This is a genomic window from Lysinibacillus sp. ZYM-1, assembly GCF_001308875.1.
Lineage (GTDB): Bacteria > Bacillota > Bacilli > Bacillales_A > Planococcaceae > Lysinibacillus.
Genome location: NZ_KQ465123.1, coordinates 57,089 through 101,621, shown reverse-complemented (window position 1 = coordinate 101,621; position 44,533 = coordinate 57,089). Strand labels below are relative to the sequence as shown.

Here is a 44,533-nt window from a genome sequence, read left to right as displayed (position 1 = left end):
TTCTTGAACCACCATTAATTTAAATTCTTCATTATATTTAGTCATAAAAAATCACCCCAAATGTTATTTTCTCACTCTAACTTTTGGGGTGCAGTACCGAAATGCGCCCGTTTGTTGAAGAAGAATTACTCAAACATTAAGATGTTAAGGGCCTTATCATAACAATGGGCAAGCATAGCGTTCAATATCATCCAACAATTTAAGAAGAAGTTAATTTAATGAATTCTTCCGCATCTTTCACGCATAATTCCATTCCTTTTTCCCAGAATTCCTCTGAAGTAATATCTTCTCCTAAATGTTTCATAACTAAATCTTCCACAGTCATACTTCCTGAATCACGAAGTAAGTTCAAATAATCTTTCTCAAAATTTTTTCCTTTTTCTTTTGCCTTTGCATAAATGCCCAATGCAAATAAATACCCAAAAGTATATGGGAAATTATAAAAAGGCGATTGAGTAATATAGTAGTGTGGTGTCCAAACCCAAGAATAAATTGAAGGTTGTTCTAGGGAACCATCATACGCCTCATTTATTGATTCTTCCATTAACTGATTTAGTCGATCGGCTGAAACAATACCTTCATTACGTTCCTTGTAAAATCTCTGCTCAAATAAGAATCTCGAATGAATATTCATAAAGTTCATTACACTACGTTTTAATTTTTCATCCAGTATAAATAATTTTTCTTCTTTTGTATTTGCCTTTTTCATAGCCGCATCAAAAATAATCATTTCGGAGAAGGTTGAAGCAGTTTCAGCAATACTTAACGGATAACGTTTATTCAACCCATTAACAGACTTCATGGCATGATTATGGAAAGCATGCCCCAGTTCATGAACAAGAGTTAACACATTTAAAAAAGTACCGCTAAATGTCATAAAAACTCTTGATTCACCTGTTAGTGGAAAACCAGCACAAAATGGAATAGCGGACTTATTTGGACGATCTTCGGCTTCTATCCAACCTTCATAGAAAGCTTGCCTAACGAAGCCTTCTAATTCGGTTCCAAACTGACTAAAATGTTCCGTAATAAGTGTAGCAGCTTCCTCGAATTTTATCTCTTGATTACTTTTTGTAATGGGGGCCCAAAAGTTATAAGCCTTCATACTAGATCCACCTATCATTTCAGCTTTTCGCTTCAAGTAATTCGAGAAAGGTTGTTTATATTTACTGATCACTGTCCACATCGTATTCAGCGTTTCTTCCTTCATTCTGTTCTTTTTCAAAGGATCTTCTATTACACTTTTTATCCCGCGTTTGTTATTCACTTGTATACGAAAGCCAGCAATGTGATTTATTATTTTACTAAATAATTCTTCTTTCTCTTTCCATGTAGATTCTAATACATAATGAGCTTCCTTACGCACTTCTTCAATATGGTGCGACCGCAAGTTAATGGCTTGTCCAACTGATAGATTTTCTTCTTTTCCATCAATTTGAATATTTAATTTAATACTACTTACTAGATTATTATAGAAATGTCCCCAAGCATGGTACCCATCAACCATTAAATCAGAAATTAAATTTAGCTCCTCTTCTGACAAATTCTTATCTGCATTTTCACGCCATTCGTTTAGAATAAATCTATATTCTTGTAATTCTTCGGTTTCTAGTATGCTTTCCCAAACATCTTCCTTTGTATTTGTTAATATCTTCTTTACTTTCGATAATTCTTTTTCAAAACGGGATTCTTTTTGAGCAACTTTTCCTCGTGAAATCGCAGCATCTTGATCCTTTGGATTTTCTGCAAGGAGACAAGTGATAAACGAATTAGCTTGCGATAAGTACGAGCGAATGTTTCCGATGTTTTTTACTAAATGGACCACTTTAATTAATTCATTTGTTGAAAGTGGAGTAATAAATGATTTAACACTACCTTCTAGTTCATGTACAAGAGCTTCTAATCGATTGATATGATCTAAAAATTGAATTGATTTGCTTCCCCCCATAAAAACCTTATCTAGATTCCACACTTTTGGATAGCTTATTTTCTCCATTAGTTACCTCCCCTATTATGTATATCCCACCAAAAACGAACGTGTATTCTTATCATAACATATTTCAGAGGGTGAAAAATCCCTACAATAACAAGAGACATTGATTTGTGTAAGATCAATGTCTCTTGTTTAACTATTCTGCTCGTTAGTTTAAGTGCATTCCTTCACAATCTCAAGTGAATATCCGGTTTTGTTTGATAGTCTTATTCCATTAAATGGCCCTTTCCATGAAGAAAGACGCTTTCCTTATTCAGAAAAGCGCCCGATTGTTGAAGTTCGTTATTGAACTAAAGCCCCCCGTTAGCCATCCATGTAGCGCAAAATCGGCGCTACACCATTAAACTCCAGTTTATAGCTTTTTTTACTAATTCGTTAACAAAAAATTCTTTACCTTCTTGATACTTATGAATATCATTTGGAAACTGTTTTGCTAATTTTATTTTTAAATCCCCGTAACTTCTTGCGTCCTCTGGATTATTAATTAAGTATTCCTTGAAATCTAGATGTATCCTAATATTTTCATTTCCCTCTTGATAGATATGTACGTGGTGGGTTCTTCTTTCCTTATTCTTCGGAAAATACCTTCTACCTGGTATGCCATTTTCACCTCTAGGGTCATACCCTATTGAAGACATTTTTTCGTTGTATAAATCAACTTTCTCAATATCATTCACAATAACTAAGATGTCTACAATTGGTTTAGCAAAACCAATTGTCGGTATAGATGTACTCCCTATATGATGAATTCCAAGCAATTCATCTTTAAAAATATCTTTAAGTATAATTTCTTCTTTATAAAATTGTGTTACCCAATCCTCTGTCCAAGGACGTATTTCAGCTTTTCTCATCGGCACCCCTCATTAACTTAAAATTTGATTTTATTTTGGTGATTCCTTCTTTCACTAAACTGCGCCGTTAGCTTAAGTACATTGTTTCACAAACTCACATCAATATTAACATAAAATCCCATTCTAAATTTAGAAGTGTTATTCAATTAAATGGCCCGTTTGTGGAACAAGAAAAAATCCTGCATATCAACACAGGATTTTTAATCAAATCTTTTTATAAGCTTCACGACTTTATTTCAAATCTACACAAGAAACTACATTTAGCAGCTGCATCCCTGTAAAAAAATAACTTTTTTTGCATATACAAATATTTATAATTAATTCATCTTTACCTTATTTTTCAGTTCTATTTTAACAAAGTGAAAAAGTGAGCATTTAGGATGAAAGCAAAGATTAGCGTACTTACTATACGCGTATCATGTATTCTGCATAAATACTCTTGATATTATCTGGCACAGGCACGCCTAACTCTTCCTGTAACTTTTGCTGGATCATATCAAAACATTGTGTACAATCTTGTTTTTTATTTTTCTCGATTAAAAATTGCAAGAGCAAAAACATGTATTGCTCATTATATTCATCGAGCTCTAGCATTTTTTGTAGGCAATCTAGTTTTAGTAATGGATTAATTTCATTCGTATGGGCGATATACATTTCTAATAAATGTAATACACTTTGTTTTAAGCGAAGTTGTATTTGAATCGCCCAATGATATTCTTCCGCCGCTAAAAAATCATCTTTATAGCAATTTAATAATTGTTGAATTGCTTGTTCATCATAATGCTCTCTTTCTAACAACTGTACTAGTTCCTCATAATCACTGTCAATTTCGATATTTAATTGATAGTGATTATTTACTAATAGAATCGGATTTTCACTACCATTTTGCTTCAAAATTTTGCGTAATAGATAGATGGATGTATGTAAATTAGCCCCAGCTTTCTCTAGCTCTGCTTCTGGCCATAATTCTTCCATAATTACAGTATTTAATAGCGGCTTATTCCGATTAAACCATAAATATAAAAACAATTCCTTTACTTTTCTTGTACGCCATTTCACAATTTGCTGTTGGACATCTAATAGACGAAAGCTACCAAAAGTATGTGCGTACATATGTAATTCTTTTTGTTTAGATTGCATTTCTTGCCGTAGACTAAATACTTGCTGTGCTTTTGTCACCGCCTTCAATAAACGGTTTTCTCGAACTGGCTTTAATAAATAATCTGTTGCTTCTATGTCAAAAGCATCTACAGCAAACTTCGCATGGGCTGTCACAAAAATAATTTGCATACTTGGATATTTAACTAGTAACTTTTTGGCAACTTGCAACCCATGAACGTCAATCATCTCCATATCTAAAAAAACGACATCTACTCGTTCTTTTTCAAAAAGAGCAAATGCATCCCTTACATTTGTATACGTACCTTTAATGCAAATCGTAAATTGTGTAAGCTTTTCTAGCATAATTCTTAACACATCTATTGCCATTTTTTCATCATCAATTATGACTATATTCATTAAGCATCACCTTCTGGTAATAGAATAATAACAGTAGTGCCTTTACCTTCTTCACTATATATACGCAAACTGGCATTTCTAATAAGCTTAAATTTTTTCAACGGATTCTTAAATCCAATACGTGAGTTTTCTTCATTTACTAATCGTTGCAATTTTTCTTCTGAGATACCGACCCCATTATCATAAATTTTAATACGTATAAATTGACCTTCTCGTTGCACACTCACCTCAATAGTACCACCTTCTTTTTTCTTCGAAATCCCGTGAAAAACTGCATTTTCAACTATAGGCTGAATTGATAATGCCGGAACCCAAGAATGAATGGACTCATCAATATCATACGCAACTGTAAGACGATCACCAAAGCGCATTTTTTCAATATAGAGATATGCTTTTACAAGGTCTATTTCATCTTCTATAGAAACCATGCTGTTACGATAATGGACATTCAGCTTGGCACGGAAATAGGTTGCTAAACTGTATAACGCCTCTCGTGTATTTTCTATATCTGTATAGCTTAAGCCGATAATAGTATTAAGTGTATTGTAGACAAAATGAGGAGTTACTTGCGCATATAAATAATTCATTTCATCCTCAATCGCATCAATGGAAGATTGTCGAACTGCTAGTAATGATTGAATACGCACTAGTAATTCATCCATCGCAATCGGTTTTGGCATATAATCATTTGCCCCAACTTGTAAAGATAACACTAAATCTGAATGCTGCATAATTGCTGTTAAAACAATAATCGGTAATTCCAACATATCGTATTGCTTTCGTACTTGTTTGCATAATTCATAGCCTGACATATCATTCATCATTAAGTCGACTAACATGCAATCTACTTTATGTTTCTTTATATAATCCATCGCATCAAACCCATTATCCACCCCAATAACGGTATAGCCTTTTTGAATTAATGCGTCCACTAGTACTTTTATATTCACATGATCATCATCAACAATGAGTATGGTTTTGTCATTACCTTTATGCAATAATGGTAAATCTAGCTGTAGTAAAGTATTTTCTGCTCGATTGCCCATCTGTTGTTGTGTTTCAATATCTAGTTTTTCGAGTGTGGCAAGTGGCACCGTAAAAGTAAAAATTGTTCCAACACCTAATGTACTTGTTACATGAATTTCCCCATTTAACTGTTCTACTATATTTTTTGAGATACTTAATCCTAACCCAAGTCCCCCTCTATTTTTACCTTTCTTTACTTGATAAAAGGAATTAAAAATTCGATCTAAGTCTTGTGATGGTATACCAATTCCAGTATCGCTTACTTGTATTTCCATATAATCATTACGTACACTAGCTAAGACTGTAATTTCTCCATGTTTTGTATGTTGCAGAGCATTATAGAGTAAATTATAAAGCACTTGTTTCAATCGTAATTCATCTGTATACATATGGGGTAAATTAGAATCTACTGCACTCATTAATCTTATGGATGTATCACTCGACATTAAACTACGAATTTCCTCAATTACTTCATCAATTACGCTTATCGGAACAACACGTGGGATGACACGAACTTCTCCGGTCATATGATTCGAAGAAATCAATAAATCCTCTACTAAATAACCTAAACGTTGCGCGACATTATGTATTAAAATGACATTTTCTTGTTGCTCACGCTTTAAAGGTCCTTGTACACCTTCCATTAACGATTTGGATATATTTAAAATACCATTTAAAGGCGTACGTAATTCATGAGACGTTTTCAATAAAAACTCATCCTTCATTTGATTATGCATCAATAGCTCTTCCGATAACGCTTGAACTTTCTTAAAAGATGTATTTGCTCGGAAACTAAGCAGAGATGCAAAGCTATATAGTGTAAAAATAAACAATAATTGTTCACTATAAACTATAGGTATATCAAAAATGTAATACATTACCATTAAAAAAGTATAACAAGTAAGAGATACTAAAAGAATTAGAATATAACGTGAACCTTCTACACCTTTCATAAGCACACGTAATAGCACAAACACATTATAAAGCCCAACAGGAATAAAAATTACTGCAAAGATTACTTGTGAAAGAACTAGATTTTCTATTGGTATAATCATACTATTTTTTGTAATTGGGTTATAAATACCATAGATAAAAAAAAGTAAACCTAACAAAATACTAATAATATAAATTGCTTTTTTCCTCATAAACTCCGGATACAAATAATAGAGAAAAAATGCTAAACAAGCATCGACAAGTGGTAAAATCCCTAATTGTAAACGCACTTGTTCATTTATAGTTATAGATGTAAAAATAAGGAAAAATATTTTTTCATTAGTAAATGACATGTACAGTCCGAATAATATAGTGAATAACCCTAAAAACAATTCTTCTTTACGCTTCCGATTTTGACTATACGATATAATATAAATCGCACCGAATACAATATAGCCAATACATACAAACGAATCTGCTAAAATTTTCATGCTAAAATCTCTTTGAATAGCTTCCTTTGTTCCAAACTCAATAGGAAAAGTAATACCAGCTTTTGGATAATTATAATTTCCGACATGAATTACGATATCAAGCATTTGATTCTCACTATTTGCAAACACCATATATTTATCATCATTTTCGAACTTAAAGTCCTTTAAGGTTTCACTCGGATTTCCCATACTACCTACATCTTCTCCGTTTATGAAAACACGGTTAGATTGGCGAATTGAACGAATGTACAATCCATATTCCCCTTCAATCGGTACATTTATCTTCACATGATATGTTCCTACAGTAAGCCCTTCCTCATTTGGTTCTACAAAACTATTCCAAGTAGCCGGCACCTCAATTGGTATTTTCTTGCTCGCATATGCGTCAAATGATTCACTTGACGATATTAAGATATTTGGATAGAACGACCATTCTCCATCTAATTTTAAAATAGTATTTTCTTGTAATTCTTGTTCTTCTATCATAACTATCCCATTCTGCGCAATCCGCTGACTACTACTTCCAAAATAATCTTCATTGCCAACAAAAAATACGATAATAAATAGCATGATAATGGTCACAGTAATGCTAATATTTTTTTTCACTATCACGCCTCCCCTACTTGAACACAATTATGTATAACATCAAACTATCAGTTTGTTAGAATTAAATCCATTATGCAATATGACTTTTACCTGTATTTCTAATATCGGTCCCTTTACGCATCCTATCATAGGTCTATTAAACAAATTCTGAACAAACCATATTGTAAATGCATCGTCTAGTGTGGATTACTATCACTGATTTTAAGCTATTATTATCACTCTACTCTTTTTAAATATGCAAGCAGGCTAAGGAAATCCGTAGCCTGCTTGTTGTTTATTTAGATAACTGCTCTGTACTGTCTTCATTTATATAATACGAATGATTTTTCGCTGCTTCTTCAATCTCTTTAAATGCCCAGTGCGTTGCTTTCACATCTGGGAAGCTTGGCGTTGCAACACCGTTTAATGGACCACGTTCGAACATACGGTTCATCATTACTTTGCACGGATTACGTCACACACATTGCACCATCTTATTAAATCAAGGAATGAATGTGAAAGTAATTTCTGAAAGACTGGGGAATACACCTGATATGATTTATAAAGTATATGGACATGTTTTAAAAGAAATGGAAACGGAATCCGTATCTTTATTCAGTAACAGTTTACAGGTAGCTGCGGCAAGAACTGGGGCTGTTCATTAAAACAATTGTCAATAAACCTTGCTGTCATAATGTTTATAGACTATGGAACATATTTCATGATATACTAGAGCCATTGTGAAAAAAGGAGGAACTTGCATGATTCAAGTTAGTAATGTAGGTCTTCGCTATGGCGATCGTAAACTATTTGAAGACGTAAATATAAAATTCACACCAGGTAACTGTTACGGTTTAATTGGCGCAAACGGTGCTGGTAAATCAACATTCTTAAAAATTCTTTCTGGTGAAATTGAAGCACAGGAAGGGAACGTATCAATGGGCAAGGACGAACGTTTATCCGTCCTAAAACAAAACCATTTTGAATACGATGAGCATACAGTGCTCGACACTGTAATTATGGGGAATAAACGCCTCTATGATGTGAAAACAGAAAAAGATGCTATCTATGCAAAGGAAGATTTCTCAGATGAGGATGGTATGCGTGCCGCTGAACTAGAAGGTGAATTTGCAGAACTAAACGGTTGGGAAGCTGAATCAGAAGCAGCAACATTATTAAACGGTTTAGGTATCTCAGATGACCTTCACTACATGCTAATGGGTGATCTTGAAGGTTCTGATAAAGTGAAAGTATTACTTTCGCAGGCCCTATTTGGTCAGCCGGATGTACTGTTACTCGATGAGCCTACCAACCACCTTGACTTAAAAGCGATACAATGGTTAGAAGAATTCTTAATTAACTTTGAAAACACAGTCATTGTTGTATCCCATGACCGTCACTTCTTAAACAAAGTATGTACACATATTGCTGATTTGGACTTCTCTAAAATCCAATTATATGTGGGTAACTATGATTTCTGGTATGAATCTTCTCAATTAGCTCAAAAAATGGCTCAAGACCAAAATTCTAAAAAAGAAGAAAAAATTAAAGAATTACAAGCGTTTATCGCACGATTCTCTGCGAATGCTTCTAAATCAAAGCAAGCGACATCTCGTAAAAAAATGCTGGATAAAATCGAGCTAGATGACATTAAACCATCAAGCCGTAAATATCCATTCATCAACTTCCAAATTGGTCGTGACATCGGGAATGATGTATTAACAGTTGAAGGTCTAACTGTAAATCATGAAGGCGAATCACTATTCAAAGATATTCGTTTCTCGATGAACAAAGAAGATAAAATCGTTTTACTTGGTAGCCCACTTGCTAAAACTGCGCTTCTTGATATTTTAATGGAAGATAAAGAAGCGGATGCTGGTACATTTAAATGGGGTGTAACCACTTCTCAAAGCTATTTCGAAAACGATCATGATAAATACTTCGAAGGATCAGAAAAGTCATTAGTAGAATGGTTACGCCAATATTCTCCTGATGATGAAACAGAAAGCTTCCTACGTGGTTTCTTAGGACGCATGCTGTTCTCTGGTGAAGAAGTGAAAAAATCACCTTCTGTTTTATCAGGGGGAGAAAAAGTACGTTGTATGTTATCCAAAATGATGCTTGCGACAGCGAATGTGATTTTACTAGATGAACCAACGAACCACCTTGACCTTGAATCGATTCAAGCATTGAACGAAGGCTTAATTCGTTTCAAAGGGGCAATGATTTTCACATCTCATGACCATCAGTTCATTCAAACAATTGCTAACCGTGTGATCGAAATCCGTGAAGACGGCTCAATTTTAGATAAGCAATTAACATATGATGAATTTTTAGAGTGGAAAGATCGCGAAGGTTTAAGCTAATTTCTATAAAAAGTCCTCTACCGAATGTTTGGGTAGAGGATTTTTTTTGTTTAGTTAAATACAAAAATCAGGGCTTCTATTTAGTTATAAAAGGATAAATAGGAATTTTATAGAATTATATAATAGGACAATAAATTGAATTTATGAGGAGGAAATATCATGACGAAAATTGCGATTATATCAGATATCCATGGGAATAAAACAGCATTAGAAGCCGTGTTTAAAGATATTCAATTAAGAAAGATTGAAAGAATTTTTTGTTTAGGTGATATAATCGGCAAAGGACCTCAAGGATCAGAATGTATCGAACTCATTCAAAAGAACTGCGAACGAGTAGTTCGAGGAAATTGGGACGTATTTATTCAATCACCTACTGATAATGATTTTATACAATGGTACAAAGATCGATTAACAGTGGAAGATTATCAGTATCTCAGTTCGTTACCATTTCATATCGATCTTGAATTAAATGGACAGTTAATAAGGTTCTTCCATGCTTCTCCAAGAAGTGAATTTGAACGTATTTTACCCAGTCATCCACTTGAAAAGCGTTTATCTATGTTTGAGCATAGTGACATGACCCATTCCATTTATCACAATAAACTTCCTGATATTGTGTTCTATGGCGATATCCATACAACTTTTTTACATACATATAAACAAGGAATTCTATGTAACGTTGGAAGTGTCGGAAATTCACTTGACTTAACTTCAGCTTCCTATGCGATCCTAGACGGAACACAGTCAAACAATGCTATTCAATTTATTAGAGTAGATTATGACAGAGAAGCAGAACTGATGATGGCAAAAGAGTTAGACTTGCCCCAATTAGACAAATATTATGATGAAATTATGTTTGGAAATTATCGGAATGCTTAGAACCATTATGATTCAACATACGGGTACGATGCGATAATGGCGTAACGTATATATCAATCTTTTGGATATCTGCGACTGCACGAATATAAATAGAATCCATTTTGTTCAATCAATTTTCCAAAATGGATTCTTTCTATTTGTAGCTATACATTTTTGACTAAACTCTATACCACTGCTGAGCATTCTTATAGAGAATTTTATCAGCCGCCTGTTCATCAAAGAGCTGTTGAATGGTTTCAATATCGGCATATTCAAAAGGACGTTTTGCTCGTGTCGATGGCAAATCTGTTCCGAACATTAATGCATCTGGATTGACGTTATAGATGGATTGTAAAGCATTTTTCACATCCAGTTCTACACGACCGAAACCTGTAGCTTTCACATGTACCCCTTTTTCAACTAGCTTTAACAAATGTGGCAGGCCTTCCTCTGATAACCCTAAATGATCAATTGAAATGGCAGGTAATGCTTCAATAGTCGAAGTAATCTCAGGTAAATGCTTGGCATCTATATAGAGTTCACTATGCCAGCCCACCAAATCATACACTCTTCTTGCAAAGCTATCGAGCTTCGACAAATCTTCTGAACCACCTCGTTGAATATTAAAGCGTAATGCTCTAGCCCCATTGTTATGTAAATGAAGTATTTCATCATCTGTCACAGTATAAGGTAATTGCGTCACCCCACAAAATGCTGGACCCAGTTTTTTCAAAGCTTTCAGTAAGTAATTCTGGTCAAATCCTTGAAAAGACCCAGATACAATTGCGCCCCCCTTTATATTGAAATTAGCCGTTTCTTTTTGATAATCCTCCACCACGTAACTAGGCGGTATATATCCCTGATTTTCGATAATCGGAAAATCAAAATCAATAATATGAAAATGTGCGTCAAAAATTCTCATCATCCATCCACCCTTCTATTCTTAACTTATCACACATATTGCATAAGAGAAAATAATGTTTTTTTGCGCAATCACATAAGTAAAACTTATCAGTTGTTTTTTTGCTTTGTGTGGCTAATTGAGTAAAGGAAATAAAAAACGGTATGAAATTAGAATTTCATACCGTCTAGTCTATTTGTTATACAATCATTCTTCCTCAAACTTTTTAAAAGCAAGCACAGCATTATGACCACCAAAGCCAAAGCCATTTGACAAAGCAATGTTAATGGTTTGATGGATAGCCTTGTTCGGTACATAATTCAAATCACATTCTGGATCTGGTGTTTCGTAATTAATTGTTGGCGGAACAATGTTCTCCATAATACTTTTTAATGTAATAATGGCTTCTATGCCGCCAGCTGCTCCAAAGAGATGACCTGTCATTGACTTAGTAGAGCTTACTTTTAATTGATAAGCATGTTCACCGAATACACTTTTGATGGCCTTTGTTTCCGATTTATCTCCCTCTGGTGTGCTTGTACCATGTGCATTGATATAATCAACAGCCGTTACATCAATGTCCCCCATGTTTAAGGCCAGTTTCATGGCATTAGCGGCTCCAGTATAATCAGGCGCTGTAATATGAAAAGCATCAGTCGTGACCCCATAGCCTACGATCTCTCCAAGAATCGTTGCGCCTCTTTTTTTGGCATGCTCATATTCCTCTAAGAACACGACGCCTGCTCCCTCCGACATCACGAAGCCATCACGCTGACTGTCGAATGGTCGGCTAGCTTGTTCTGGCACATCATTTCTAGTAGACATCGCCTTCATACGTGAAAATCCTGCAAAGCTAAGTGGATTGATCGGCGCCTCAGCTCCACCTGCTAAAATCCCATCTGCATAGCCATGGCGTATATTTAAAAACGCTTCACCTATCGCTTGATTACCAGTTGCACATGCGGAAACTGGTGAAAAGCTTGGCCCTTTAAAGCCTGTTTTAATCGCTATTATCCCTGCGGCCATATTGCTAATCATCATCGGTACCATAAACGGCGAAACCTTTCTTGGTCCGTTATTGAGCATGGCTTGATGATTCGCTAAAATCGTTTCAATTCCCCCAATACCCGAGCCAATATAAACACCTAGTCGCTCCTTATCAACTTGTTCCATATTTAAGTTTGCTTGCTCCAAAGCCTGCTGAGAAGCAGCAAGTGCATATTGAACAAAAAGATCATACTTAGTTAATTCTTTTTTATCCATATACTGAGTGGCATCGAAGTCAGTGATGGAACCAGCAATTTGTGTTTGAATGCCACTGAATTCCTCCGCTTGGATCTTTTTAATGCCTGACTTTCCTGCTTTAATGTTCTCCCACAGGGCTGATACTGTTTGACCAAGTGGTGAGATGACACCATATCCTGTAACAACTACTCTACGTACCATGTATTTATCTCCTTTTCGTTTACTTTAATAGTTCCTTTAATTGCTCCAGCATTTTATGAAAGAAATCTTCTCCTAAAACACGTTTGTATTGCAAGGCACCTTTCGTACTTGAAATGAGCAGGATGGCCAGTGCCTCTAAATCCTCTGTAGACTTAAGTGAGCCATGTTGTTTTGCATCCTGTAGTAAATCTACAAGGACATCCACTTCCATTTGACTGAGCTGTTGAATTTTTTCTTGCATGGCTTGTGACAATTCTTGATAGTCAGCCTGTAATGCAGAAATAGGGCAAACGCCATTTTGCTCTAAAAATTTTATGCGCTGTAAAATAAAGGCGAAAGGTTTTTCCTCAGCTGCTATTGCTGATTCTTTCGTTAATATATAAACATCCCCTAATCCTTTTTGAATTCTTTCGCATACAGCAACTCCTAAGTCTTCCTTCTTTTCAAAATGATAATGAATACTCGCCTTTGTTACGCCAAGTTCTTTCGCTAAATGGTCATAACTAAATGATGTGAAACCTTTTTCTTGAATATTCTTCAATGTTAATTCAATAATTTGTGATTTTCTATTTGTCATGGCTATATACTAACTTACTAGTAGGTAAGTGTCAAATAAAAATGCAGCAGATAAGTTGTTTATCTGCTGCCTGAAGTCTATTTCATTTCTTTTGTTGGTCCCATAACACCAGGTACTGGTAGACCTGCTTGACGCAGTAGAACCGTCATTTGTCCGCGATGATGTGTTTGATGATCGATTAATGCACGCAATAAAGCGCCTTTTGGCATTGGACCTGTAAAGCCATTGACTACTTCTAGTAAGTCTTCATTTGAAAGCTTTGCTGCTTCCTCTTTTATACCATTTACAACATTTTCATAAGCTTGTACAATTTCTGTCGCTGTTGTTGGTACAGGATCTTCTTGACGAACCATTGGTACCTTTAAGCCTGCTAGATAACTAAAATATCCTGCTGCTCCAACTAAATGCCAGCCTAACCAGCCAAGTGTACTGTGACCCTCCACGATACTTTGTTCTAGCTTGTCATCTGTTATTGCCTGTAATACTTTCAGTGTGCCTTGTGCAGCAATTGACCATTCCTGTAAAAAATCATCTGCTTGTCTATACATATCTATGCCCCCCATTTTTTAACTTCATTTCTATCATAATTAATTTTTTTGCTTGTTACAAGTTTCTGTTTCTAGTTTACATAATATTATTATTTTAATACTTTCTGTTATGATTCGTATAATGCTCAACATTCACGTATAATAATAGAAAATAGCGAAGGAGTGTACCTATGAGACATTATGTCCTCGTACTTGCTCTTGCATTTTTATTCGCAGGCTGTAGTGAAGAAATGAAAGATGACCCTGTGCACCCGATTGTACAAGATCCAACATCACTACTCTCCTTTTTCCCACCTGATGGCTCTATCGCTTATTTTCACGGAGAAGGAAATGAGTTTGCCAGCTTTACCCTACATACCACCTATCTTGATCCACAACATATCGCTCAGGTAGAAGATAATGGTGGTGTGACACTATTAAAAATCTATCGCATTACAGATTCAAAGATTGACCTTGTTTATCGTGAACCAGTCGACAGTAATCCAAGCTTGCCAAATCCCACAGAGGTGGCTGCTTACCCTGTACTGGAAACAATACTGCAACAACCATTACAAGTAGGGACAAGTTTTCAAGGATGGACCATCCAGTCAATAACTGCCACTGTCGATACAGGAAAAACAGTCTATTCAAATGTCATCCAACTTACCCGCACTGAAGATAAATTCACAACGACCAAATATTTTGTACAGGGCATTGGACTAATCAGAACGGAAGATACAATGGAGACCGATCAAGAGCATCCATTTATTGTAACTTCAACCCTGCAAAAAATAGAATAGTATGTTGATAACAGGCGTCCTGCTTGGGCGTCTGTTATTTTAGCAAAGGAGGCATCCTATGAGTGATATACATAAGTCTGTAACCGAGCAGGAAGAATTAACAGAAGAAGAATTTATTGAACTCGTGTTAGCTGAACAGCAAAAAGCATTGGCACAAGAGCAGGAAGAACGTCTTCATGGTAAAAAACCAAGAAAGTCCAAGCCATTTGTACGCTGGATTGTCTGGAGTATGGCATTGGTACTGTTTTTCAATACATTTGCGCTCATTTTTCAAATTTATTCGATTCCAGCTATCGAATTTCTTAAAGTGTCGACAAAGTTATCGGCACAAGAGGATATACAAACCTATAAAAAAGCTGTCGTTGAAATCTCGACAGGTTCCAGCAAAGGAACTGGTTTCGCCATTTCACCCGATGGCCTCATTGTCACCAATGCCCATGTGGTAGAACATGCAACGACATTATCCGTTGTATTTCCTGATGAAGGATTAATGGAAGCTACATTAATTGAAAGTTATCCAGATGTGGATTTAGCCTTATTGCAAGTACAAGCAGATCAGCTCCCTTATCTTCCTCTTGCAGATGATCCTACCTTTCCTTCTAAAGAGCATATCCATTTTATTGGTAACCCTCTTGCCTTTACAGGGATAGCCAATGAGGGAACATTACTTGAATCCGTTCAATTAGATGATTGGCAAGTCCCCGTTGTGATGCTGAAAGCACCGGTTTACCGCGGTAATAGTGGAAGCCCTGTTATTGATCAACAAGGTGAAGTCATTGGTATTATCTTCGCAACGATGAAATATGAACCTATAGGACGAGTTGGCCTATTTGTCCCTGTCCAACAACTGCATCAGATTTTAGAACAGTCAACCAAAAAATGAACCTGCGATAAGCAGGTTCATTTTTTGGGTTTACATAATAATATTATTTTCCCTTACTTTCATGCTTCACAAACTGTGCAATGGCTGATTTCACAGGTACTTTACTGACAACCTCATCACTAACCTCAGCAACCTTCTGTAATACATGTAAAAGCTTGTCATCTCCTGTCCAATGCTTTTCCACCACTTCCGGCCCTAATTTATTGATAATCGTATTCACCACAAAAGTGGCTAGAACAATATCATCTAAATAACCGCCAAACCCTAATATCCCCTCTGGCATCAGATCCATCGGAAACACAAAATACGCGATCGAAGCACCAATTAATGCACGACTTTTCTTATCTACACCTGTGTCTGTTAACGTTTTAACTAACAGATGAAATAAATCAGGTACAAACATTAAATACGGTGTAAACTTATTGTTTTTGCCCTTCTTTGATCCAAGAAATCCTACTAATTTTGTACGTAACTTCTGATAAAAATCTTGCTGCTCCTGATTATCCGGTAATTTTTCTAGATTATCCAAGTCCATCTACCTCCAGTATGATGCGTCCATCTGCTATTTTGGTGGGGCTATCCGCCACTTTTGCCGCGCTATCCGTCACTTTGCGGAATCTATCCGCCACTTTCGCCGCGCTATCCGTCACTTTGCGGATTCTATCCGCCACTTTCGCCGCGCTATCCGCCACTACTTTATATTTATCCAAATTCAAGATTTATAATCCTAAAACATTGTAATGATACAAAAAAAGACATCCTATTTGCATAGGATGTCTGGGTTTTTAACGAAAGTAATTTTAATTTCTGAGAATTAAAGTTTAGTTACGTTAGCAGCTTGTGGTCCGCGGTTGCCATCTACAACTTCGAATTCCACTTTTTGACCTTCGTCAAGAGTTTTGAAACCTTCGCCTTGGATAGCTGAGAAGTGTACGAATACGTCGTTTTCACCTTCAACTTCGATGAATCCAAAACCTTTTTCTGAGTTAAACCATTTTACTGTACCTTGTTTCATTTAAGAAAACCTCCAAAAAATAAAAGTGAACAATATGTAATTTCTTCAGCGATTGAAAAAAATTCACATATTACAAAGAGTACCGAACTAACGCGATCACTTTTTGTAATATGTGAATTCATGTATCCGGTGAAGCAATTAAATTGTTAACTTAAGTATAACTGCGATTCATAATTTTGTCAAATAAAGAAAAAATGTTTTTTACTTAATTTCAAAATTATTTTACATCCTCTTCCATTTTACAAGCTATTATTCCATGATATACTTGTGCATCATCATCACAAGCCTCACAGTAGAAACTTTCATCCTCTGACCAAAAAGCCCAATACTGCCCTTCTTTTACCGCCTCATTATCATATGTTAAACGAAAGTGTGCTAATTTTTCCTGTAAAGCACTATCAAACTGTTCTTTCACTTCAAATGTATCTTGTGTTTGAATAAAAGCTTTCCAGCCCTCAAATTTCCACCAAGGCTCATAATCCGCTTTCATGTAAATAATTGTATACATATTTGCCCATTCCTTGCTGTCATAAGATATCTTCATTTTAGCAAACACACCTGAAATGTCTATTAAAACCACCTGAATTATGCTATTATTACCTTATTATACATACTTTTTGGAGGTTATTATATGTTTTCAAGCATTCGACCTAAAGCTGAGCTGGAAGAACTACTAAAACGTGGTACAGATTTACATGCAACAGGCCGATTCCATCAAACATTGGCATTTAATCATTTCAATTCACAGGATGAAGAGCATTTAAAAACGCTCTATCATAAGCTCAAAGAAATTACTCCTTCCATGAATGCCATTTTTCATCATTATTTAAGTGAGATATCCCCTACCTCTCAATTAACCATTAGTGAAGAAAATATTAATCAATACTTAACACAATTTTTCCTAGCAACACGTGATGACGATTATGTGGATGAAACCGTCAAGTTTTTTAATTTATTTCGGAAGCATCAATATGAGCCTGGTAAATTAATTGTGGTCTTCAATCAATTTGCCTTCTATATTACTACTTATATTCTACATAACTTTGGGATGAAGCCCAATAAAGCCTTTCAGTATATGAAATCATTCCAATCTGCTGTCAATGTCGATCAGGAGTTACTAGTGGAAGTATTGACTGAGCGCATCATTGAGAATGTTGTAGGTGAAGTATCATCCTTAATGGATGTCAATGCCAAAATCATGTACATGAAAGATTTAGTATTTAGTTTAGATAAGCAAAATGAGGAGATTCAGTCCTCCACTGCTGCGACCGAGGAGATTGCCGCTTCTATAAATGAAGTAGCCCGCATGTCCTCTCAGATATCCGAGAAAACGACTGAATCTGTTGACCATGCAACACAAGGAAAAAATGCCATTGAACATGCGTTATCAGAAATCTTTAAAACTGAAGAAACATTTACTTCCATTGTAGAATCCTTTTCAGAATTGCAAAAACGGGTAAATGATATTGAACAAGTTGTAACTTTAATCAACCAAATTGCCGACCAGACGAATTTACTGGCACTTAATGCCTCCATTGAAGCAGCAAGAGCTGGTGAACATGGCAAAGGTTTTGCCGTCGTAGCACAAGAAGTACGAAAGCTCGCAGAAAACACGGTCTCTGCTTTAAGCGAAGTCTCTACGAATGTCCATCATTTAAAGAGCTATTCCAATGACGTTTCAGACTCTATTACGGAAACAACAACGATTATTAAAGAAGCAACGGTCGAGGCAAAAGAATCGTTACCATTATTAAATGCGATTGTACATGCGATTGAAGGTATTAACTTGGATGTGACAAATACAGCAGCGATTTCACAGCAACAGGCAGCTGCTATTGATGAAGTGTCCGTTAGAATGATTGAAATATCTAGCTTGCAAGAAGATATTCGTGATTATAGTCATAATACATCAAGTGATATTCATTTATTAGGAAAAGAAATCAATCGATTCCGTAATGATATTATTGCTAATAATAATGTGCAGCTTTCATCCATTGCCCTTTTACAACTGTCTAAAGCAGATCATATTTTATGGAAGTGGCGCATTTATAACATGTTCCTCGGCCTCGAACATGTTGAACCAAGTGATGTCTCTTCGCATAAAGACTGTCGACTTGGTAAATGGTATACAGCTTCTCGAACAGTAGAACGTTTCGGCCATTTACAGGATTATCATGAATTAGACAATTATCATTCACGTGTCCATGAATCAGCGAAGCATGCTGCGGAAGCTTTTAAGGCAGGCGATATCGCACAAGCCGATATCCACCTTAAAAAAGTAGATGAAGCGTCTACTCAAGTTCTTTATTATATTAATAACTTAATTGCCTATTTAGAAAAGGAACGTGTGATGCAATAAATGGAGAGGCATTTTCCTCTCTCTAATGGTAGGAGGTATTTCTTTGAACAAACGAGCAAGTATTAAATTTTTTGGTGATGTCTACGGGACAGGCTACCGATTCTTTATTAAACAAAAGGCCATTGAATTAGGGCTAAAAGGTTACTGCCGATTGAATGCGGCCGAGCAAATTGAGGTGGAAGTAGAAGGAGCCGAAAAAGCGCTTAATGAATTCCTTCTTTTTGTCCAAAAAGGCGTCAGCCCTCAAGCCGATTCCAATTCGTTTTCGCTAGAATTGTATGATGATTTAAAAGGATACGTACGAATGGAGTCAGACATTGTTTAGTCTGGCTCCTCTCTTTATGTAGTGCTGTAATGCCAAGGTTTATCAAGCTTTTCGGCACTTTTAATTACAGAATGAATACGGTTTATCTAAAATGCCGTTGCAGGGTCACGTTTAAATAGGATTGAGGATAATTGCTCAGTCCTATTTATTTTGACTTCCATACAAAAAACACCTGTAACGAATTTTTAAATCTAATTGAATACAAAAGAAGAACCCCCATGTTCGTATTTCTAGTTTATTTAATTAAAGCCTTCGTTAGTCATTAGTAACTCCAAAATTTGTCCCCACCACTGTGAATCATCCTTTCAATTTATCTTATAAAAATATGGACCACACATTGATTCATGTGTATGAACATATGTCCAAGTAAAGTTTTTATCAAATACATAGATATCTTGTTGAGTATCAAAATCCCTTGATATCACTTTATTAGCATTTGTATAAAGAAATAGAATTGGTGAACCTTGATACATTACATAAAATTCTTCATTAGATAATGTATCAAATGCTTTTCTGGCAACTTCCCTTTCCAAGCATTTTTGTTTCTCATAACTGAAAATATGCCATTTAAACTGTTCATAATATATTTCTTCTTTTAACCCTTCACTAATGTTTTGTGCGAATGTCTTATCCCATAAATCAATAATTTTCTCTGCTTCATTTACTACTTCTATGACTACACCTTTTTCACGTAAGTTTTGTTTATATAGATAATCTTCTTGGATAAAAACGATGGACCAATAAACATTTTCTAATTCTTCCTCTGGTAAACAGTCTAAGATTTTATCAATTTTATCTCTAATCATTTTTTCCTCCAATAATTAATTATAGAATCCGTTTTTTTTGTAAAAATCGAACTTCAACTACCCTGCTTAGGTAGTTTAATAATACCTCAAAGTGAATTCATTTGGATAACTATTTCCATTTACCTATCCAGCCAATTCTATATGGGTCTACTACTTTTTTTCCATATGACTATCACGCTCAATGAGCCAGTTATAGAAAGGCACTGGACACTCTCTATTTGCTGTTTCTTCTTTAATGCTGAATTATACTAGAAAGCAATACAGTCTTGTTATACGCTCGTACAAATACGGCTCTTGATATTGTCAGAACACCTTCTTTACGTCAGGGATCCACACCTCTCGATAGGAAAATTTATTTGCATTATTACAGATCAATTGTTTGTATTTTGAGTAGTATTAATTTATGAGTACCTGGGCCACTAGATGTTGAAAGTTCCAGGAAAGATAACTAATTCTTATCGGCAAATACCACTCCAAGAATTTCTACGTTCCCCCACTTTTACGATACCATACAGCATCTGCCGAAAATGACATTGAGGATACCTAATCACCCATAACCATAAATATAAGTTTTTCTATTTAAACTAGTAAAAAGCACTAAAAGTATCAATCTGAAGACCGAACCTATATCATATAATGTTCACAATTTTCCCCAGAAAGAAGAGGACTTTGCCTTTGTACAACTTATTCCTACTTATTCTAGGTAATATCATTGAGAAAATTAACGATTCGCAGTAAAATTTATGTAAGGTTTCATTTTTCACTGAAACTTTATGTCGATTAATTCGTATAAGAAGATAGACATATTGAAAAGCAAGGAGGAAGAAACAATGCTTAGTGTCGGACAGTTTTTTTCTAGACATACTGCTAGCTTCATTATTTCGCTAACTACTGTTTCTATCACAGCAATTGCAGCAAATCCTGGATTCTTCCTTGGTGGTTTACTGTTTGCTGGTTCGTATGCGACGAGTACAACGTTGCTGAAACATAGACAAAAAAAGAAAGTCATGCAAATAGCAGGTATCACAAAAGAAGAATTCAAACACATTGAAACACAATTATCAACCGCTAATAAGTACATTCAAACATTAAGTCAAAACTATTTACGTGTACGTTCTGTATCGGCTTTTAAACAACTACTTGAAATGACGCGTATTTCAAAAAATATCGTCAAAATTGTGAAGACAGATCCACGTAAGTTTTATAATGTTGAACCCTTTTTCTATGCGCATTTACCTTCTGCAGTTGAATTAACGGATAAATATACAATGCTTTCAAAGCAACCTGTGAAGGATAAAGAAATTCAATTGACGTTATCAAAAACGCGTGAAACCCTGACGGACTTAAATGATACGATTCAAATTGATTTAAAGGATGCGCTTGCTAATGATATTGACCACCTACAAATGGAGATTGAATTCGCAAATCGATCCAATCTTAGACGTAGAGAACAATTGGACTGGCGAGGCGATGATAAATGACGGCAGATGAACATGCGTTCCAATTAAATACCATTCCTGGTCTTTCACCATTAGTACATTCATATTTGGAAACAACCCCACAAAACGAGGCGATGGCGACGTATGAAACGCTATCGCCTCTTGCGCAAAGTCGTGCCTTATTATATGCCAGTCAAATTGATTTGACTGATTTTGAATCATTGCTGTCTCTAGGTCAAGATTCACAGCGTTCCTTGTCGCAGTTTGCAGATCGGATGCTGGCTCAGGTGAAGCAAAAAGACGTGACAAAAATCGGCCAAATGCTAGATTCTTTAATGCACACCTTGGATCGAGTAGACCCGACAGCTTTAGAGCCGAAAAAGCAAACTTTTTTCAAAAAAATCTTTGGTAAAACAGAGCCTACTGTGAAACAGACGCTAACAGAATTTGAGCGTATTAGTATTAATGTGGAACGTATTGGCGTTCAATTGGAACGTGCCCAGCTCCAACTCATTAGGGATGTAGAAAATTTAGAAGCACTATATACACATAATCGGGGATTTTTTGAGGAATTAGCTACTGCGATTGCAGCTGGTCAAATGAAAAAACAGCAAGCAATTGAGGTTGAGCTTCCTACAAAAATAACAAGTGTCCAAGCAAACAAGCAGCCACTTGCTATACAACAGCTAAATGATTTCGCCGCACAAATTGAAAGGCTAGATCAACGCATTTATGATTTACAAGTATCTCAGCAAGTAGCCCTGCAAACGGCACCCCAAATTCGCATGATACAACAAGCGAATCAAACATTAGCTGAAAAAATAGAGTTTTCCATTGTGACACTGATTCCTTTATGGAAAAATCAACTGGCGATGATGCTTTCCATGCATATGGACCATCATTATGCACAGTTAGAGGAACGATTATCACAGACACATGATCGTTTTTCAAGTCCTTCATTTGAACAGCAAGTGTCAAAATTTAAGGAAACACAACATGAGTTACAAACAGCCATTAAAGATGTCTTCGCCCTACATACGGCGACTGAACAGGAAAAACAACAGTTGCAAGATAAGACAGATATGAGAGGCTATCTGAGGGATTAACGAAAAAAATGGGTGGCTCAGAAAGCTTTCTGAACCACCCTGTCTTCTTTTATGCAAAATATTCTTTATAATAACCGCCGACATTACCTGTGTTATCGATGATAAAAATGAACTCTTCTGTTTCATTTTTCACTTCATATTCTTTTCCAACTGTTAAAACGTTTGAAACTAAGTATTTTGATGCATTTGTATGTTTGCAGGTCACTGTTCGTAATGTTGGCGCATCTTTCCATTTTAAATGTAACATATTTTCTCTACCTCTCTTTACTAGCATAAAGCTAATGTCTAATGCTTATTTTATAATATTTTTAGGCATTTGTGGAGAAAAAAGAAATACAATACCTATTCTATCCAAAAAAATTTACATTTGAGGTGTTATGATGAGCTTTGGTGGTGTACCGCAATGGTTTTTTATTATTGCTGTAGCATTTGTAATCTGCTTTGTACTTTATGCAGAGTGGAATTCTAGAAAGTAAGTGAGTCCAAACAGAAGGACTCACTTTTTTATATTTATTGCCACTTACTTTAATGTTCGTTTTAAAAACTCTTTCGTCCGATCATGTTGAGGGTTTACTAATACTTGAGATGGTGGGCCTTCTTCGACAATCACGCCTTTATCCATAAAGACCACGCGATCTGCCACTTCTTTGGCAAATTCCATCTCATGGGTCACAATCAACATCGTATTACCTGCATCGGCTAATTGACGCATGACTTTCAATACCTCACCCACCATTTCAGGGTCTAGTGCTGATGTAGGTTCATCAAAGAGCATCACTTCTGGATTCATCGATAATGCTCGCGCGATGGCTACGCGTTGTTTTTGTCCCCCTGAAAGTTGTCGAGGCTTTGCGTTCACGTATTGATCCATGCCTACGATTTTTAAATATTTAAGTGCCGTTTCTTCTGCTTCCTTCTTCGAGCGCTTTAAAACTTTTATTTGACCCACTGTACAATTATTTAAGACATTGTGGTTATTAAATAAATTGAACTGTTGGAATACCATTCCTAAATGTGTACGATATTCTTGGATATTGTGCTTTTCATCTAAGATGTCTTCCCCTTGATAAATAATTTGCCCACCACTTGGCGTTTCTAATAAATTAATGCAACGAAGTAAAGTGGATTTGCCTGAACCAGAGGAACCAATTAAACAAACGACTTCCCCTTTTTCCACCTGAAAATTAACATCTTTTAACACTTGGTTACGTCCAAATGATTTACTTAAATGCTCAATTTTAATCACTGCCATTTGTGCGTCCCCCTATACTACTTCTTTTTGTTCTTTTTGATAGGCATCTGGTCCATCTAAACGTCTTTCAACATATAGAAGGATACGCGATGCAGTAAATGTCATAATGAAATAAAGAACACATGCTACAAAGAATGATTCAAAATAACGGAAGTTGTTACCGGAAATCGATTTTGTTTGGAAGAATAATTCCGTTACACCAATAACATTTAAAACGGCTGTATCTTTAATATTCATAATTAATTGGTTACCTGTTGCAGGTAATACGTTACGCGCGACTTGTGGTAAAACCACATGAAGCATGATCTGGAAGTGATTCATACCGATGGCTGATGCCGCCTCGTATTGCCCATTATCGATTGATACAATACCACCACGAACAATTTCTGTCATATAAGCACCCGTATTAAGTGAAACGACTAAAATACCCGCTGTGATAAAGTGCATGTCAATGCCAAATGCAATATCTAATCCGTAATAGACAACCATAGCCTGTACAATCATTGGTGTACCACGGAAAAATTCAACATAGCATGTGAGTATAAAATTAATGAGCTTTAAGCTATAAAATTTCACACCTTTTTTACGAACTGGAATCGTATGCATAATTCCGATGAAAAATCCGATAAATGCACCAATAATTGTACTTATGATCGAAATCAGTAACGTATAATACGCACCTCGTAAAAACATTTGCCAGTTGTTTTCAATAATTGAAAGTATCCATTCAAGACTCATGATGTTCCTCCTAACAATGTCATGTTGCTTGCTTTTTCCTTTCGTGTCCTAGCTCTTTCTACTATTCTATGATTTATTTCGCTAGGACATTATCATTATGTCGAGAGGTTCTCATTTTGATAATGATGAAATGATAGTGCACGGACCAGCAACTAGTCCGTGCCATCTTGTTATTGTGCTGCTGGTTGCTGAGAAATTGCTTCTTCCATAATTGTTTGACGATCATCTTCAGAAATGCCTTTTAGGATTTCATTGATTTTTTCAAGATTAGCATCGTTTTTACGTAAGCCTACAGCAATCGAAGTATTTGAAAGATCCGTATCAAAGCCCTCTTCAAATGCTACATATGTGAACTTATCGTTGGCAGCAGCAGCGGAAATACCTTCAGGACGCTCTGCTACATAACCATCAATTTTGCCTGCTTCTAAAGCTACACGCATAGCTGGGAAGCTTTCCATTGCTGTTTGTTTTTCTACACCTTTAATTTGATCAATCACATTATAGTTGGATGTATTTAATTGTGATGTAATTTTAGCACCAGAGAAATCTTGAATCGATTTGGCTCCTTCATATTTGTTACCTTTTTTAATAACCATTACAAAATCTGAAGTATAGTAGTTTTCTGTAAAATCAATTGTTTTCTTACGTTCTTCTGTTGGAGACATACCTGCGATAATGGCATCAATTTTATTGGATTGTAGGGCTGGTACTAATCCGTCCCATTCCATTTTGACAATGACTAACTCCTTGCCTAAGCCTTCCGCGATTTTCTTCGCCATCTGTACATCGTAACCACCTGCATACTCTGCATTATCGGCAATTTTCACTGCGCCATTTGCATCATTTTGCTGTGTCCAGTTGAATGGTGGATAGCCAGCCTCCATTCCAATTCGGAATTCACCGCCGCCTTCTTCCTTATCTGCGCCAGCATCACCTGAACCGCCTTCTTTTTTGTCGCTAGTGCCACACGCTGTTAACACTATTGCCGTCATGATAGAGATCATTACTAACAACCATTTTCTTTTCATGAAAAACTCCCCTTTTCTGTAAAAAAATAAGACAACTGTACTAAAAAAGACCTAAGTATTTGAACTTAGGTCTTACCTTTTATGACAGTTGCCCAAATCCTCACTATAATTTCCATATTCCGAGATAGCACAACCTAGTAAATCTGGAAACGAATTAACTAGGACAGTCCTGCACTTATTCACTGCAGACCCAGCATAAAAGTACGAGCTCCTTTTATACTTCGGCGATATTTCCTTCTTCATTGCGTCTTCGCTTGCTTGAACTCAACAATGAACTAATAAATACCGCGCCTCTACCTCACTGTTAATTGTTAGTGAGGTTTGTTTATTTAATTGATATTTAGATACTACTATAAAACTAGTATGTTCGTCAAGAGAGTTTTATCATTTTTCTGACTAATTACAATATTAGGGTACTATGCATTCTCTAACCATTATAAAACTATGCACTTTTATCAATATATCTGAAAAAAGCAACAAATTATTATCACGAAAAGGATTTACTCTAAGAAAAAAGATGCAGAAACCTGAAATTTCTCATGACTTTTATAATATTGGAGACCAAGAAAAAACCCTGCGGAACAAAGTTCGCAGGGTTTAAAGGAATTATGAATTTAATAATAAATCTTCAGGATTTTCGATTAATTCTTTAACTGTTTTTAAGAATCCTACAGAATCTTTTCCATCGATGATACGGTGATCGTAAGAAAGTGCTACATACATCATTGGACGGATTTGAACTTCACCATTTACTGCAACTGGACGGTTAACAATTGAGTGCATACCTAAAATACCAGCTTGCGTACCGTTCATAATTGGTGTTGACATTAATGAACCGAATACACCACCGTTTGTGATTGTGAATGATCCACCAGCCATGTCATTTAAGCCTAGTTTTTTCTCACGAGCTTTATTCGCTAAGTTAGCGATATCTTTTTCGATTTCTGCGAAGTTTTTGCTGTTTGCATCGCGTACAACTGGTACTACTAAACCTTCTTCAGTTGATACAGCAATACCGATATCAAAGAAGTTATTTAAATGTAATTCATCGCCAACGATTTGAGCGTTTACGTATGGGTATTTTTTCAGTGCTGCAACAACAGCTTTTGTGAAGAATGACATGAAACCAAGTTTGATGTCGTTTGCTTTCACAAACTCTTCTTGTTTACGTTTACGAAGTGCCATGATGTTTGTCATGTCAATTTCGTTGAATGTTGTTAACATTGCTGTTGATTGTTTAACTTCTAATAAACGTTTTGCAATTGTTTGACGACGACGGCTCATTTTTTCAATTGTTACACGGTCAGAATTAGCTGCTGGTGTGAATACAACTGGGCCACCTGTTGTTGCTACTTGTGTAGGTGCTGCTACTGGTGCTACTGCTGGTGCAGTTCCATGAGCTGCTACGTCTTGTACACGAACACGGCCTTGTGGATCTACTGGAGATACTGCTGCAAGGTCAATGCCTTTTTCACGTGCAAGTCGACGTGCCGCTGGAGATGCGATAACACGCTCACCAGAAGTTTCTTCTACTACAGGAGCTGCTGCAACTGGTGCAGGTGCCGCTTGTGGTGCTGCTGGAGCTGGAGCTGCTTCATCTGGTGCCGCCGCTGCTGGTGCAGGTGCTGCGCCTTCTCCTGCTTCTACGATCGCGATAACTTGACCAACTAGTACTGTATCGCCTTCTTCAGCTAAAATTTGTGTTAATACACCTGCTTCTTCAGAAATGATCTCCGCGTTTACTTTATCTGTTTCAAGTTCAACGATGAATTCACCTTTTTCAACGCGATCGCCCACTTTTTTTACCCACTGTGCGATACTACCTTCTGTAATCGATTCTGCTAATTCAGGGACTTTAATTTCAGCCACTTTCATTTCCTCCTTTGATTAACGTGCATGACGCACATAAAAGGGCTACTGCTTGAGGGCAAGTAGCCCCGCTTTCAATATTTATATGTGATTATTTAACCTTTACTGGCTCAGCAACAGCTTCTTCAATAAGAGATGATTGTGCTGCTTTATGAGAATCTGCATCCCCTTCAGAAGTTGAGCTCATTGCAGGACGACCTACATAGCGAAGCTTTTTACCTTCTGCAAGTTCATATAATGTTTCTAATGCATAATTCCATGAGCCTTGGTTTTTAGGTTCTTCTTGTACCCAAACGATTTCTTTAGTATTAGGATACTTAGCAATAATACCAGCAACTTGCTCTTTTGGGAATGGGTAAAGTTGTTCTACACGAACAATGTGTAGGTGATCGAAGCCTTCTCCGTCTTTCACACGTTCTGCTAAGTCGATCATTACTTTACCTGTACCTAAAACGATGCGTTCTACAGCTTCTGGTTTTGTACCTAAGCCCGGTTGTTCAATCACTTCTTGGAATGAACCATTTGCTAATTGCTCAGCATTAGCAGCCGCTAATGGGTGACGCAATAATGATTTTGGTGATACGACTACAAGTGGACGTACACCTTCAGTGCCTAATAACGCTGCTTGACGGCGTAATAAGTGATAGTAGTTACCTGCATTCGAGCAGTTTGCTACAAACCAGTTATTTTCTGCAGACATTTGTAAATAACGTTCCATACGGCTAGAAGAGTGCTCTGGACCTTGGCCTTCATAACCATGTGGCAATAGAATAACCATGCCAGATTTTTGACCCCATTTAGAGCGTGCCCCTGAAATAAAGTTATCAAACATCACTTGTGCCATATTCGCAAAGTCACCAAATTGTGCTTCCCAAACTGTTAACACATGGCCGTTTTCTAGGTTGTAACCATACTCAAAGCCAACTACCCCTGCTTCAGTCAGTGGTGAATTGTGTACTGTAAAGGATGCACTTGCACCTGTAATATGGTGAAGTGGTGTAAAGACATTGCCATTGTTTTTATCATGAAGCACTAAGTGACGTTGTGAGAATGTACCACGTTGTGCATCTTGACCTGTGAAACGTACTGGTGTGCCATCTTGGATAATTGTTGCATAAGCTAAAGTTTCCGCATGACCCCAGTCGATTTTTGCAGATGCAAATGCATCACGACGTTTTTCTAAAATTTTACCAAGCTTTTTCTGTGGCTCGAAGTTTTCTTCAAACACTAAAAGCTCTTCATTGATATTACCTAAACGTTCTGCACCAACTGCTGTATCCATTTGTGGGAATTCTATTTTTAATTCCTCTGGCATTTCTAAATGAAGATGTTCATCTTTCGCAGCCATTTCTTTTACATGATCATAAGCAGCTTGCATTTCTGCATAAATAGCTGTATCTAAAGCAGCCACATCGTCAGCTGATACAAGACCTTCTGTTACTAGTTGTGCACCATATAACGCACGCACAGTTTCGTGTTTAACTACTAATTTATACGTTTCTGGGTTTGTAACCGTTGGATCATCTGTTTCATTATGACCATGACGGCGGTAACCAACTAAATCAACAACAATATCTTTACCAAATTTTTGACGGTAATTAGCTGCAAAACGACCTACTGTTGCCACTGCTTCAGGGCTATCTGCATTCACATGTACTACTGGTACTTCATACCCTTTTGCTGGGTCAGAAGAGTAGACAGAAGAACGAGAATCATATTGTTCAGTCGTGAAACCAATCATATTATTCGCAATAATGTGAATTGTACCACCTGTTGTAAAGCCTTCTGTTTTAGCGAAGTTTAAGACTTCAGTCACAATCCCTTGACCTGGGAATGCTGCATCACCATGCACAAGAATTCCTAAGCCTTTTGTGCGATTATGAACCGCTTGACCTGGTTTTGAAGTATCATCTTGTGATGCACGAGTAGCACCTAGTACAACTGGATTGCCAACTTCTAAGTGAGAAGGGTTGTAAGCAAGTTTCACATTCATACCAGATTCACGGTTGTATGAAGCACCCATATGGTATTTCACATCACCTGTCCAACCTTTTGTAATTTCAAGGCGGCCATTTTCCGGCATAAATAAATCATTTGATACATGAGCAAAGTCAGAGAACATCATGTCATAAGGTTTATTTAAAATATGTGTTAAAACATTTAAACGACCGCGGTGTGCCATACCAATACGCACATTTTCAACATTTACCGCTTCTGCAGTTTTAATGATTTCATCAAATAGTACGATTTGCGTATCTAAGCCCTCACCAGAGAAACGCTTTTGTCCTACAAATGTTTTATGGATAAATTTCTCGAAATTTTCAACACGTGTTAAACGATCTAATAAGGCTTTCTTTTCATCAGAAGATAATGCTTGTTGGAAAGAGCCTGATTCAATTTGTGCTTGAATCCAATCACGTTCTTCTGTAGATACTACGTGTTCATATTCAAATGCTACTTTATTTGTATAAATAGCTTTTAAATAGTCGATTGCATCCTTACCATTTTTCACGTTTGCTGGCACATCTTTGAAGAAGATTGCTGCAGGAATTTCAGCTAAATCTGCAGCGCTTAAGTTGAACGCACTTTCTTCAATTTGAGCTGTTTGTAGTTCACGGTTTTTCAGAGGATAAATATCTGCCGCTAAATGACCGTGTGAACGGATTGCGTCAGCTAATTTCACAGCGGCTAATACTTTTTTGTAATCGCCAGCAGGAGCCGCTGCTGTATGACTAGCTACAGCTACTTCACCTTCTACTACTACTGGTGCACCAAATTGTTGGAATAAAGAAACTAACTCCGGTTCTACTTCTTCAGGAGACTGTAAGAATAAGTCGTATTGCTCCATCACATATCCTAGGTTAGGACCAGAGAAAGCTGACCATGGAGAACTTACAGTTGTAACGTTGTTCGACATGAAAAATGACCTCCAAATTTTGCCTTTCGGCAGTTCCATTAATTAAATTGCAATTAATTATATAATATTTAGCCGTTCTTTAAAAGAATGTTTCACACTACTTTTCCATATTTTAAAGAACGTTTTTTCCATCTCAATCTTACTACTCTTCACAAAAAATACAACTCTTTTTAGCAAATTAAGCAATTTTTTTCGCAAAGGATGAAATTATGAAATAAAGCGTGCATTTTTCTTAATATTTTAGCGGGATATTCAACGAGAAAACGGTTCCAATATTAACCTCACTCTTGACTTCTACCGTTGCATTGTATTTTTCTAGGAGCATCTTCGAAATACTCAGCCCTAAGCCAGTTCCACCGATTTGACGGTTTCTTGCCTCATCCACTCGATAAAAACGATCAAATATAAAAGGGATATTGTCTTTTGCTATTCCTATACCATTATCAGCAATTTCTAAACATGCATAATTTCCAGCAACAGAAATAGAAATTTGTATCTCAGGAATTTTTTCACAATAACGAATTGCATTCTCTATTATATTACGAATGATTTGACTTAGTGCATTTTCGGTAATAAATAAAGGACCTATTTCTCCATTTTTCGACAGCGTTATTCGCGCTTTCGGGTGTACAAGTCCCATCTCATCCATAACAGCTTGGATCACCGCTATTGCATTCGCCTCACTCGTTTCATCTTTTTCCTCACGTCTTGCAAGCTCTAATAATTCCTCGATCATTTTACGCATTCGGGCAATTTCTGTTAATGATGTATCAATAGATTCCTCTAAAATAGCTGGATCATTCTTGCCCCATCTTTTTAACAGGGAAAGATGTCCCTCGATTGCTTGGATTGGCGTACGTAGCTCATGAGAAGCATCTGCGACAAATTGTTGTTGCTGTGTAAAAGAAATTTGCAGCTCATTCATCATAGCATTGTACATTTTCAATAGATCGCCAATCTCATCGTGAGACGTGTAAGTTAGCTGAATGGGCTCATTAAAGCCTTGATCCATCACCATTTTCATGGATGCACGTAATTCATGCAATGGTTTCATTAAATAATTCGCTAGATAATACCCAATGGAGCCTGATAACACCAATGCCCCAAGACCTGCGATGAGCATCGCTGTTAATAGATAGTGCATTAACGATTGGAAACCAGTGAGCGGATGTACAACTTGGATATACCCTTGGAAAAAGCCTAGGCGAATTGGTTCGTTAATTACTAGCACATCCTGCTTGTCAATAGTCGTCTCAAAAATCTCCTGCATTGAGCTAAGTGGTGCGGCAGCTGAAGTATTATTGATACGCAAAATATCCACGCCATCTGCATTAAACATTCTAACAGTTTCATCACGATCAACAATCGATTTGAGTAAACCAGTATTTTGTTGAATTTGTTGGATGGTAATATCGGGTCCCTGTGATTGTAAAAATGAAATAATATCCCTACTAGTACGTTCAACTTTACTTTCTTCATCATTTAATAGCCAAGTATGAAGGGAAATATATACAACTACGCAAATAATCGTATAGCTAAAGAAAATCACACTGCTTGAGGTAAGCATCCATTTTTTCTGCAGAGATTGATGGCGAAAATACGTTTTTAACTTGTTCATTCCCGCATCACATACCCAACTCCTCGCACCGTTTCAATATAGGCATTCATATCCCCTGGGAGCTTGGTCCGTAAATGACGTATATACACATCTACCACATTGGTCTCAATATCTGTATCGTAGCCCCATACGGATGTTAAAATATGCTCACGCGTACAAACTCTATTTTTGTGCTCGATTAATAGTTTCAGTAAATCATATTCTGTCTTTGTTAAGTCGAGTTTATTCCCTTGAACGAAAACTTCATAGGCTGCAACATCTATCTCGATATCACGTAAGCGCAAGGATTCACTGTTTGCTGACTCTGGTGTTGCACGACGTAAAATCGTTCGGATTCTAGCCAATAATTCTTCAATTGCAAACGGCTTGACAATATAGTCATCTGCCCCTGCGTCTAAGCCTGCCACACGGTCCATGACAGCATCTCTTGCCGTGATTAAAATAATCGGCACCTGAGATTGCGTCCTAACACGCCGACAAATTTCAATCCCATTGATACCCGGTAACATCACATCTAATAAAAGCACATCAAATTGTTCAGTTGTTGCCAAGGATAGACCTTCACGACCTTCAAAGGCTACTGTCACTTCGTAACCTTCATGCTGTAATTCTAGCTCGACAAAACGAGCGATATGCTTTTCATCTTCCACTAACAATATTTTCTTAGGCATATAATCACCTTCTATTCCGAAATAACGATGTAGGATTTTTATCCCTATACTGTTATAGCATAACACCAAATAAAAAGTCTGTCTCACAAGGAATAACTTGTGGACAGACTTTTTTAGTGAGCTTCTGAAATATAGAGATTATTTTTTCCAGATTCTTTTGATTTATATAAAGCTTGATCAGCTAAATCCATTAATTCATTCAATGTTTGGGCATGATCTGGATAATAAGAAATTCCTATCGAAGCAGTAGGTGTGAACAGATGATCCTCAATCATCCAGCCTGCTGTTAATTCATCCCGAATGCGACGAATAATATGCATAATTTGGCTATGTCTTTTTTCGATCTCTCTCGTTAAACCTGTTAAGATGACAAGAAATTCGTCGCCCCCTATTCGAATAACGATATCATGACTTCTAACGGTATTGCTCAAAGCCTGACCAAAGTGCTGGATAAAGGCATCCCCTGTATCATGACCAAAGCGGTCATTTACCTCTTTAAAATCATCACCATCTAAAAAAAGCAACGCCACACTAGTATGATTTTCGTTGGCTTCCGCTAATATTTTAGGAAATTCTTTTTGTAAATAACGTCGATTAGGTAGTTGTGTTAAAGAATCATGATAAGCCAGATAAAGCAAATCATTTTCTCTTTCTTTGCGATGAGTAATTTCACGGGACACCATCATAATTTGAGAAACTTTTTCTCGATCGGGGTCATGCACCACTGTGACATTACCTTCTGTCCAAATGGGTGTGCCGTCCTTCGCCTTAAGCAATAGCTCGAACTGCTTATCAGTCTGACCAGTAAAATTATTTAAAAATGTTTGCCATTCGTGTTGGCTTTCTCTATCGATAATGGCACTATAAAACTGACCTTGCAGCTCCACATTTTCATAGCCTAAGTATATTCCATAGGAAGGCGAGGCATAAATAATGATGCCATCTTCATTGGTAATCACGATTAAATCATTTGTATTTTCCGTAATTAAGCGGAAAGTTCGTTCAATATTTTTTAATTCTGTGAACATTCTATTCTTGTCTGTAATATCATAGTTAATGGTTAAAATTTGTTCAATCTGACCGAACTCATTTTTTAATGGAACAATGGTCGCCTCCACCCAATAATCTGCATGATATTTCGTGCGATAGCACAGCTCTCCTCGCCAGATCTCCCCAGCAGCAAGATTGTCATTGATTAATTGTAAAAAACTTTGTGTTTGATAGCGTGGCTCAAGTAACGCATAGGGCTGACCAATCAATTCCTCTGCAGTGTAGCCTGAAGCTTGTAAAAACATCTCGCTCACTTCTAAAATATTGCCTGCACTATCTAAAACAGCAATGGCTGTAGCTGAATTTAATGCCGACTTAAACACTTCAAGACCGTGGGATTTTGAACGCAGCTCTGCCTTTTGCAAGGTGAACTGTGTGAAATCCTGCATAATAAGAAAGATAGCAAAGGAATTATCCTCCTGCATAACAGGTGATAGTGACAGTAAATACATGCGTTCTTGTTGGTCCAACGTAAGTAATTTTACAAACTTTTCATCAACGTTTTCTCCTCTTGCGGCTTTTTGTAAGCACATCTTAATTTGCTGTACTTCTTCTTTAGGCACAATCGGTAAATCAATAAACATTTTTTGTTTGACGGTTTCATTATCTAATTGAAAATTTTCCATAAAGCTTGAATTCACTTCATATATCATACCTTCAGCTGATAACACGACGGTCGAAAAAAAGGCATGATCGAACATCGACCGCATAAACAAAAATTTATCTTCAATACTACGATCATAATGAATTTCCTTGGTAATTGCTAAAACATAGTCTTCCTTGTTAAAGTGCAATGGCCGTACGGTTGTTTCGTATTTACGAACCTCCGACTGCACATATGCATAATCTACATAGTCAACCTGATTATGTTCTGCAATTGCATGTAGATAGTTTTTCTGAATGATCGAAAAATTTCGCTTCGAAGTTACGGCAGAAAGCATTTTTCCAATCGCCTCGAGCGATAACAGTTCTCGAGCTGCATGGTTTAAGCGAATATATTGAAAATCTTCCTCTACTTTTTTCATAAGAAAAACAAAATCATTGCCAATAAATAATTGATTAAAGAAATCATCGCTTAAAAGATAATCCATACTGTCACCCCCAGAAAAGCCATTACCATCATTATAAAAAATGCTATGTATATGCTTAATTATACGTTAAAACTAATACTACTATTATAACATAAAAATAAAAAATTACCTTTTTAGAATTCGATAAATTATATCCTTTTAAGGGTATTTTTTGATATTTTGTCTATTAAAACAAAACTAAATACTACTAAAGATGTAGAAAAATGATTAATTCTAGATAAAAGTGATAGAATCGACTTAACATGAAACATGGTCAAATAAATGAGCCATTTCTATTCATTTATCAGAATTTACTGACTATTAAACTTAAAATTTTGGTTTTTACGAGCAAAATGATTGCATCAAACAGCTCGTATGTTATATTATATTTAAAAAACTAGTCTTTTTTCGGTATGGTCGAAATCAGTAAGACAGCGGGAGATTATGGAATTTCATAGTTATAACGTCTAGTTCTTTGGGTTTTAATTCCAGTACGAAATTTAGTTTTCTTCTTTATGCTTCAACGGAATTGTTTTAACTACCCTAGTAAAGGAGGCGTTTCGTATGCTTAAACATCGAGACCTGCATGAATGTACAGAGCTTTATGAGCTATTATCACACCCTTCTGTATTCCCTTTTGTCCGTCAGAAAGCCACATCCGCTGATGAATATTGGTTTATGACAAAGCAACTGATCGAAGAGGAGGCGAGAGGACTCGCTATCTCGAGGACCATCACTGATGACTGGGGTCAACCAATCGGCACCATTAGTATACACGATGTTGAAGACGGTGCAGGCTTTTTAGGAACGTGGATTGGACTCCCTTACCAAGGAAAAGGCTATAATCAAAAAGCGAAAATGCTTTTTTTGAACGAGTTATTTTTTGACTACAATTTCCATACGGTATTCCTCCGTATTCGTGTTGAAAATATAAAATCACAGCGTGCTGCATTAAAGCTACCCTATGTCGTGAGTGCCAATGAAAGTCATCCAACTTTGTTAGCACAAGTCAATAGCGGTAAGGCACAATTTACTTTATTTAAAATTCCAAAAGATTTATTCTATTTAACAACTGCGTATCAAATGCAAGAAGGCGAAGAGCAAGCAATGTAAGGATACTTTAATAAGAAGAAAAGAAGCTATGAGGTGTTATCGTCATCGACATCCCTCATAGCTTTTTGCTTTTTTATATTGTCTTTATTTTTGATAGTGTAAAATTAATGACGCCATCTCGTCAGGTGTTTTTGGTTTTTGTGTTTTGGACATCGTTTCAACCATTTCCACTTTACGCTCTGTTAATGTATAAACAGACTTCATAAAGGATTCCTTCGTTAATGCTTCTTCTTGTAACACTTCTGCATAGCCCTGTTTTTTAAATAAATTAGCATTCAAGATTTGATCACCACGGCTTTTTTGGGCAGATAAAGGCACCAAAAGCATTGGTTTATGAAGTGCCAAAAATTCAAAGATCGAGTTTGACCCCGCTCGAGACACGATGAAGTCTGCTGCATGCATTAAATCAGGCAGCTCTGTCGTGACATACTCAAATTGCTTGTAGCCAGACATTGACTCTAACGATTGATCATAGTTCCCTTTCCCACATAAATGAATAATGTAAAACTGTTTTAACAGCTCGGGTAAATTTTTTCGGAGGGCATCATTCAGAACAACCGAGCCTAGACTGCCACCCATCACTAGTAAAACAGGTTTTAATGTCGTGAAACCACAGTAAGCTAACCCCTTTGCTCTTTCCCCTTGCAACAATTCAGGACGAATAATGGAACCTGTGCAGGTTGCTTTTTCTTTTGGTAGATGCTTCAGCGTTTCTTCAAAAATGGTGAACACATGAGAGGCAAAAGGTAGGGCAATTTTATTGGCAAGCCCTGGTGTCACATCTGACTCATGGATGACAACCGGGACACCTGCAAGTTTGGCTGCCATGACAACAGGGACAGAGACGAAGCCCCCTTTTGAAAATACAACCTGAGGCTTTACTTTTTTAATAATACGAAAAGCCTGCATCATTCCAGCAAGCACTTTAAATGGGTCTGTAAAATTTTTCATCGAAAAGTAACGACGCAGTTTACCACTCGCAATGCCATAAAATGGGACATTAGGGAATGCCTCGCCAATTAATTCTTTTTCAATACCTTGTTCTGAGCCAATATAGTGGACATCATAACCTAGTTCAAGTAAAGACGGGAGTATCGCTTGGTTTAACGATACATGGCCAGCTGTCCCACCACCGGTTAAAATGATTGTTTGTTGTTTCACATGAATTCTCCTATTCCTTAAAAACCATTGTAGTTAGACTACTTTTTGTTTACAGTGTTCTATTTTACTATATGCCGACGAAAAGATATAGATGAAGCCATAAAATTTCAGCTTTTCTCTCTTTACATATGCTATACTTGTTCATTATGTTAATGAAGGAAGTATCATACATGTATCAAACATCCACACTGAAAGAAAAATACGCACTTCTTTTAAAAATGATCATCCCTATTTTAGTGACACAAGTAGCCATCTACCTTGTTTCATTTTTTGATGTTTTAATGTCTAGTCGCTATGGGACGGCTGATTTAGCCGGCGTATCGATCGGTTCCTCTATCTGGATGCCGATATATACAGGGCTATCTGGCATTCTCCTTGCCATTACACCGATCGTCTCCCAGCTTGTTGGGGCAAAAAAGGAAATGGATGCGAAAAAGACTGTTCAGCAAGGCATTTATGTAGCCATTACATTGTCCATCATCATTTTCATTGGACTCTTCTTTGGCATCGATTGGATTCTTAGCAATATGCGTTTAGAAACACCTGTACATAACATCGCAAAAGGTTACATCTATTCGATGTGTGCTGGCCTTTTACCGCTATTTTTATTTTTTGTCATGCGTTGTTTTATTGATGCACTCGGCCAAACACGTGTCACGATGATCATTACCTTAATGACAACACCAATTAATATCGTACTGAATTACATCTTTATTTTCGGGAAATTCGGAGCACCAGAGCTTGGTGGAATTGGAGCAGGGTTAGCTACTGCAATTACATACTGGCTGATTTTCTTGATTACCGTTTGGATTATTGCCAAACGAGTGCCTTTTGAACGCTTTCATATGTTTCACAATTGGCCTAAGCCGGCATGGTTACGATGGAAGGAAATTTTACTGATTGGTGTGCCGATTGGCATTTCGTTATTCGCAGAAACAAGTATTTTTTCGGCCGTCACAATGATGATGAGTAATTTTAGCACATCTATTATTGCAGCCCATCAAATTGCAATCAATTTCACTTCCCTGCTTTATATGGTGCCCCTAAGTATTTCAATGGGTGTTACGATATTAGTAGGCTTTGAGATTGGTGCCGGTCGCATGCGAGATGCGCGCATCTATAGTTATCTTTGTGTTGGTACTGCCATCTTGTTTAGCTTTATTTCTGCTTGTATTCTCTTTATCCTCCGTGAACCTGTTGCCCACATGTATACAACAGATAGCAAGGTAATCGAGTATGCTGTTCAATTTTTAGTCTATGCAGCAATTTTCCAGCTATCTGATGCCATCCAAGCGCCTGTACAAGGAGCATTAAGAGGTTATAAAGACGTGATGATCACATTTATCATGGCGATCATTTCTTACTGGGTCATCGGCTTGCCTGTTGGTTATCTCCTTGCAACCCACACTGATTTGGGACCATTTGGGTATTGGATTGGACTTGTTGCAGGATTAACCACTGGCGCAATTACACTTTTAATTCGCTTGCTGCTTGTCCAAAAAAGAGTGACCGTTGCATGACAAAAAATCGCCTTTTCCATTGTTGTTGGAAAGGCGATTTTTTCTATTTAACGTAAAACACCCGTTCGAATGATCTTTACCTGCACTTTCGGTTTGAGTAACAAAGAGGCAAATTCAGCATGCCAATCTCCCTTAAACATCTTTGGATGATAAGCTCGAATATGACGACCAATCCCCAATGTATCGGACTTCTGATTCTGAAGAATACGTAAAACATCCTCAAACTCAGCTTGCACTTTCTCTTCTATCATTTGTTGTACATCCTGAAAAATTTCTTTTTTATATAAATGATCATTTGCAAATTCTTCAACCTCAACCTCAATAGTATAAGCCATGTCTATTGTTCGTAATTCCTCATTGACAGTCCACTTACGCTTCACTTTTAATACATCTACCGTAATCGGATTGACTTTTCCATCATTTTTCCATAAATAGCTCATGCGTGCTGCTTTACTATTTTGGTTCATTAGTAACAACATCATTAAGGATTGTGCCGGTGATAATACTGTGCCAGTATAGGTTGGTCCTGAGAATAGAGCTAAGCCACTTGCCACCGCATGCTTTTTATCTTCACTTAGCTGAAAATAAGGCAAAGCAATATCAATTGTCTGATCAAATAGCATGGATCCAACAGCTTGTAAATCTATCTTAGGAAAATAGGTATTATCCTCTGAACTTTCGATAAATCGCTGGTAATAGCCTCCTGCACTACTCGCAATATTTTTTGTTAAATCCACAAACGGTTTGACATCCCCCTCTGTGATCGCCATTTTGATTGATATAGGATTTTGGGGATTCCGAAAATAAATATCCAATAGGTCATAAATGGGCTCCCTCGCAGTTTGATCTGATACTAGGATAGTTGATAGCTCCGATAAATCAAGTGTCTGCTCCACTTTTAAATTAGCTTTGGTCCGTACTTCTCGTGGCGATATCCCTTCCGCTTCGATAATTTCAGTTTCCTGAGCTGCTGTAGTCGGATAGGCATAGTAACCTCTATACGCGCCTACATAGCCCTCTATCCCAACGAGCGTCACAACGGAAGAGTTTTTATAAAGACGTTCATCCCAACAGCCAGCTAGCAGCAAGACCGCCATGACAATCATAAGCTCTTTACGATACACTTTTTCCCCTCCATTTATTCCAACCGATAATGACTATGGGTAATAAGAAAGTAAAGAAGATAAATACGTAGTGTAAGGAATTTTTGATAAATTCAATGCTTCGAAAATGAATGACAAAGAGCGGTAGGATGGCTAGTAAAATATGATACACAATAATACTCCTTGTCGGATGCTTCTTTTGTTTTATAAAATGAAGTATGCGAAAAGATAGACCAAAAATCATGATGGTGACAATGGACCAAGAAAGCCAAATATAGACGAAAAAAATATCAAGCCGCTTCACAAATGTAACTTCCTGGGATTTTAAAATATACATAATAGGCTCTGGTATGAGGCTAATTTCATCCACGGAGAAAAACATTTGCGTAAAAAGAACTGAAATAAAATAAAACACGAAAATGACCAGCTGATAGATCAATAAGGGCTTTCCTTTTACTTGTAAATCCTTTTGTAAAAATGGTCGGTAAATAAGATACATTTCGATCCCAAAGTAAGCATAGATGCTATGAATCAAGCCAGCTCCTATTTGTTTTGTATTTTTCCATTCAATCGGAAAAAGATTACTCCACGTTAAATCCGGTATCGCTAGCATTAGAAAAATAACAAATAGAAAAATGATAGGTATCAGCATCACACCAATATTGATGGCGGTTTCTGGTCTACTTAAGTTGGCATAAAGAGATAATGCTACAATAATAACAACAACTATCCACTCAGGTGTTTGTGGCAATACCCACGATGCCAAAACATAGCTCATATAGGCAATAAATACAGCAGTCAATAACAGCCAATAGATTTGATAAACCCAACGAAAAAAAACATTTAAATAGAAATACGAATGATAACGTTCAAAAAATAGGAGTAGTCCATAATGAATCACACTCGCTACAATAAATATCAACCACGAGCTATTTCTACTATAAATAATTAATGGTGTTTGAAAGGCGATGTAGACAACACCTGTTTGAAAAATAAATAACAGTAAAAAAAATTGCGCCTTTGTTAAGGAAACATTCATGGTGTATCCTCATTTTTGGCTTGTTCATCCTTTGGCGATTGAAAAGATGTGACTTGCACTGTCGGTTTGAAAAACGGCCAACGTAAAAAAATTTTAATCACAGCTTTAGGTTGAAAAGGAATGATAGGCGAAAAATAAGGCTGTTTCAAAGACGTTAAATTAATAAGATGGATAAGTAAAATGACAACACCAACGACGATTCCCAAAAAGCCAAACAAGGAGGCAAGTACCATAAACGGAAAACGTATCATGCGAATGGTACTATTTAATTCGACCGATGGGACAACATAGCTGGAAATAGCCGTTAACGCAACGACAATGACCATTAAATTGGATACCAATCCCGCACTTACGATGGCATCCCCTATCACTAACCCCCCCACTATTCCAATCGTCTGTCCTACCGATTGCGGTAATCGAATACTCGATTCTCGAATTAATTCCATAATAATCTCTAGAATCAGCGCTTCAATCAGTGGTCGGTAAGGAATATCATTAATGTCATTTTTTACTTGATTACTTAATTCCAATGGTAGCACTTCAAAGTGAAAGCTAATGATTGCAATATAAAAAGCAGGTAAAAAAACAGCGGTTATAAACGACAGGAGACGAACGATTTTATAAAAAGAACCGACGACAACCCGACCATTATAGTCATCTGGCGTTTGATAGAAAGAGAAAAAAGTCACAGGACCAATGAATGCGGTTGGTGAAATATCCGTCATCACCACGACCTTACCCTCTACTAAATTGGCCACTACACGATCAGGATGCTCCGTACTTAACAATTGCGGAAAAGGAGATAACACAGAATCCTCTAACGCATCACTTAATTGGCCCGTGCTATAAAAATAATCAATATGAAGAGTTTCAATCCGCTTCTCCATCTCTTGTAAAGTCTCAGGCTTTATAACCCCCTCCATATAAAGGTAATAAGCCTTTGTTTTCGTTTGTCGGCCAATCGTAAAGGATTTCACAACCAATGCAGGATTATTGACACGCCTACGTATCAACGCTAAATTGGTATCCACCCGTTCAATAAGACCTTCATGTGAACCACGCAGAATACTTTCGTTATTCGGTTCTTCTAGATTACGACGCACTTCATTGACAATGGTAAGAGTCAGCATTTTCCCTGTGTCAGGCAAAATAACGATGGTTTCCCCCTGACAGACTCGTTCTATCGCTTGGGGTAATGAAAATTTTTCTAATGTCGTAATTAATGTTTCACTCCAAAAAGGTTTAGCTGTATCTAAACGTGCATAAATTGTATCTAGAACTTTTTGCACTTCCTTAGCATCTACAAGAGAAGCGTAAAAGCATAAAATAGCAGTATTTCCTTCATGCCAATCTACCTGTCTGACTGTCAAATCAGAGGAATGGTAGAATGCTTTTTGCAGGCTTTTCATCATATATTCCACTCTATCCATAAAACGCCTCCTCTACTGAAGAGTATAAGCATTTTTCGCTTATTTCAAACGCGTCATAGCTGGATTCATAGCCAAAAAAAGATGCCCATATGTAGGGGCATCTTACAGAAGATTTATTTTTTAAAAGGGGTTTTGATATCCTTATATAGGCTGTACAATCTAAGACATAATTTAAATGGTTTCATGGCGTATTAATGAATGCTTCATAGCTGAATAGATCGACATACTTTCAATAATTACGAGTATACGTAAACTCCAAGCTTAGATATTGTCCTGGATGCTGTATTTTTTCAATCGCTAACTTAACCGATTTCCCTTAAACTCCCTCTTTAATCGTTTGTAATCCGCCTCCATCTGTTTAAATCTTCGAATTCAAAAAACAATTTCTCCATCACCATAACAGGATGATACTTCGCAAAGCCCATCACGTAAGTTGTTGGTTATTTTAATAGATTCGACTTTTTTCTCCATGACAATTCGCCCTACTTTTTACTTACTACTTCCCTGAAAACCATTTTTATAACTAGCATAAGGAAAAGCGGACGATAAATTCGGTTAAACTGTTAAATTATGATATTCGTGCAACAAATATTTCATAAACTCCTTTTGAGCAATTGAAAAATGTTTATGCTCAGAAATAGCCCATCCTAGCGATATATGCTTAGGTTCATGATCAATTAGTGGAACGATGACAATATCGCCATTTTGAATGAGTGGATCATTTAACATACTATATTCAATAAAAATACCTATAGCCATGTTTGATTCAACTGTATAAACCCCTTTTTATATCAACTATTACCATTCATTCAATAATAAAAAAATGTCCTATAAGTCTAGTAGACTTATAGGACATTTTTCGTTCTTGCAATCTTATTTTTGAATGAATTGTTGTGTCCAATAGTTACCTGATTTCACATAACCTACACCGATATGCGTGAATTTCGCATTTAAGATGTTGGCACGGTGACCAGGTGAGTCCATCCACGCTTGTACGACTTCTTGTGGTGAACGTTGACCTTGCGCAATGTTTTCACCTGCACTTTTATAAGTGATTCCTAGAGCTTTCATACGATCAAATGGTGAACCGAATGTTGGGCTTGTATGTGAGAAATAGTTTTTACTTTGCATGTCTTGTGATTTTTCACGAGCAGCGGCCATTAATTTGGCATCTGTTTGGAATGGTGCTAAACCAGCTTTTGTACGTTCAGCATTTGTTAATTTTACTACCTCTTGTTCAAATGCGTTCACATCTGAAGTTGTTGTTGAAGGTTTAGTAGTAGTTGGTGGTGTTGCTGGTTTTTCGTTTGGTGTTGGTTGACTATTGTTTGGTGTTGTTACCGTATTATTATTTGTTGTAGGCGTCTCTTTAGATGGTGTAGATGCCTGTGGGAACTGAATATTCCATTTATGATTGTTAGACCATTTATAATAAACTTTACAGTTCGTTGATTGCTGTGTTGAATTCCCCTCTGTTGTATTTGTAGCAGCAGAAGCTATTTGAATTGGAGCTGCTAATAAAAATGTTGCACAAATTGCAGTTAATGTTTTTTTCATGTTTGCAATTCCTCCTTCTCTGCCATTAATCGTAAAGGATAATTTTCATTAAAATCTTACCAACATCTGCTAACTGTCCCAACATGGAAAGAAATACGCGAAAAATCGGGTTTTTTTTACTATATTTCTTAGTAGCTTTATCCAATCTATGAAATACTTACGTTTGAAAGAGGGTTGACACCCCTTCAAATCTAGCAAATATTATCGTAAATTCACCTCGAAATTGAATATAAAATGCATGCGTTATTCAATGAGTGTTTCGTTCAATTCCTTCCTATCTAAAGCCGCAAGAATAGTGCTATCACTAGTTTCATTGGTTATTTACCTACTTAATATTACAAACATGTTACAAACACGTTACATTTCTTTTACATAAAAATAAAAAAACCTGCGTAAATCTACACATTGTCTAAAATGTGTAAAAGTTCACAGGTTGACATTTTCTTTAATGGATTCCGATAACAGGTAGAGAACCCACATTTTCACCAATAATGACGAGTTTTGCTGGCATTTTTATATATTCAGGTAGCCATTGGACCATGCCATACGCATATTGGAACAGCATTGGATTTTTAATGCCCTCTATCGGCAC

The 44,533-nt window shown here is 36.7% G+C and carries 40 protein-coding genes, 1 pseudogene and 1 riboswitch (1 of these 42 only partly in view); of the genes and pseudogenes, 11 read left to right on the top strand and 30 right to left on the bottom strand.

Features of this window, described 5'->3' with window-relative positions; all coding sequences use genetic code 11:
- Positions 1-199: 199 nt before the first annotated feature.
- From AO843_RS15120 to AO843_RS24580, 5 genes are all read right to left on the bottom strand, one after another.
- Positions 200-1,996: a M3 family oligoendopeptidase gene (locus AO843_RS15120; protein ID WP_054611924.1), complete on the bottom strand. Its 1,797-nt coding sequence runs from the start codon at positions 1,994-1,996 to the stop codon at positions 200-202.
- A gap of 329 nt (positions 1,997-2,325) precedes the next feature.
- Positions 2,326-2,844: a GrpB family protein gene (locus AO843_RS15115; RefSeq protein ID WP_054611923.1), complete on the bottom strand. Its 519-nt coding sequence runs from the start codon at positions 2,842-2,844 to the stop codon at positions 2,326-2,328.
- A gap of 405 nt (positions 2,845-3,249) precedes the next feature.
- The gene (locus AO843_RS15110) at positions 3,250-4,362 is read right to left on the bottom strand and encodes a response regulator (RefSeq protein ID WP_054611922.1); all 1,113 of its coding nucleotides are present in this window, start codon (positions 4,360-4,362) and stop codon (positions 3,250-3,252) included.
- The gene (locus AO843_RS15105) at positions 4,362-7,418 is read right to left on the bottom strand and encodes a hybrid sensor histidine kinase/response regulator (protein ID WP_054611921.1); all 3,057 of its coding nucleotides are present in this window, start codon (positions 7,416-7,418) and stop codon (positions 4,362-4,364) included. Before AO843_RS15105 ends, AO843_RS15110 begins: the two co-directional genes overlap by 1 nt.
- Positions 7,419-7,692: 274 nt before the next feature.
- Entirely contained in the window at positions 7,693-7,842 is a 150-nt protein-coding gene (locus AO843_RS24580) for a hypothetical protein (protein WP_231630163.1), read from the bottom strand.
- Positions 7,843-7,852: 10 nt separating this feature from the next.
- Between AO843_RS24580 and AO843_RS15100 the strand changes: the two are divergent.
- The 3 genes and pseudogenes from AO843_RS15100 to AO843_RS15090 all read left to right on the top strand — a co-directional run.
- Positions 7,853-8,062, top strand: a pseudogene (locus AO843_RS15100) (tyrosine-type recombinase/integrase); the annotation flags it as partial.
- A gap of 96 nt (positions 8,063-8,158) precedes the next feature.
- Positions 8,159-9,763 carry an ABC-F family ATP-binding cassette domain-containing protein gene (locus tag AO843_RS15095; RefSeq protein ID WP_054611919.1) on the top strand — a complete coding sequence of 535 codons (1,605 nt, stop codon included), beginning with the start codon at positions 8,159-8,161 and terminating at the stop codon, positions 9,761-9,763.
- A 159-nt stretch (positions 9,764-9,922) separates the two neighbouring features.
- Positions 9,923-10,642, top strand: coding sequence for a metallophosphoesterase family protein (locus AO843_RS15090; RefSeq protein WP_054611918.1), 720 nt, complete (start codon positions 9,923-9,925; stop codon positions 10,640-10,642).
- Between the two features lie 157 nt (positions 10,643-10,799).
- On the opposite strand, the gene AO843_RS15085 is transcribed toward AO843_RS15090, so the two are convergent.
- The 4 genes from AO843_RS15085 to AO843_RS15070 all read right to left on the bottom strand — a co-directional run bounded on the left by AO843_RS15085 (position 10,800) and on the right by AO843_RS15070 (position 14,093).
- Entirely contained in the window at positions 10,800-11,543 is a 744-nt protein-coding gene (locus AO843_RS15085) for an amidohydrolase family protein (protein ID WP_054611917.1), read from the bottom strand.
- Positions 11,544-11,729: 186 nt separating this feature from the next.
- Positions 11,730-12,968 carry a beta-ketoacyl-ACP synthase II gene (fabF, locus tag AO843_RS15080; RefSeq protein ID WP_054611916.1) on the bottom strand — a complete coding sequence of 413 codons (1,239 nt, stop codon included), beginning with the start codon at positions 12,966-12,968 and terminating at the stop codon, positions 11,730-11,732.
- Between the two features lie 19 nt (positions 12,969-12,987).
- Positions 12,988-13,545 carry a TetR/AcrR family transcriptional regulator gene (locus tag AO843_RS15075; RefSeq protein ID WP_054611915.1) on the bottom strand — a complete coding sequence of 186 codons (558 nt, stop codon included), beginning with the start codon at positions 13,543-13,545 and terminating at the stop codon, positions 12,988-12,990.
- A gap of 77 nt (positions 13,546-13,622) precedes the next feature.
- Positions 13,623-14,093: a DinB family protein gene (locus tag AO843_RS15070; RefSeq protein ID WP_054611914.1), complete on the bottom strand. Its 471-nt coding sequence runs from the start codon at positions 14,091-14,093 to the stop codon at positions 13,623-13,625.
- Positions 14,094-14,263: 170 nt separating this feature from the next.
- Here AO843_RS15070 and AO843_RS15065 point away from each other — a divergent pair, with 170 nt between their 5' ends.
- Positions 14,264-14,872 carry a hypothetical protein gene (locus AO843_RS15065; protein WP_054611913.1) on the top strand — a complete coding sequence of 203 codons (609 nt, stop codon included), beginning with the start codon at positions 14,264-14,266 and terminating at the stop codon, positions 14,870-14,872.
- Positions 14,873-14,930: 58 nt separating this feature from the next.
- Positions 14,931-15,755 (top strand): S1C family serine protease, encoded by an 825-nt coding sequence (locus tag AO843_RS15060; RefSeq protein ID WP_054611912.1) that lies wholly within the window; start codon positions 14,931-14,933, stop codon positions 15,753-15,755.
- A 43-nt stretch (positions 15,756-15,798) separates the two neighbouring features.
- On the opposite strand, the gene AO843_RS15055 is transcribed toward AO843_RS15060, so the two are convergent.
- From AO843_RS15055 to AO843_RS15040, 4 genes are all read right to left on the bottom strand, one after another.
- On the bottom strand, positions 15,799-16,290 hold the full coding sequence (locus AO843_RS15055) for a YkvA family protein (protein ID WP_054611911.1): 492 nt from the start codon (positions 16,288-16,290) through the stop codon (positions 15,799-15,801).
- Positions 16,277-16,405: a hypothetical protein gene (locus AO843_RS25390; protein ID WP_255350379.1), complete on the bottom strand. Its 129-nt coding sequence runs from the start codon at positions 16,403-16,405 to the stop codon at positions 16,277-16,279. Before AO843_RS25390 ends, AO843_RS15055 begins: the two co-directional genes overlap by 14 nt.
- 164 nt (positions 16,406-16,569) lie before the next feature.
- The gene (locus tag AO843_RS15045) at positions 16,570-16,770 is read right to left on the bottom strand and encodes a cold-shock protein (protein ID WP_004230088.1); all 201 of its coding nucleotides are present in this window, start codon (positions 16,768-16,770) and stop codon (positions 16,570-16,572) included.
- A 217-nt stretch (positions 16,771-16,987) separates the two neighbouring features.
- Positions 16,988-17,314 (bottom strand): DUF1033 family protein, encoded by a 327-nt coding sequence (locus AO843_RS15040; RefSeq protein ID WP_231630162.1) that lies wholly within the window; start codon positions 17,312-17,314, stop codon positions 16,988-16,990.
- Positions 17,315-17,401: 87 nt separating this feature from the next.
- Here AO843_RS15040 and AO843_RS15035 point away from each other — a divergent pair, with 87 nt between their 5' ends.
- Together AO843_RS15035 and AO843_RS15030 are read left to right on the top strand one after the other, a co-directional pair.
- Positions 17,402-19,129, top strand: a complete 1,728-nt coding sequence (locus AO843_RS15035) for a methyl-accepting chemotaxis protein (RefSeq protein WP_054611908.1) — start codon at positions 17,402-17,404, stop codon at positions 19,127-19,129.
- A gap of 43 nt (positions 19,130-19,172) precedes the next feature.
- Positions 19,173-19,454: an acylphosphatase gene (locus AO843_RS15030; protein WP_025115385.1), complete on the top strand. Its 282-nt coding sequence runs from the start codon at positions 19,173-19,175 to the stop codon at positions 19,452-19,454.
- A 305-nt stretch (positions 19,455-19,759) separates the two neighbouring features.
- Here AO843_RS15030 and AO843_RS15025 read toward each other — a convergent pair whose 3' ends face one another.
- A complete protein-coding gene (locus AO843_RS15025; RefSeq protein WP_054611907.1) occupies positions 19,760-20,260 on the bottom strand; it encodes a DUF4275 family protein in 501 nt (166 codons plus the stop codon).
- Positions 20,261-21,090: 830 nt separating this feature from the next.
- Between AO843_RS15025 and AO843_RS15020 the strand changes: the two genes are divergently transcribed.
- Positions 21,091-21,741, top strand: coding sequence for a 5-bromo-4-chloroindolyl phosphate hydrolysis family protein (locus tag AO843_RS15020; protein ID WP_054611906.1), 651 nt, complete (start codon positions 21,091-21,093; stop codon positions 21,739-21,741).
- Positions 21,738-22,805: a toxic anion resistance protein gene (locus AO843_RS15015; protein ID WP_054611905.1), complete on the top strand. Its 1,068-nt coding sequence runs from the start codon at positions 21,738-21,740 to the stop codon at positions 22,803-22,805. Before AO843_RS15020 ends, AO843_RS15015 begins: the two co-directional genes overlap by 4 nt.
- Positions 22,806-22,854: 49 nt before the next feature.
- Here the strand turns inward: AO843_RS15015 and AO843_RS15010 are convergent, their stop codons facing one another.
- The 9 genes from AO843_RS15010 to AO843_RS14970 all read right to left on the bottom strand — a co-directional run bounded on the left by AO843_RS15010 (position 22,855) and on the right by AO843_RS14970 (position 35,039).
- Positions 22,855-23,052, bottom strand: coding sequence for a DUF6501 family protein (locus tag AO843_RS15010; protein ID WP_054611904.1), 198 nt, complete (start codon positions 23,050-23,052; stop codon positions 22,855-22,857).
- Positions 23,053-23,325: 273 nt separating this feature from the next.
- Entirely contained in the window at positions 23,326-24,057 is a 732-nt protein-coding gene (locus AO843_RS15005; RefSeq protein ID WP_054611903.1) for an amino acid ABC transporter ATP-binding protein, read from the bottom strand.
- 12 nt (positions 24,058-24,069) lie between these two features.
- Positions 24,070-24,795, bottom strand: a complete 726-nt coding sequence (locus AO843_RS15000) for an amino acid ABC transporter permease (RefSeq protein WP_054611902.1) — start codon at positions 24,793-24,795, stop codon at positions 24,070-24,072.
- A gap of 170 nt (positions 24,796-24,965) precedes the next feature.
- Positions 24,966-25,823, bottom strand: coding sequence for a transporter substrate-binding domain-containing protein (locus tag AO843_RS14995; protein WP_054611901.1), 858 nt, complete (start codon positions 25,821-25,823; stop codon positions 24,966-24,968).
- Between the two features lie 117 nt (positions 25,824-25,940).
- Positions 25,941-26,127: riboswitch (Lysine riboswitch) on the bottom strand.
- A gap of 302 nt (positions 26,128-26,429) precedes the next feature.
- A complete protein-coding gene (gene odhB / locus AO843_RS14990; RefSeq protein ID WP_054611900.1) occupies positions 26,430-27,692 on the bottom strand; it encodes a 2-oxoglutarate dehydrogenase complex dihydrolipoyllysine-residue succinyltransferase in 1,263 nt (420 codons plus the stop codon).
- Positions 27,693-27,783: 91 nt separating this feature from the next.
- Positions 27,784-30,609 (bottom strand): 2-oxoglutarate dehydrogenase E1 component, encoded by a 2,826-nt coding sequence (locus AO843_RS14985; protein WP_054611899.1) that lies wholly within the window; start codon positions 30,607-30,609, stop codon positions 27,784-27,786.
- Between the two features lie 232 nt (positions 30,610-30,841).
- The gene (locus AO843_RS14980) at positions 30,842-32,227 is read right to left on the bottom strand and encodes a HAMP domain-containing sensor histidine kinase (protein WP_054611898.1); all 1,386 of its coding nucleotides are present in this window, start codon (positions 32,225-32,227) and stop codon (positions 30,842-30,844) included.
- Complete coding sequence (locus tag AO843_RS14975; RefSeq protein WP_054611897.1) at positions 32,224-32,898, bottom strand: response regulator transcription factor; 675 nt, start codon at positions 32,896-32,898, stop codon at positions 32,224-32,226. The genes AO843_RS14980 and AO843_RS14975 overlap by 4 nt, the downstream gene beginning before the upstream one ends.
- A 113-nt stretch (positions 32,899-33,011) precedes the next feature.
- The gene (locus AO843_RS14970) at positions 33,012-35,039 is read right to left on the bottom strand and encodes a diguanylate cyclase domain-containing protein (protein ID WP_054611896.1); all 2,028 of its coding nucleotides are present in this window, start codon (positions 35,037-35,039) and stop codon (positions 33,012-33,014) included.
- A gap of 543 nt (positions 35,040-35,582) precedes the next feature.
- Between AO843_RS14970 and AO843_RS14965 the strand changes: the two genes are divergently transcribed.
- A complete protein-coding gene (locus tag AO843_RS14965; protein WP_054611895.1) occupies positions 35,583-36,131 on the top strand; it encodes a GNAT family N-acetyltransferase in 549 nt (182 codons plus the stop codon).
- 84 nt (positions 36,132-36,215) lie between these two features.
- Here the strand turns inward: AO843_RS14965 and AO843_RS14960 are convergent, their stop codons facing one another.
- Positions 36,216-37,292, bottom strand: a complete 1,077-nt coding sequence (locus AO843_RS14960) for an undecaprenyldiphospho-muramoylpentapeptide beta-N-acetylglucosaminyltransferase (protein WP_054611894.1) — start codon at positions 37,290-37,292, stop codon at positions 36,216-36,218.
- Positions 37,293-37,462: 170 nt separating this feature from the next.
- On the opposite strand from AO843_RS14960, the gene AO843_RS14955 reads away from it, so the two are divergent.
- Positions 37,463-38,812, top strand: coding sequence for an MATE family efflux transporter (locus AO843_RS14955; RefSeq protein ID WP_054611893.1), 1,350 nt, complete (start codon positions 37,463-37,465; stop codon positions 38,810-38,812).
- A gap of 47 nt (positions 38,813-38,859) precedes the next feature.
- Here AO843_RS14955 and AO843_RS14950 read toward each other — a convergent pair whose 3' ends face one another.
- From AO843_RS14950 to AO843_RS14925, 6 genes are all read right to left on the bottom strand, one after another.
- Positions 38,860-39,936 carry a Ger(x)C family spore germination protein gene (locus AO843_RS14950; RefSeq protein ID WP_054611892.1) on the bottom strand — a complete coding sequence of 359 codons (1,077 nt, stop codon included), beginning with the start codon at positions 39,934-39,936 and terminating at the stop codon, positions 38,860-38,862.
- Positions 39,926-40,954, bottom strand: a complete 1,029-nt coding sequence (locus AO843_RS14945) for a GerAB/ArcD/ProY family transporter (protein ID WP_054611891.1) — start codon at positions 40,952-40,954, stop codon at positions 39,926-39,928. Before AO843_RS14945 ends, AO843_RS14950 begins: the two co-directional genes overlap by 11 nt.
- Positions 40,951-42,384: a spore germination protein gene (locus AO843_RS14940; protein WP_054611890.1), complete on the bottom strand. Its 1,434-nt coding sequence runs from the start codon at positions 42,382-42,384 to the stop codon at positions 40,951-40,953. The genes AO843_RS14945 and AO843_RS14940 overlap by 4 nt, the downstream gene beginning before the upstream one ends.
- Positions 42,385-42,939: 555 nt before the next feature.
- The gene (locus AO843_RS14935) at positions 42,940-43,143 is read right to left on the bottom strand and encodes a hypothetical protein (protein WP_054611889.1); all 204 of its coding nucleotides are present in this window, start codon (positions 43,141-43,143) and stop codon (positions 42,940-42,942) included.
- Between the two features lie 114 nt (positions 43,144-43,257).
- Complete coding sequence (locus tag AO843_RS14930) at positions 43,258-43,941, bottom strand: CAP domain-containing protein (protein WP_054611888.1); 684 nt, start codon at positions 43,939-43,941, stop codon at positions 43,258-43,260.
- A 445-nt stretch (positions 43,942-44,386) separates the two neighbouring features.
- Positions 44,387-44,533, bottom strand: partial view of a CobW family GTP-binding protein gene (locus AO843_RS14925; RefSeq protein ID WP_054611887.1) — the 3' portion only. Its footprint extends 756 nt past the window's final position; 147 of the gene's 903 nt are visible here — the last part of the coding sequence; the start codon falls outside the window, past its right edge — the gene reads right to left on this strand; the stop codon is at positions 44,387-44,389.

Excerpts from the sequence above, each read along its gene's own strand:
- AO843_RS15120 (WP_054611924.1), bottom strand. The coding sequence starts at position 1,996 with ATGGAGAAAATAAGCTATCCAAAAGTGTGGAATCTAGATAAGGTTTTT.
- AO843_RS15115 (WP_054611923.1), bottom strand. The coding sequence starts at position 2,844 with ATGAGAAAAGCTGAAATACGTCCTTGGACAGAGGATTGGGTAACACAA.
- AO843_RS15110 (WP_054611922.1), bottom strand. The coding sequence starts at position 4,362 with ATGAATATAGTCATAATTGATGATGAAAAAATGGCAATAGATGTGTTA.
- AO843_RS24580 (WP_231630163.1), bottom strand. The coding sequence starts at position 7,842 with ATGTTCGAACGTGGTCCATTAAACGGTGTTGCAACGCCAAGCTTCCCA.
- AO843_RS15095 (WP_054611919.1), top strand. The coding sequence starts at position 8,159 with ATGATTCAAGTTAGTAATGTAGGTCTTCGCTATGGCGATCGTAAACTA.
- AO843_RS15090 (WP_054611918.1), top strand. The coding sequence starts at position 9,923 with ATGACGAAAATTGCGATTATATCAGATATCCATGGGAATAAAACAGCA.
- AO843_RS15085 (WP_054611917.1), bottom strand. The coding sequence starts at position 11,543 with ATGAGAATTTTTGACGCACATTTTCATATTATTGATTTTGATTTTCCG.
- fabF (WP_054611916.1), bottom strand. The coding sequence starts at position 12,968 with ATGGTACGTAGAGTAGTTGTTACAGGATATGGTGTCATCTCACCACTT.
- AO843_RS15075 (WP_054611915.1), bottom strand. The coding sequence starts at position 13,545 with ATGACAAATAGAAAATCACAAATTATTGAATTAACATTGAAGAATATT.
- AO843_RS15070 (WP_054611914.1), bottom strand. The coding sequence starts at position 14,093 with ATGTATAGACAAGCAGATGATTTTTTACAGGAATGGTCAATTGCTGCA.
- AO843_RS15065 (WP_054611913.1), top strand. The coding sequence starts at position 14,264 with ATGAGACATTATGTCCTCGTACTTGCTCTTGCATTTTTATTCGCAGGC.
- AO843_RS15060 (WP_054611912.1), top strand. The coding sequence starts at position 14,931 with ATGAGTGATATACATAAGTCTGTAACCGAGCAGGAAGAATTAACAGAA.
- AO843_RS15055 (WP_054611911.1), bottom strand. The coding sequence starts at position 16,290 with ATGGACTTGGATAATCTAGAAAAATTACCGGATAATCAGGAGCAGCAA.
- AO843_RS15045 (WP_004230088.1), bottom strand. The coding sequence starts at position 16,770 with ATGAAACAAGGTACAGTAAAATGGTTTAACTCAGAAAAAGGTTTTGGA.
- AO843_RS15040 (WP_231630162.1), bottom strand. The coding sequence starts at position 17,314 with ATGAAGATATCTTATGACAGCAAGGAATGGGCAAATATGTATACAATT.
- AO843_RS15035 (WP_054611908.1), top strand. The coding sequence starts at position 17,402 with ATGTTTTCAAGCATTCGACCTAAAGCTGAGCTGGAAGAACTACTAAAA.
- AO843_RS15025 (WP_054611907.1), bottom strand. The coding sequence starts at position 20,260 with ATGATTAGAGATAAAATTGATAAAATCTTAGACTGTTTACCAGAGGAA.
- AO843_RS15020 (WP_054611906.1), top strand. The coding sequence starts at position 21,091 with ATGCTTAGTGTCGGACAGTTTTTTTCTAGACATACTGCTAGCTTCATT.
- AO843_RS15015 (WP_054611905.1), top strand. The coding sequence starts at position 21,738 with ATGACGGCAGATGAACATGCGTTCCAATTAAATACCATTCCTGGTCTT.
- AO843_RS15010 (WP_054611904.1), bottom strand. The coding sequence starts at position 23,052 with ATGTTACATTTAAAATGGAAAGATGCGCCAACATTACGAACAGTGACC.
- AO843_RS15005 (WP_054611903.1), bottom strand. The coding sequence starts at position 24,057 with ATGGCAGTGATTAAAATTGAGCATTTAAGTAAATCATTTGGACGTAAC.
- AO843_RS15000 (WP_054611902.1), bottom strand. The coding sequence starts at position 24,795 with ATGAGTCTTGAATGGATACTTTCAATTATTGAAAACAACTGGCAAATG.
- AO843_RS14995 (WP_054611901.1), bottom strand. The coding sequence starts at position 25,823 with ATGAAAAGAAAATGGTTGTTAGTAATGATCTCTATCATGACGGCAATA.
- AO843_RS14985 (WP_054611899.1), bottom strand. The coding sequence starts at position 30,609 with ATGTCGAACAACGTTACAACTGTAAGTTCTCCATGGTCAGCTTTCTCT.
- AO843_RS14980 (WP_054611898.1), bottom strand. The coding sequence starts at position 32,227 with ATGAACAAGTTAAAAACGTATTTTCGCCATCAATCTCTGCAGAAAAAA.
- AO843_RS14975 (WP_054611897.1), bottom strand. The coding sequence starts at position 32,898 with ATGCCTAAGAAAATATTGTTAGTGGAAGATGAAAAGCATATCGCTCGT.
- AO843_RS14970 (WP_054611896.1), bottom strand. The coding sequence starts at position 35,039 with ATGGATTATCTTTTAAGCGATGATTTCTTTAATCAATTATTTATTGGC.
- AO843_RS14965 (WP_054611895.1), top strand. The coding sequence starts at position 35,583 with ATGCTTAAACATCGAGACCTGCATGAATGTACAGAGCTTTATGAGCTA.
- AO843_RS14955 (WP_054611893.1), top strand. The coding sequence starts at position 37,463 with ATGTATCAAACATCCACACTGAAAGAAAAATACGCACTTCTTTTAAAA.
- AO843_RS14945 (WP_054611891.1), bottom strand. The coding sequence starts at position 40,954 with ATGAATGTTTCCTTAACAAAGGCGCAATTTTTTTTACTGTTATTTATT.
- AO843_RS14940 (WP_054611890.1), bottom strand. The coding sequence starts at position 42,384 with ATGGATAGAGTGGAATATATGATGAAAAGCCTGCAAAAAGCATTCTAC.
- AO843_RS14935 (WP_054611889.1), bottom strand. The coding sequence starts at position 43,143 with ATGGCTATAGGTATTTTTATTGAATATAGTATGTTAAATGATCCACTC.
- AO843_RS14930 (WP_054611888.1), bottom strand. The coding sequence starts at position 43,941 with ATGAAAAAAACATTAACTGCAATTTGTGCAACATTTTTATTAGCAGCT.